General features: G+C 68.2%; 57 protein-coding genes (1 of these 57 cut by a window edge). 32 read left to right on the forward strand and 25 right to left on the reverse strand.

Going from position 1 to position 55162, the window contains the following annotated elements; all coding sequences use genetic code 11:
* The first annotated feature begins 9 nt into the window (after positions 1-9).
* From CKO43_RS05060 to CKO43_RS05075, 4 genes are all read left to right on the forward strand, one after another.
* Positions 10-852 (forward strand): CheR family methyltransferase, encoded by an 843-nt coding sequence (locus tag CKO43_RS05060; RefSeq protein WP_200378016.1) that lies wholly within the window; start codon positions 10-12, stop codon positions 850-852.
* A 59-nt stretch (positions 853-911) separates the two neighbouring features.
* Positions 912-1583, forward strand: coding sequence for a chemoreceptor glutamine deamidase CheD (cheD, locus tag CKO43_RS05065; protein ID WP_200229593.1), 672 nt, complete (start codon positions 912-914; stop codon positions 1581-1583).
* 34 nt (positions 1584-1617) lie between these two features.
* Positions 1618-2703, forward strand: coding sequence for a protein-glutamate methylesterase/protein-glutamine glutaminase (locus CKO43_RS05070; protein WP_200229591.1), 1086 nt, complete (start codon positions 1618-1620; stop codon positions 2701-2703).
* A 107-nt stretch (positions 2704-2810) separates the two neighbouring features.
* Positions 2811-3614 (forward strand): sulfite exporter TauE/SafE family protein, encoded by an 804-nt coding sequence (locus CKO43_RS05075; RefSeq protein WP_200229589.1) that lies wholly within the window; start codon positions 2811-2813, stop codon positions 3612-3614.
* Here the strand turns inward: CKO43_RS05075 and hemW are convergent.
* The 5 genes from hemW to CKO43_RS05100 form a co-directional block, all read right to left on the reverse strand.
* Entirely contained in the window at positions 3611-4849 is a 1239-nt protein-coding gene (hemW, locus tag CKO43_RS05080) for a radical SAM family heme chaperone HemW (RefSeq protein ID WP_200378017.1), read from the reverse strand. The two genes, CKO43_RS05075 and hemW, sit on opposite strands and share 4 nt — an antisense overlap.
* Positions 4842-5480 carry an RdgB/HAM1 family non-canonical purine NTP pyrophosphatase gene (rdgB, locus tag CKO43_RS05085; protein ID WP_200378063.1) on the reverse strand — a complete coding sequence of 213 codons (639 nt, stop codon included), beginning with the start codon at positions 5478-5480 and terminating at the stop codon, positions 4842-4844. The genes hemW and rdgB overlap by 8 nt, the downstream gene beginning before the upstream one ends.
* A 15-nt stretch (positions 5481-5495) precedes the next feature.
* On the reverse strand, positions 5496-6224 hold the full coding sequence (rph, locus tag CKO43_RS05090) for a ribonuclease PH (protein ID WP_200378018.1): 729 nt from the start codon (positions 6222-6224) through the stop codon (positions 5496-5498).
* 166 nt (positions 6225-6390) lie between these two features.
* Positions 6391-7299 carry a PP2C family protein-serine/threonine phosphatase gene (locus CKO43_RS05095; protein WP_200229583.1) on the reverse strand — a complete coding sequence of 303 codons (909 nt, stop codon included), beginning with the start codon at positions 7297-7299 and terminating at the stop codon, positions 6391-6393.
* Between the two features lie 6 nt (positions 7300-7305).
* Positions 7306-8274 carry a serine/threonine protein kinase gene (locus CKO43_RS05100; protein ID WP_200229581.1) on the reverse strand — a complete coding sequence of 323 codons (969 nt, stop codon included), beginning with the start codon at positions 8272-8274 and terminating at the stop codon, positions 7306-7308.
* A 30-nt stretch (positions 8275-8304) separates the two neighbouring features.
* Here CKO43_RS05100 and CKO43_RS05105 point away from each other — a divergent pair, with 30 nt between their 5' ends.
* From CKO43_RS05105 to CKO43_RS05115, 3 genes are all read left to right on the forward strand, one after another.
* Positions 8305-9204 carry a YicC/YloC family endoribonuclease gene (locus CKO43_RS05105; RefSeq protein WP_200229579.1) on the forward strand — a complete coding sequence of 300 codons (900 nt, stop codon included), beginning with the start codon at positions 8305-8307 and terminating at the stop codon, positions 9202-9204.
* 96 nt (positions 9205-9300) lie between these two features.
* Positions 9301-10719: a tyrosine-type recombinase/integrase gene (locus tag CKO43_RS26285; protein ID WP_346728207.1), complete on the forward strand. Its 1419-nt coding sequence runs from the start codon at positions 9301-9303 to the stop codon at positions 10717-10719.
* A 119-nt stretch (positions 10720-10838) separates the two neighbouring features.
* Positions 10839-11090, forward strand: a complete 252-nt coding sequence (locus tag CKO43_RS05115) for a helix-turn-helix transcriptional regulator (protein WP_346728208.1) — start codon at positions 10839-10841, stop codon at positions 11088-11090.
* Positions 11091-11497: 407 nt separating this feature from the next.
* On the opposite strand, the gene CKO43_RS05120 is transcribed toward CKO43_RS05115, so the two are convergent.
* Positions 11498-12079, reverse strand: coding sequence for an RES family NAD+ phosphorylase (locus CKO43_RS05120; protein WP_200378019.1), 582 nt, complete (start codon positions 12077-12079; stop codon positions 11498-11500).
* Positions 12080-12088: 9 nt separating this feature from the next.
* A complete protein-coding gene (locus CKO43_RS05125; protein ID WP_200378020.1) occupies positions 12089-12559 on the reverse strand; it encodes a MerR family transcriptional regulator in 471 nt (156 codons plus the stop codon).
* Between the two features lie 540 nt (positions 12560-13099).
* Here CKO43_RS05125 and CKO43_RS26290 point away from each other — a divergent pair.
* The 3 genes from CKO43_RS26290 (at position 13100) to CKO43_RS05140 (ending at position 15183) form a co-directional block, all read left to right on the forward strand.
* Positions 13100-13267, forward strand: a complete 168-nt coding sequence (locus CKO43_RS26290) for a helix-turn-helix domain-containing protein (protein ID WP_346728209.1) — start codon at positions 13100-13102, stop codon at positions 13265-13267.
* A 10-nt stretch (positions 13268-13277) separates the two neighbouring features.
* Complete coding sequence (locus CKO43_RS05135) at positions 13278-14534, forward strand: type II toxin-antitoxin system HipA family toxin (RefSeq protein ID WP_200378022.1); 1257 nt, start codon at positions 13278-13280, stop codon at positions 14532-14534.
* A 181-nt stretch (positions 14535-14715) separates the two neighbouring features.
* Positions 14716-15183 (forward strand): helix-turn-helix domain-containing protein, encoded by a 468-nt coding sequence (locus tag CKO43_RS05140; RefSeq protein ID WP_200378023.1) that lies wholly within the window; start codon positions 14716-14718, stop codon positions 15181-15183.
* A 110-nt stretch (positions 15184-15293) separates the two neighbouring features.
* On the opposite strand, the gene CKO43_RS05145 is transcribed toward CKO43_RS05140, so the two are convergent.
* From CKO43_RS05145 to CKO43_RS05170, 6 genes are all read right to left on the reverse strand, one after another.
* Complete coding sequence (locus CKO43_RS05145; protein WP_200378024.1) at positions 15294-15608, reverse strand: hypothetical protein; 315 nt, start codon at positions 15606-15608, stop codon at positions 15294-15296.
* Positions 15609-15753: 145 nt separating this feature from the next.
* Positions 15754-17214, reverse strand: a complete 1461-nt coding sequence (locus CKO43_RS05150) for a HAMP domain-containing sensor histidine kinase (RefSeq protein ID WP_200378025.1) — start codon at positions 17212-17214, stop codon at positions 15754-15756.
* Complete coding sequence (locus CKO43_RS05155) at positions 17211-18092, reverse strand: type 1 periplasmic-binding domain-containing protein (protein WP_200378026.1); 882 nt, start codon at positions 18090-18092, stop codon at positions 17211-17213. Before CKO43_RS05155 ends, CKO43_RS05150 begins: the two co-directional genes overlap by 4 nt.
* A 10-nt stretch (positions 18093-18102) precedes the next feature.
* Entirely contained in the window at positions 18103-20217 is a 2115-nt protein-coding gene (locus CKO43_RS05160; protein WP_200378027.1) for a TonB-dependent receptor plug domain-containing protein, read from the reverse strand.
* Positions 20218-20221: 4 nt separating this feature from the next.
* Positions 20222-21088: a CPBP family glutamic-type intramembrane protease gene (locus CKO43_RS26295; protein WP_200378028.1), complete on the reverse strand. Its 867-nt coding sequence runs from the start codon at positions 21086-21088 to the stop codon at positions 20222-20224.
* 30 nt (positions 21089-21118) lie between these two features.
* Complete coding sequence (locus CKO43_RS05170) at positions 21119-21757, reverse strand: response regulator (RefSeq protein ID WP_200378029.1); 639 nt, start codon at positions 21755-21757, stop codon at positions 21119-21121.
* A 252-nt stretch (positions 21758-22009) separates the two neighbouring features.
* Between CKO43_RS05170 and CKO43_RS05175 the strand changes: the two genes are divergently transcribed.
* From CKO43_RS05175 to CKO43_RS05265, 19 genes are all read left to right on the forward strand, one after another.
* Complete coding sequence (locus CKO43_RS05175; protein ID WP_200378030.1) at positions 22010-22402, forward strand: hypothetical protein; 393 nt, start codon at positions 22010-22012, stop codon at positions 22400-22402.
* A gap of 34 nt (positions 22403-22436) precedes the next feature.
* Positions 22437-23150, forward strand: coding sequence for an autoinducer binding domain-containing protein (locus tag CKO43_RS05180; RefSeq protein WP_200378031.1), 714 nt, complete (start codon positions 22437-22439; stop codon positions 23148-23150).
* 1218 nt (positions 23151-24368) lie between these two features.
* Positions 24369-24737 (forward strand): hypothetical protein, encoded by a 369-nt coding sequence (locus CKO43_RS25650; RefSeq protein ID WP_207184884.1) that lies wholly within the window; start codon positions 24369-24371, stop codon positions 24735-24737.
* Positions 24738-24746: 9 nt separating this feature from the next.
* On the forward strand, positions 24747-25244 hold the full coding sequence (locus tag CKO43_RS05190) for a lytic transglycosylase domain-containing protein (RefSeq protein WP_200378033.1): 498 nt from the start codon (positions 24747-24749) through the stop codon (positions 25242-25244).
* Positions 25241-25522 carry a TrbC/VirB2 family protein gene (locus CKO43_RS05195; protein WP_242481058.1) on the forward strand — a complete coding sequence of 94 codons (282 nt, stop codon included), beginning with the start codon at positions 25241-25243 and terminating at the stop codon, positions 25520-25522. The genes CKO43_RS05190 and CKO43_RS05195 overlap by 4 nt, the downstream gene beginning before the upstream one ends.
* A 7-nt stretch (positions 25523-25529) precedes the next feature.
* Entirely contained in the window at positions 25530-25862 is a 333-nt protein-coding gene (locus tag CKO43_RS05200) for a type IV secretion system protein VirB3 (protein WP_200378034.1), read from the forward strand.
* Positions 25846-28335 (forward strand): VirB4 family type IV secretion/conjugal transfer ATPase, encoded by a 2490-nt coding sequence (locus CKO43_RS05205; protein WP_200378035.1) that lies wholly within the window; start codon positions 25846-25848, stop codon positions 28333-28335. The genes CKO43_RS05200 and CKO43_RS05205 overlap by 17 nt, the downstream gene beginning before the upstream one ends.
* Complete coding sequence (locus CKO43_RS05210; RefSeq protein ID WP_200378036.1) at positions 28332-28736, forward strand: hypothetical protein; 405 nt, start codon at positions 28332-28334, stop codon at positions 28734-28736. The genes CKO43_RS05205 and CKO43_RS05210 overlap by 4 nt, the downstream gene beginning before the upstream one ends.
* Before the next feature lie 24 nt (positions 28737-28760).
* Complete coding sequence (locus CKO43_RS05215) at positions 28761-29819, forward strand: type IV secretion system protein (protein ID WP_200378037.1); 1059 nt, start codon at positions 28761-28763, stop codon at positions 29817-29819.
* 22 nt (positions 29820-29841) lie between these two features.
* Complete coding sequence (virB5, locus tag CKO43_RS05220; RefSeq protein ID WP_200378038.1) at positions 29842-30537, forward strand: P-type DNA transfer protein VirB5; 696 nt, start codon at positions 29842-29844, stop codon at positions 30535-30537.
* 20 nt (positions 30538-30557) lie between these two features.
* Positions 30558-31325 (forward strand): virB8 family protein, encoded by a 768-nt coding sequence (locus tag CKO43_RS05225; RefSeq protein WP_200378039.1) that lies wholly within the window; start codon positions 30558-30560, stop codon positions 31323-31325.
* Positions 31322-32221, forward strand: a complete 900-nt coding sequence (locus tag CKO43_RS05230; protein WP_200378040.1) for a TrbG/VirB9 family P-type conjugative transfer protein — start codon at positions 31322-31324, stop codon at positions 32219-32221. Before CKO43_RS05225 ends, CKO43_RS05230 begins: the two co-directional genes overlap by 4 nt.
* A complete protein-coding gene (gene virB10, locus CKO43_RS05235) occupies positions 32218-33579 on the forward strand; it encodes a type IV secretion system protein VirB10 (RefSeq protein ID WP_200378041.1) in 1362 nt (453 codons plus the stop codon). The genes CKO43_RS05230 and virB10 overlap by 4 nt, the downstream gene beginning before the upstream one ends.
* A complete protein-coding gene (virB11, locus tag CKO43_RS05240) occupies positions 33579-34661 on the forward strand; it encodes a P-type DNA transfer ATPase VirB11 (RefSeq protein WP_200378042.1) in 1083 nt (360 codons plus the stop codon). The genes virB10 and virB11 overlap by 1 nt, the downstream gene beginning before the upstream one ends.
* Positions 34662-34696: 35 nt before the next feature.
* The gene (locus CKO43_RS05245; RefSeq protein WP_346728210.1) at positions 34697-36601 is read left to right on the forward strand and encodes a type IV secretory system conjugative DNA transfer family protein; all 1905 of its coding nucleotides are present in this window, start codon (positions 34697-34699) and stop codon (positions 36599-36601) included.
* A gap of 17 nt (positions 36602-36618) precedes the next feature.
* Positions 36619-37251 carry an OmpA family protein gene (locus CKO43_RS05250; RefSeq protein WP_200378044.1) on the forward strand — a complete coding sequence of 211 codons (633 nt, stop codon included), beginning with the start codon at positions 36619-36621 and terminating at the stop codon, positions 37249-37251.
* Between the two features lie 36 nt (positions 37252-37287).
* Positions 37288-38442, forward strand: coding sequence for an LPD7 domain-containing protein (locus tag CKO43_RS05255; protein WP_200378045.1), 1155 nt, complete (start codon positions 37288-37290; stop codon positions 38440-38442).
* Positions 38443-38446: 4 nt separating this feature from the next.
* Positions 38447-39511, forward strand: a complete 1065-nt coding sequence (locus CKO43_RS05260; RefSeq protein ID WP_200378046.1) for a DUF1173 family protein — start codon at positions 38447-38449, stop codon at positions 39509-39511.
* Between the two features lie 32 nt (positions 39512-39543).
* Positions 39544-39993 (forward strand): H-NS family nucleoid-associated regulatory protein, encoded by a 450-nt coding sequence (locus CKO43_RS05265; protein WP_200378047.1) that lies wholly within the window; start codon positions 39544-39546, stop codon positions 39991-39993.
* Positions 39994-40030: 37 nt separating this feature from the next.
* Here the strand turns inward: CKO43_RS05265 and CKO43_RS05270 are convergent, their stop codons facing one another.
* From CKO43_RS05270 to CKO43_RS05290, 5 genes are all read right to left on the reverse strand, one after another.
* Positions 40031-41650, reverse strand: coding sequence for a hypothetical protein (locus CKO43_RS05270; protein ID WP_200378048.1), 1620 nt, complete (start codon positions 41648-41650; stop codon positions 40031-40033).
* 38 nt (positions 41651-41688) lie between these two features.
* Positions 41689-41967 carry a hypothetical protein gene (locus CKO43_RS05275; RefSeq protein ID WP_200378049.1) on the reverse strand — a complete coding sequence of 93 codons (279 nt, stop codon included), beginning with the start codon at positions 41965-41967 and terminating at the stop codon, positions 41689-41691.
* Positions 41968-42223: 256 nt separating this feature from the next.
* A complete protein-coding gene (locus CKO43_RS05280; protein WP_200378050.1) occupies positions 42224-42880 on the reverse strand; it encodes an SOS response-associated peptidase in 657 nt (218 codons plus the stop codon).
* A 113-nt stretch (positions 42881-42993) separates the two neighbouring features.
* Positions 42994-43926 carry a relaxase/mobilization nuclease domain-containing protein gene (locus tag CKO43_RS05285; protein ID WP_200378051.1) on the reverse strand — a complete coding sequence of 311 codons (933 nt, stop codon included), beginning with the start codon at positions 43924-43926 and terminating at the stop codon, positions 42994-42996.
* Positions 43904-44503: a hypothetical protein gene (locus CKO43_RS05290; protein ID WP_200378052.1), complete on the reverse strand. Its 600-nt coding sequence runs from the start codon at positions 44501-44503 to the stop codon at positions 43904-43906. The genes CKO43_RS05285 and CKO43_RS05290 overlap by 23 nt, the downstream gene beginning before the upstream one ends.
* 262 nt (positions 44504-44765) lie before the next feature.
* On the opposite strand from CKO43_RS05290, the gene CKO43_RS05295 reads away from it, so the two are divergent.
* Positions 44766-45209 (forward strand): GNAT family N-acetyltransferase, encoded by a 444-nt coding sequence (locus CKO43_RS05295; protein WP_200378053.1) that lies wholly within the window; start codon positions 44766-44768, stop codon positions 45207-45209.
* A gap of 233 nt (positions 45210-45442) precedes the next feature.
* Here CKO43_RS05295 and CKO43_RS05300 read toward each other — a convergent pair whose 3' ends face one another.
* From CKO43_RS05300 to CKO43_RS05325, 6 genes are all read right to left on the reverse strand, one after another.
* Positions 45443-46441, reverse strand: a complete 999-nt coding sequence (locus CKO43_RS05300) for a ParB/RepB/Spo0J family partition protein (protein ID WP_200378054.1) — start codon at positions 46439-46441, stop codon at positions 45443-45445.
* The gene (locus CKO43_RS05305) at positions 46431-47243 is read right to left on the reverse strand and encodes a ParA family protein (protein ID WP_200378055.1); all 813 of its coding nucleotides are present in this window, start codon (positions 47241-47243) and stop codon (positions 46431-46433) included. The genes CKO43_RS05300 and CKO43_RS05305 overlap by 11 nt, the downstream gene beginning before the upstream one ends.
* Positions 47240-47626, reverse strand: a complete 387-nt coding sequence (locus CKO43_RS05310) for a DUF7673 family protein (RefSeq protein ID WP_207184885.1) — start codon at positions 47624-47626, stop codon at positions 47240-47242. The genes CKO43_RS05305 and CKO43_RS05310 overlap by 4 nt, the downstream gene beginning before the upstream one ends.
* 112 nt (positions 47627-47738) lie before the next feature.
* On the reverse strand, positions 47739-48617 hold the full coding sequence (locus CKO43_RS05315) for a DUF932 domain-containing protein (protein ID WP_200378056.1): 879 nt from the start codon (positions 48615-48617) through the stop codon (positions 47739-47741).
* Positions 48618-48697: 80 nt separating this feature from the next.
* The gene (locus CKO43_RS05320; protein WP_200378057.1) at positions 48698-49156 is read right to left on the reverse strand and encodes a single-stranded DNA-binding protein; all 459 of its coding nucleotides are present in this window, start codon (positions 49154-49156) and stop codon (positions 48698-48700) included.
* Positions 49157-50024: 868 nt separating this feature from the next.
* Positions 50025-50810 carry an enhanced serine sensitivity protein SseB C-terminal domain-containing protein gene (locus CKO43_RS05325; RefSeq protein ID WP_200228276.1) on the reverse strand — a complete coding sequence of 262 codons (786 nt, stop codon included), beginning with the start codon at positions 50808-50810 and terminating at the stop codon, positions 50025-50027.
* Between the two features lie 399 nt (positions 50811-51209).
* On the opposite strand from CKO43_RS05325, the gene CKO43_RS05330 reads away from it, so the two are divergent.
* Positions 51210-51536, forward strand: coding sequence for an H-NS histone family protein (locus CKO43_RS05330; RefSeq protein WP_200228277.1), 327 nt, complete (start codon positions 51210-51212; stop codon positions 51534-51536).
* A gap of 63 nt (positions 51537-51599) precedes the next feature.
* Here the strand turns inward: CKO43_RS05330 and CKO43_RS05335 are convergent, their stop codons facing one another.
* Positions 51600-52739, reverse strand: a complete 1140-nt coding sequence (locus CKO43_RS05335; RefSeq protein WP_200228278.1) for a protein NO VEIN domain-containing protein — start codon at positions 52737-52739, stop codon at positions 51600-51602.
* A gap of 341 nt (positions 52740-53080) precedes the next feature.
* Between CKO43_RS05335 and CKO43_RS05340 the strand changes: the two genes are divergently transcribed.
* On the forward strand, positions 53081-55162 hold the 5' portion of the coding sequence (locus tag CKO43_RS05340) for a hypothetical protein (protein ID WP_200378058.1). It continues 1296 nt past the right edge of the window; the window shows 2082 of its 3378 coding nt (coding positions 1-2082); its start codon is at positions 53081-53083; its stop codon lies beyond the right edge, outside the window.

Here is a 55162-nt window from a genome sequence, read left to right on the forward strand (position 1 = left end):
CCCCGCCCCATGAACGCTCCCCTGCCCGTGCTGGCCAATGTCGCCGAACAGGAGTTCACGCTCTCGGCGGCCGACTTCGAGCGCATCCGGCAGCTCATCTACCAGCGCGCCGGCATCAGCCTGCACGCCGGCAAGCAGGCGATGGTCTACAGCCGCCTGTCGCGCCGGCTGCGCGAGACGGGCTTCCGCGACTTCTCGAGCTACCTGCAGGCGCTTGAACGCGGCGGCTCCGATCAGGAATGGCAGGAGTTCGTCAACTGCCTGACCACCAACCTGACCGCCTTCTTCCGCGAGGAGCACCACTTCCACGCCCTCGTCGAGGACCTGCGCGCCCGTGCCTCCAAGCCGATCCGCATCTGGTGCAACGCCGCCTCGACCGGCGAGGAGCCGTACTCGCTGGCGATGACCGTCGCCGAGACGCTGGGCAGCTCGGCGCAGGTGAAGATCATCTGCAGCGACATCGACACCAAGGTGCTGGCCACGGCCTCGCGCGGCGTCTACGGCGCCGACGCGCGCGGCCTGTCGCCCGAGCGCCTGAAGCGCCACTTCCTGCGCGGCACGGCGCAGAACGAAGGCTTCATCCGCATCAAGCCCGAGCTCGCGCGGCTGATCGAGTTCCGCAGCTTCAACCTGATGAGCGCGAGCTGGTCGGCACTCGGCGACCCCTTCGACATCGTGTTCTGCCGCAACGTGATGATCTATTTCGACAACCCGACGCAGCGCAAGGTGCTCGAGCACACGCATGCGGCGATGAAACCGGGCGGCCTGCTCTACGTCGGCCACTCGGAGAACTTCACCGACTCGCGCGACCTGTTCAGATTGCGCGGAAAGACGATCTACGAGCGCGTCTGAGCGCGCTTGCGAAGCAGTCCCGACTCAAGATCCGGTCCGAACAGGACGATATGACGACCATGTCACTCGCCCCTTCTTCCGCGGTACAGGCCGCTCGTGCGCCCGCCGCCGGGCCGTCGCGCCTGGAACGCCTCAAGAGCGCACCGCGCCGCCCGGGCGAGGCATCCTTCTTTTTCTACGACTCTCACTTCCGCAACGAAGCGGTGAAGGTGCTGCCCGGCGAGTTCTTCGTCTACGACGAGGACATCCTCGTGATGACGACGCTGGGCTCGTGCATCGCCGCCTGCCTGTGGGACCGCGAGAAGAAGCTCGGCGGCATGAACCACTTCATGCTGCCCGACGCCGGCGGCAGCGCCGACTGCGGCCGCTACGGCTCGTTCGCGATGGAACTGCTGATCAACGAGATGATCAAGCGCGGCGCGACGCGCTCGACGATGGAGGCCAAGGTCTTCGGCGGCGGCGCGGTCATCAGCGGCATGAACACGATCAACGTCGGCGAACGCAACACCGCCTTCGTGATGGATTACCTGCGCACCGAGCGCATCACGGTGGTCAGCAAGGACGTGCTGGACATCTATCCGCGCAAGGTGTGTTTCCTGCCGCACAGCGGCAAGGCAATGGTGAAGAAGCTCGCCTCGGCCAACACCGAGGCGCTGGTGGCGCAGGAACGTGCTGCAGCCACCCAACGCGTGCCCGCCGGCAGCAGCGGCGGCAGCGTCGACCTGTTCTGAGGACGGCGCCGCACAGGCAGGAGAGAACATCAAGATGAGCAAGACCCGTGTCGTCGTCGTCGACGACTCCGCCCTCGTGCGCGGCCTCTTGGCGGAGATCATCAACCAGCAGCCCGACATGATCTGCGTCGGCGCCGCGTCCGACCCGCTGGTCGCGCGCGAGATGATCCGCAACCTGAACCCGGACGTCATCACGCTGGACATCGAGATGCCGCGCATGGACGGCATCGACTTCCTGTCGCGGCTGATGCGGCTGCGGCCGATGCCGGTGGTGATGGTCTCGACGCTGACCGAACGCGGCGCCGAGGTGACGATGAAGGCGCTGGAACTCGGCGCCGTCGACTTCGTCTCCAAGCCCAAGATCGGTGTCGCCGACGGCCTGCGCCAGCTCGGCGACGACATCACCGAGAAGGTCCGCACCGCGGCCAAGGCACGTGTGCACCGGCTGGCGACGCCGGCACCGGCCGCCCCGGGCAGCAGCCCCGCCAAGCCGGCGATGGTCAGCCCGCTGGGCCGGCTGTCGACCGAGAAGATCATCTTCATCGGCGCCTCCACCGGCGGCACCGAAGCCACGCGCGAAGTCATCACCCAGCTGCCGCCGGACGCGCCGGCGGTGATGATCACCCAGCACATGCCGCCGGGCTTCACGAAGAGTTATGCCGCCCGCCTGAACGGGCTGGCGCGCATCCGCGTCGCCGAAGCCGTGGACGGCGAACGTGTGCTGCCGGGCCACGCCTACATCGCGCCGGGCGGCCTGCACCTGTCGGTCGAACGCTCCGGCGCCAACTACATCGCCCGCGTGCGCGACGGCGACCCGGTCAACCGCCACAAGCCTTCGGTCGAGGTGCTGTTCCAGTCGGCGGCCCGCGTCGTCGGCCAGAACGCGCTCGGCGTGATGCTCACCGGCATGGGCGCCGACGGCGCGCGGGCGATGCGCGAGATGCGCGACGCCGGCAGCTGGAACGTGGCCCAGGACGAGGCCACCTGCGTCGTCTTCGGCATGCCGCGCGAAGCGATCGCGCACGGCGCCGCGCACGAGGTGCTGCCGCTGACGCGCATCGCCCCGGCGCTGATCGAACGCCTGCGCAGCACCGCCGGCATGGCGACGACGCGCGTCTGACCCCGCAACCACGGGCCGCGGCGCGGCCCGGTCCTTGCTGCCCCCGTAGCCATGGGTCCCGGCCCGCACGCCTTCATGCGTGCGGCTAGCATCGGCGCCCGGTATTGATGCAAGGAACGGATTTGGACGCCTCGTGGGTGAACGCCATTGCCGGCTTCGGCGTCGGCACGGTCGTGGGCATCACTGGCGTCGGCGGCGGGGCGCTGATGACGCCCATCCTGGTGCTGCTGTTCGGCGTCGCCCCGGCTTCGGCCATCGGCACCGACCTCTGGTTCGCCGCGATCACCAAGACCGTCGGCGGCTTCGTGCACCACTCGCGCGGCACCGTCGACAAGGAGGTGCTGAAGCTGCTGTGCATGGGCAGCCTGCCGACCTCGATCGCGACGCTGGCCTGGCTGCACCTGAGCAACGCCGCGCAGCTGAAGAGCGGCATGCTGATGGCGGCACTCGGCGCGGTGCTGCTGCTGACCGCCGTCGCGATGCTGTTCAAGAAACGCGTGCAGGCCGTCGGCCTGAAGCTGCGCACGCTGTCGCCGCTGGACTTCAAGCGCGCCCAGCCGGCGATGACGGTTCTGGCCGGCGCCATCCTCGGCCTGCTGGTGACGCTGACCTCGATCGGGGCCGGCGCGCTGGGCGCGGTGATGCTGGTCTACCTCTACCCGTTCCGGATGACGCCGACGCGCCTGGTCGGCACGGACATCGTGCACGCGATCCCGCTGACCATCATCGCCGGCACCGGCCATCTGCTGATGGGCAACGTCGACCTGCTGCTGCTGGGCACGCTGCTGATCGGCTCGATCCCCGGGATCATCCTCGGCTCGCACCTGGGCTCGCGCCTGCCCGAAGGCGTGCTGCGCCCGGCGATCGCGACGCTGCTGGTCGTCGCCGGGGTCAAGCTGCTGCACGTCTAGAGGCTGCGGCCTCGGGACGGCGCCAGGAACAGCTGCTGCAGGTCGGAGAGGAAGTCGAAGCCGCGCACGCTCGGCGCCAGCCGGCCGTCTCGGTGTTCGAGCAGGCCCCGTTCGAGCGCCTGCGTCAGCCCCGGCTCCAGCGCCGTCGGCGCCAGGCCGGTGCGCTGGGCGAACAGCGCCGGCTCGAAGCCGTCCTTCAGCCGCAGCGCGTTGAGCATGAACTCGAACGGCAGCTCGGCGGCGCCGACCTCGTGTTCGTTGGACACCGCGTTGCCGGCGAGCGCGTGCTCGACGTAGGCCTGCGGCTCGCGCCAGCGCACCTGGCGCACGATGCGTTCGGCGAACGACAGCTTGCCGTGCGCACCGGCGCCCAGGCCGAGGTAGTCGCCGAAGTGCCAGTAGTTCTGGTTGTGCACGCAGCGGTGGCCCGGGCGCGCGAAGGCCGAGACCTCGTAGCGCGCCAGCCCGCTGGCCGCGGTGCGTTCGGCGATCAGGTCCAGCATGTCGCTGGCGAGGTCGTCGTCCGGCAGGCCGGAGGGCGGCGCCGACGCGAAGCGCGTGTTCGGCTCCAGGCTCAGGTGGTAGATCGACAGGTGCGGCGGCGCGTAGGCCAGCGCGGTGTCCAGTTCACGTGCCAGCGCCGCCAGGTCCTGGCCCGGCAGCGCGTACATCAGGTCGAGGTTGAAGGTGTCGAAGGCGCGTGCCGCCTCCTCGACCGCGGCGCGCGCCTGGGCGGCGTCGTGCACGCGGCCGATCGCCACCAGCGAGGCGTCGTCGAAGCTCTGCACGCCGATCGACAGCCGCGTGACGCCGGCGGCGCGGAAGGCGGCAAAACGTTCGCGCTCGAAGGTGCCGGGGTTGGCTTCGAGCGTGACCTCGCAGCCCGGCACCAGCGGCAGGCGCGCGCGCACCGCAGCCAGCAGCCGGTCGATCAGCTCGGGCTCGAGCAGGCTGGGCGTGCCGCCGCCGATGAACACGCTCTGCACCGGCCGGCCCCAGACCAGCGGCAGCGAAGCGTCGAGGTCGGCGATCAGGGCGGCGACGTACTGCGCCTGCAGCGCCGCGTCGGGGCGGCCACCGCCGCCGGCGATCTCGTGCGAGTTGAAGTCGCAGTACGGGCACTTGCGCAGGCACCAGGGCACGTGCAGGTACAGCGCCAGCGGCGGCAGCGCGTCCAGGCGCACGGCGCCGGGTTTGAGCCAGCGCACGGCGACTTCGGCGCGGGTATCAGCCAAGGTGCCAGGCTTCGCGCAGCATGGCGCTCATCTGCGCCGCAGCGCGGGCCCGGTGGCTGTGCGCGTTCTTCGTCGCCGCGTCGAGTTCGGCCACCGTCGCGCCGAGTTCGGGCACGTAGACCAGCGGGTCGTAGCCGAAACCGCCGCTGCCACGGCGTTCGGCCAGCAGTTCGGCGCTCCAGCGGCCCGACGCGACCAGCGGCTCGGGGTCGTCGGCGTGGCGCAGCGCGACGATGACGCTGACGAAGGCGGCACGGCGGTCGGCGACGCCGGCCATGCGCTCCAGCAGCAGCGCGTTGTTGGCGGCATCCTGCGCGGCGCGGCGGGCCTCACGGTCGGCCAGGGCTGCGGCTTCGGCCGGCAGCGGCGCGTAATGCGCCGAGATCACGCCCGGCGCGCCGCCGAGCGCGTCGACGCACAGCCCCGAGTCGTCGGCGACAGCGGCGCCGCCGGCGGCACGCGCGGCGTGGCGCGCCTTGGCGAGTGCGTTCTCGACGAAGGTGTGGTGCGGCTCCTCGGCTTCAGAGATGCCGAGTTCGCCCTGGGGCACGAGTTCGATCGCCAGCGTGCCGAAGAGCGCACGCAGTTCCTTCAGCTTCTTCGCGTTGTTCGACGCGAGCACGAGGCGCAGCACCGCCTTCGCTCCTCAGGCCGCCGCCAGCGCCGCGCGCTGGGCCGCGACGAGTTCGGCGATGCCCTTGCCGGCCAGCGCCAGCAGCGCGTCCATCTCGACGCGCGTGAACGGCACGCCTTCGGCCGTGCCCTGGACCTCGACGTAGTGGCCGGCGCCGGTCATGACGACGTTCATGTCGGTGTCGCAGGCCGAGTCCTCGATGTACTCCAGGTCCAGCAGCGGCGTGCCCTCGACGATGCCGACCGAGATCGCGGCGACGTGTTCGCGGATCGGCGAGGCGGCGATGCGGCCCTGGGCCAGCAGCCACGTAACCGCATCCTGCGCGGCGACGAAGGCGCCGGTGATCGCCGCGGTGCGCGTGCCGCCGTCGGCCTGCAGCACGTCGCAGTCGATCAGGATGCTGCGCTCGCCGAGGGCGCCGAGGTCGAAGACGCTGCGCAGCGAGCGCCCGATCAGGCGCTGGATCTCCTGCGTGCGCCCGCTCTGTTTGCCGCGGGCGGCTTCACGGTCGCCGCGGGTGTGGGTGGCGCGCGGCAGCATGCCGTATTCGGCCGTCACCCAGCCCTGCCCGCTGCCGCGCTTGTGCGGCGGCACCTTCTCCTCGACCGACGCGGTGCACAGCACCTGGGTGTCGCCGAAGGCGACCAGCACCGAGCCTTCGGCATGTTTGGTGTAGTGGCGGGTGATCGTGACCGGGCGCAGCGCATCGTGGGCGCGGCCGGCGGAGCGGACGAAGGTCATGGCAGGAGAGTCGCAAAACGAAGCCGCCATTGTCGCCGCCCGGCCCCATCGTCCGTCGAACCAGAACCCCTCCTGGAGGGGCAGGGGTGCGACCTTCAAACTGGAGCCCCCTCGCGGAGGGGGCTCGGGGAGCGCACAGAAAGGATCGCTGCAAGCGATCAGGAAGTCATCGCTTCTGCGATGACTTCCTGATCGCTTCGTTGATCTCGCGGATCGACCGCTCGATCTCGGCTTCGTCGAGTTCGTCCGCCGGCTCGCCGGCCATGCTGGCCTGGATCGTCGACGCGAAGACCTGGTCGCCGAGCGACATCGTCGAGATGCCACCGGAGCTGTCGCCGTCCTCGGCGCCTTCCCATTCGACGGCGATGCCGGTGACGTTGTCGCTGCGCGCGCCGCCCAGGCGCAGCGCCTGCTCGACGAGTTCGGGCACGGCGTCGGAGATCGGCCGCTGCGTCAGATGCTCGGTGATGACGGCGTCGCTGACCTGGCCCCACAGCCCGTCGGAACACAGCAGGATGCGGTCGCCGGCCTGCATCAGCAGCGGGCCGGCGGTGTCGACGACCGGCTTGCCGGGGCTGCCCAGGCAGGTGAAGAGCACGTTGCGGTTGTAGCGCTCGCCCATCGGCACGACCTGCGACAGCGTGTCCTGCAGCTCGGAATAGGAGTGGTCGCGGGTGCGCGCGATCAGCTTGTCGCCGCGCACCATGTACAGCCGCGAGTCGCCGCAGTGTGCCCAGTAGGCCGAGTGGCCCTGCAGCACACAGGCGACGACCGTGGTGCGCGGCGTGTCGACCAGCGCACGTTCGGTGGCGTAGCGCAGCAGCTGGTGGTGCGCGGCGATGATCGCGTCGTGCAGCGTGCGCATCGGGTCGCGCAGCGAGGGCCGCGCCTCGCGCTGGAAGACCGCCGCCAGCGTCTGCAGCGCCAGCTGCGCCGCGACCTCGCCCTCTGGATGCCCGCCCATGCCGTCGGCGAGCGCGAACAGGCCCGCGTCACGCGTGTAGCAGTAGCCCATGCGGTCTTCGTTCTTCTCGCGGCCGCCCTTGCGGCTGACCTGGTAGACGGCGAAGCGCATCGGGCGTCAGGCCTTTTGCCCGGTCTTGATGGTCTCGATCTGGAGCTTGAGCCGCTCGCTGAAGCTCAGCTTGGTGTAGCGGCGCTCGGTCTCGCGCGCCAGTTCCTTCTGCAGCGCGAACACGCTCTGCGGGCGCGACAGCGGGTCCAGCGACATGCACCACTCGGTGACCTCGATCAGGTTGTCCGAGTAGACGTTGCGCAACCGCGAGAGCGACAGCGCCAGGCGGTCCTTCTCCAGGCGCTGCGGGGCGTCGTTGGGCGGGTAGCCCTGCATGCAGGCGTAGATGCAGGCGCCGATGGCGTAGATGTCGGTCCAGGGGCCCAGCGAGCCGTCGCGGCGGTACATCTCGGGCGCGGCGAAACCCGGCGTGTACATGGGCCGGATGAAGTTGCCTTCCTTGGACAGCACTTCGCGTGCTGCGCCGAAGTCCAGCAGCACCGCCTTGTTGTCGTTGGTGACGAAGACGTTGGCCGGCTTGATGTCCAGGTGCAGCATCTTGTGCTGGTGCACGATGCGCAGGCCGCGCAGGATCTCGTCGAACAGGCTGCGGATCGTGCTCTCGCGGAACACCTTGTCGCGCTTCAGGTCGCGCGCGGTGACGATGAAGTCCTGCAGCGTGTCGCCCTGCAGGTAGTTCATCACCATGTAGACGGTCTCGTTCTCGCGGAAGAAGTTCAGCACCGAGACCACGCTCGGGTGGCTGATCTGCGCAAGCGAGCGGCCTTCTTCGAAGAAGCTCTTCAGGCCCAGGCGGTACAACGGCTGCTTGTCGGGCTTGACGCGCGGCGTCAGCTCGCCGGCCGAGCGTTCGGCCAGCGACGAGGGCAGGTATTCCTTGATCGCGACGAGCTGCTTGTCCTGCCCCTCGGCGAGGTAGACGACGCCGAAGCCGCCAGCGGCGAGCTTCTTGACGATCTGGTAGCCCCCGACCACGGTGCCCGAAGGCAGCGGAGCAGGTTTGGGCTTTGACATAATCGCCGGCTTTTCGAGGGGTGGAAATCGATGGCCGTTTATAGCATGACGGGGTATGCCAACGCCGCTTCGGCGCCCGCGTCCGACGGCCCGTCCAAGGCCTCCGTGACCGTGGAGGCGCGGTCGGTCAACGGGCGTTTCCTGGACCTTTCGTTTCGCATGCCCGACGACCTGCGCGGGCTGGAGCCGGCGCTGCGCGACCTGCTGGGCACGGCGTTCCGTCGCGGCAAGATCGAGCTGCGCATCTCGACCGCGCGCGACAACGACAGCGCCTGGCCCAACCCCAGCTCCGAGCAGCTGAACCGGCTGGTCCGGCTGGAGGCTTCGGTGCAGGGCTGGATGTCGCAGGCGCGCGGTCTGTCGGTCAACGAGGTGCTGCAGTGGTGCCGCAGCGGTGCCGGCAGCGAGCGCCTGGACGAACCCGCACTGGAAGCGGCCAGGCTGTGCATCGAAGGCCTGCGCGACGCCCGGGCACGCGAAGGCAAGCGCCTGGTGGCGATGCTCGTCGACCGCCTGAACAAGCTGCGCGACCTGGCCGACAAGGCCGAGCCGCTGCTGCCCCAGGTGGTGCAGCGCCAGCAGCAGCGTTTCCTGGAGCGCTGGAACGAAGCGCTGCACAACGCCAACGCCGGCGCCACCGTGCCGGCGAGCGCGCTGCAGGAGCGTGCACTCGCCGAAGCCGCCGCGTTCGCGATCCGCATCGACGTCGCCGAGGAGCTGACGCGCCTGCGTTCGCACCTGGACGAGATCGAACGCCTGCTGAAGAAGGGCGGCGAACTCGGCAAGCGCCTGGACTTCCTGATCCAGGAACTGCAGCGCGAAGCGAACACGCTGGGCTCGAAGTCGCCGGCGATCGAGCTGACCGCGATCTCGGTCGAGATGAAGGTGCTCGTGGAGCAGATGCGCGAGCAGGTGCAAAACATCGAGTAGGTTTTCGGGGGTGTTCGGGGCGTCCCAAAAACGCACCTAACCCCTTGATGTTCCTGGGATTTCGGTCACCAGGACGTCTCAGGCGGTTCCGCCGAAGTGCGTGAACCGTGTGAGGTTTACTGTGAGGTTCGAGCCCGAACCTCACACCTCGTCAGCCCATCCGGGCGGCGAACCTCACACCCAAAACGGAGAACTACCGTGACTGGGACTGAGAAGAGCATTACCGATCGGACACTGCGAGCCTGGCTCGCGGCCGGCCCCACCAACAAGAGCATCGGCGACGGGCTGACGTTCATCGCCAGCGACGCGTCGGCGGCCGTCGGCAAGGCGTCGTGGATCCTGCGCTATCGCATCGGCGGGCGGCAGCGCGAGAAGGTGCTGGGGCGCTACCCCGACCTCTCGCTCAAGGACGCACGCGAACTGGCGCGACGCGACCGGGCGCAGGTGCAGCAGGGCGTGGACATCGCGGCTGCCAAGCAGGACGTGAAGGCGCGGCTGGCGGACGCCCGGGACGTGCGCGAACTCGGCAAGCTCTGGCACGCGCGGCACATCGCGGAGCGCTACAAGCACCCGAAGGTGGTCGAGCGCATTCTGGAGCGGCATGTGTACCCGGTCATCGGCACGGTGCAGATCGTCGACGTCCGGGAGCACCACATCGACCAGGTGCTGACGCGCACCGTAAAGCGCGGCGCGCCGACGATCGCCAACGACGCGCTGCGCATCCTGTTCCGGATGTTCCACTTAGCGATGAAGCGGCAGTGGGTGGACCGCAACCCCGCGGCGAGCTTCGACCTCAGCGACGCCGGCGGCACCGAACGGCCGCGCGAGCGCTGGCTCAGCACCGCCGAACTGCAGGCGCTGGCCAAGGCGATGCGCAACACGCCGAGCTTCGGCCGCATCAACGAGCTGTCCGTATGGCTGCTGCTCGCGCTGTGCGTGCGCAAGATGGAACTGCTGGGCGCACGCTGGGACGACTTCGATCTCGAAGCGGGCGTCTGGCTGCTGCGGCCCGAGCGCACGAAGACCGGCGCCCGCATCGAGATCCCGCTGACCGAGCCCGTGCTGGCATGGCTGAACGAAGTGCGGCTGCTCTCCTGCTGCAGCGACTACCTCTTCCCGCCGAGACGCCGCGTCGGGATCCGCCCGGACACAGGGCAGCGCAACCGGTTCCCGCACGTCAGCCCCGACACGCTGAACCTGGCACTTCGGCGGCTGGAACTCGACGGCGTCGAACACTTCACGGTCCACGACATGCGGCGCACCGCACGCAGCCACATGGCCGCTCTCGGCGTCGACCGCTTCGTCGCCGAACGCTCGCTGAACCACAAGCTGCGCGACGTCGAGGGCACCTACAACCGCTACGACTACTTCGACGAGCGGCGGCGGGCGCTGGGGGTGTGGGCCGAGATGCTGAGGAGACTGGCGGCCGGGGAGGTCGAGGAGAGCCAGGAGACACCGCGGGGCCGGTTCAGGATGTCGAAACAGGCGGATGGAAATGCCGAAGCCAAGGGCTGAGCGCCATTGTGCGATCAGGCGCCCGGCGCGCTTGGCTGAGAGGGTCGCGACCTGACGGGACCAGGATTTCCGGCGGAATCCAGCGGCGCCGGCGAACACTGCGGGACTAGAGTGAACGCGTGGCAACGCCCCTGGAGAACGCCATGCCGTACAGCTTCAATGCCCGCAGCCTTCGGCCATCCGCGGAACCCGACGGCTTCATGCGTCTGCAATCGGTCATGCGACTGACTGGCCTAGGGCGGTCGACGATCTACCGGATGATCAACCGGCAGACGTTCCCGAAGCCGGTCCAACTGAGCGAGAGGTCGATCGGGTGGCGGCGGGTGGAGGTGGAGGAGTGGAGCAGGGGCAGGCCTGCGGCCACGCGGTGAAAGGTAGGCTGCGCCAGCGACTGCTCCACCCCGTCTGCTGTCGGTCGCGCTCAGGCGGCGAATGTCGGCGGCTGCCGGAAGCAGACTTTCGAATGCAGCGCCGTTGCCCGGCAACTCACGCACGAAGATGCGACCGACGCCGTGCTCCTGATGCCGTACGAAGACCTGCGGGCACTCCAGGTCAGCGTCGATAACACCGACAAGCTGGGGCTCGCCCGCGTCAACTGGGACGGGCCGCGCTACGGGCGCGTAGTGGACTCTAGCCAGGCCACGCTTCAGTCGGCATGTCGTTGTACGAAGCGCGAGCGTACTTGGCGCACGCCAACCTCCAGCGGCCGCTCGGCCGGACGTGGGACGAACTCGCGCGCATGCAGCGCGGCCGCATGGTCTCCTGACGCGGCCCAACCTCACGGAGTAAGCGGCACCTTCGCCCCGCGGATGGCATCCGCCGCCGCTCGGTGCATAGCACCCGACGGGTGGACCAGCGGCAGCTTGGTGAGGAGCCGGACGCAGCGCATCGCCAGCGAGCCGAACAGCACGACGCAGTCCGAGCCGTACTGCTGCGCCGAACGGTAGGAGATGCCGCTGTAGCCGGCGTTGCGCGCCTCGCCCGCCAGTTCCTGGGTCTCGCGGTAGCGCAGCGACTGCAACACCGGCCAGGCGCTGGCGTGGAATCGCAGGTCCAGCAGGCGCAGGGGCGCCGTCGTCTGGAGGGTGAGCAGCCCGCGGCCTGCAAGCGTCGACATGGACAGCGAGGTGGCCTCCCGCCGCGCAAGCGTCTCGTAGACCGCCGCCTCGCTCGTCTCGGCGAAGTACGCGACCTCGTCGTCGACCAGATCGAACCGGTTCAGGAGGAGGCCGCGGGGCGGAATGCGGAGCGGTCCGACCGCCACGGCGCCGCGGCGCGACCGCAAGCGCTGCACCCGATACAAGATCCTGGGCGCCGGAAGGATGAAGTCGGGTGCGTGTTCGAGTTCTGCGAGCTTCATGGGCGAGGGTCAGTTGCCCTCATGCTCAGCGATGTCGAGAACACGTTTGCCTTGCCCTTGCTCGATGGCCGCGCGTGGCGTGACGCCGCCAAGAGCGCCGTGGGGCGTTTCCAGGAAGGCGAGCAGCGCCCAGCCTTCGGTCGTGCCGAGCGCAGCAGCGAGTTTGGGCAGCAGCGGCCAGACCAGCGGCTCGAACTGCCACCGGGGCAGGCGGAAACCGCGCTTGGTCTGGGACAGGCCGATGCACCGGCCTTTGGCGATCCAGGCGTTGACGGTGACCCGACTGGTGCCGGCGAGTTCAGCGGCCTCGTCGGTCGAAACCATGTCGTCGGCCGCCAGGCGCGCACTGCGTGCGGCCAAGCTACTGTTGAGCAGGGCGCGAGTCGCTTCGAGACTGACGTAGTCGGCAAGGCCGGGTCTGGGGGTACGTGTGTTCCCGACTTGGGAGTCGGAGGGGAGATGCAAGGAATCTGTCTTCATGGGTCCGGGGGCAGCTCGCTGGAATCGGCCGCCCAGTAGGGAGTCAGGGGTTGTTTCCTGGCCGTGGCCGGCGACATGGAGCATCGTCTCCATGACTGGGACGACTACAGCTAAGGTGGAGGCGCCGGGTCTCTCGTTAATCTCGTTAAGTTGGATTTTATAGTAAACCCAGTCGGAGGCAAATCCAGCCCAGCCCTGCGCGAGACAAGCCTCCTCTTGCCAGCCCGCCTGCCGTCTGTATTGGGTCGGCGCTTCATGGGGCGCAGTACCCCGCAGTGGCTCCACGCGCTACGTCCAACTCCACCGACGCGGTCCTGAACGGACTCCCGCAGCGTCGCCCGGAACCTCACAAATTGCCGATCGGTCATTATCCGGTTGACATCAGGGCATGCGCGCCTCAGACTTACCGATCAGTAATTCCTTGGTGTCGCGATGCCTCCCTCGACACAAAACTTCCCGCTCGGTCATCGAGACTCGTCCGAGATCTCGATCCGCTCATCCGCCGAACTGGGCGCCACCATCCGCGGCCAACGCAAGCAGTTGGCCCTGACGCAACTGGACCTGGCCGGCCTGGGCAACACCGGCAACCGCTTCATCGTCGACCTGGAGAACGGCAAGCCCACGGTGCAGTTGCAGAAGGCGCTGGACATCCTGGACCTGCTCGGACTGGAAGTCGTGGTGCGCAGCAAGGCGTCGCGTTCGCTGTGAGGAGCCGATGATGGACCCGCGGCCCGATCGCCTGGACGTCTGGTACGGCAGCGAGCTGGTCGGCACGGTGCACGACAGCATGCCGCTGGCGTTCGAGTACGCGCCCGGCTGGCTGGCCGGTGGGCAGCGCATGTCGTTGGCCACGATCGCGCTGCAGCCGGGCCGGCAGGACTCGGCCGCCGTGCAAGCCTTCTTCGAGAACCTGCTGCCCGAAGGCGACCTGCGCGAGTACCTGGCGGCCCAGCGCAAAGCCTCGACGCTGTTCTCGCTGCTGCTCGAAGTGGCGGGCGACACGGCAGGCGCCTGCGTTCTCGTACCGCCCGGCCAAGTGCCCGAGCCACCGCGGTACGAGGCGACCACCTGGGAAGCCATCGCCGCCATCATCGGCAAGCGCTCGGCGTCGGCGATCGACCTTCAGGGCGAAGGCGCGCGCATCTCGCTGGCCGGCGCGCAGGACAAGACCAGCATCGCGCTCTTCGATGACGGCGTGCCGCGCCTGCCCAAGGGCACCTCGCCATCGACCCACATCCTCAAGCCCAACATCCGCCGCCTGGCCAAGGTGTGGCATTCCGCCGCCAACGAGGCGATCGTGATGCGTGCCGCAGCCCTCTGCGGGCTGCCGACGGCCGAGGTGTTCTACGAGCCGCTCACCGAGTCCTGCGTCGTGTGCCGTTTCGACCGCATGGCGCGTCCGGACGGCACGCTGGCGCGGCTGGTCCAGTACGACCTGTGCCAGCTGGCCGGCACGCTGTCGGACCGCAAGTACGAGAAGGAAGGCGGGCCGGGACTGGCCGCCTGCGCGGAGCTGGTCAGACGCTACAGCGCCCAGCCGGCACCGGACCTGCGCCACCTGGTGCGCTGGGTGTTCTTCAACCTCTACGTCGGCAACAACGACAGCCACGCCAAGAACCTGTCGCTCTACAGCTTGCCGGGCCAGGGCGTGAGGCTGACGCCGTTCTACGACCTGATGTGCACGCGGTTGTATCCGGGCCTGTCACCGGAGTTCGCGTTCGCGATCGGCGGCGAGGCACGCCCCGGTGAGCTGGGAGCGGACCACCTGACCCTGCTCGCACGGCAACTCGGCATGCAGCCGCGCTACCTGAAGCAGCAGGCCGCCGACGTCGCGGCAAGCCTGCCTGCAGCGATGAGCCAGGCCGTGCAACAAGTCGCCCCGGCGCTGTCGCCTTCGGCCCGCACGCTGGCCGGGCGGCTGGAGAAGTTCGTCGCCTCGTCGACGAAGAAGATTGCGGCGCGGCTCATAGCCTAGCTGCCGGGCTCACACGCAGCGATCCAGGCGCCCGTAGCCAACGACCGCTGCACCAGGCGCTGCATGCCGCTGCAAGGCGGCCCACCACGACTGCACAGTCCGACCTGGTCACCCGTTGAGCGTTTCGTTTATTTCGAATACGATCGCGAGCATAACCATTTGTGCAGCAGAGCCGTCCACCATGACCCAGCCCACCACCTTCGAGGCATCCCTTCCGGTTGCGCGGGAGGTCGCTGCGGCCACCCAAGGACAGCGGGAACTCGCCGCGTTCCTTTCAACCCAGTCGGACACCCAGCGGATCCAGATCTTCGACGAGAAGAACGAAGCGCACGCCGTGGAGCTGCCGACGTCGGCCCTGCGCCTGCTGGTCGACATCCTGTCCGAGCTTGCCGACGGCAACGCAGTGAAGGTGGTTCCCATCCATGCGGAACTGACCACGCAGGAAGCGGCCGACCTGCTCAACGTGTCGAGACCCCATCTGGTCAAGCTGCTGGAGACGGGCGCGCTGCCGTTTCACAAGGCAGGCAAGCACCGGCGGGTCTGCTTCGCCGACTTGATGGCATACAAGGCCGCGCAGGAGAAGCGCAGCGCAGAGGCGCGGCAAGAGCTTGCCGAGCAGGCGCAGGCGCTTCAGATGGGCTACGACTGAAAAGCATGCCCCTCGCTGCAGCACTCGGGTCACACAAGCAAGCGCGACGGAGAGTCCGGTGCATGCGCGCGCTAGACCATCTCGTCTCGCAACACGGCCGGCGCACGCACTCAACCTGCGACCAGGATCTGGCCAAGCTTCAGCAAAGCAGTAAAGACGATCAGCGGCGCAAGCAGTCTCCATAACCCGACGGTGGTGAGGCGATAGCGCTCGTTTGCGAAGACGGCCCGCGCGAGCCTCCGGATGGCCAGAAAACCGCAGCCGGCCAGCCCAACCATGCCGACGAGCCCCGCGTCGGCCGGAACGGCGCAGATGCAGGCGGCGATCCCGGCGGGCCAGGCCAGAGCATCGACCGCCGACACGATGCGACGCCCAGGCCAGACATGCAGATCGGGTCGGGGGCCGCGCACGAAGAAGAACCACATGGCATCGCTCCGTTCAGAACGGCGCGTCGGCGCCGCCGACGAACAGTCTGCGGCACCATCCGGTGAGGCGCCGCGCTGGATTCCGACGTAAATCCAGCGCCGCAGGCGAGAGGAAGCACCTCGCCCTCAACAACCTGGGGGACGGCTACGCGCGGTCGTCTGCGCTGGCGAGCGGCAGCATCGCCGCGACCCGCGTTCCTCCACCGGGCACCCTGTCGATCGTCAGTTCGCCAGCGTAAGCCGCGACCCGCTCGCGCATCCCGACGAGTCCCAGACCCGAAGTCGCAGCGACAGCCGCCGGCATCCCAACCCCGTTGTCCTCAACGACGACGCGCACCCCGGCGCCTCCCACTGTCCGCGCAAGCGTCACAGAGCACTGCGTCGCTTCGGCGTGCTTGACCACGTTGGTGAGCGCCTCCTGGATCAGCCGGTAGACGCCGATGGCCTGGTCGTACGACAGCGGGCCGATGTCGCGGTCGACCTTGAGCCGAAAGCGACAACGCGGGTGGATCTCGTCGTACTGTCGGACCATCTCCTCGACCGCGCCCGCCAGGCCGAGTGCGTCCAGCACCTCGGGCCGAAGCTGCTTCACCATCGCTCGCGCCCTGCCGTACAGGTCGTCGGTGAGGCGTGCGATCCGCTCTGCGGCGTCCGCGGCTGCGTGCATACCCTGCCCTCGCGCGTCTTCCGCCAGCGACGACGCGATGAGGCGGATCGACACCAGCGCGGCGTTCAGCTCGTCGTGGATCTCCACTGCGATGCGGCGACGCTCCTCCTCGACCAGCCGGTTGCCGCGGGCGATCAGGCGGCGCTTCTCGGCGTCAGCGGCCGTGAGCCGCTCGACGGCCTGCTGCAGTTCCCGGGTGCGTTCTCTCACCTGCTCTTCCAGGTACTGCCGGCTGAGCTTCACGGCGCGGGCCATCGTCGCGATCGAGGCCTGCAGCTCGCCCAGTTCACCGGAGACACGCGGAGTCAGCGTGACGGCGTAGTCGCCATCGCGGATCGAACGTAGCGCACCCATGGCGTTCTCCAGCGGCCTCCGCAGGCGGCGGGCCATCAGCAGCCCGGCCGCAGCCCCCAGGGCCGCCGCCGCCAGCACGAGGGCCACACCCAGGAGCAGGCGACGCCGGGAGCCGGCCAGCAACGGTTGCGGCGACAGGTCCACCTGCACCCATCCCAGCCAACGGGCCGTACCCCGCACGCCCGGTGCCGTGTCGTACAGGTCCACGTCGAGCGGCTTCAGCGAGATCGGTGCCTCGAAGCGCCACTCGGCCACCTGTCCCGGGCGCGAACGAACTTCGACGACCGGCCAGCGTTCCGCGTCGAGCACCCGGGCCGCCGCGACCACCGGATCCGCCTCGGCAACACCGCGCAGCGTCGCCTCGACCGCTGACGTGTTCCCCGACACGACGCCGTACTGCACCGCCTCGGCCAGCGTCACCGACAGGAAGCGGCCTCGCTCCTCAAGAGCCTCGTTGACCTCCGTACTCGTGACCACGTAGAGGACCACCGAAACCACCAGTGCCATCGCGCACGCTGGAACGAGCACCAGGGTCAGAAGTCGTGCGCCGAGGCTCCAGGACGAGGGCGGGAGCAGGTTCTTCATGGCCGATCTCCCAGGCGGCGCACGTCGTCGTCGACGACGATGTCCAGCGAGCGCGCGACGCTGTCGTTGACGGCTGCGCGCCAGAAGCGTGGGTACTGCGGCACCGGCGGTTGCCGGCCAGTGGCCGCGTCGACGAGGGCGGCGAGCTGGGACACCAGCCCGTCGGCATCGGCATAGGCGGACGCCAGCGTCCCGGCCCGGACCAAAGAGGGCGAGAAGCCGATGACCGGCAGCCGGCGCCGGTAGCTGGCCTCCAGCAGCTCGCGCAGGCTGGCGGGCGTGTAAAGCGTCGCGTCCGGGAACAGAAGCAGCGCCTGGGCATCCTCGACGCGAGACAGCAGGCGCGACATCGTCTGGGCCGGGGGCGCCTCGGCGACCAGCAGCCGAAGGCGCGCCTCGGTCGCCGCGCGCTGAAGCTCGGGCACCAGACCTGCCGAAGCAGGTGACACCAGCGTCGCCACCGTGATCTCGCGCCGGAAGATCGCGGCGATCAGGCGCATCTGCTGCGCGGGCGAGGCCTCGGCATAGACGGCCGTGCTGCGCAGGCCGCGCGCCGCGAGATCGGGCCGCAGGCGCTCGTAGCCCTGACGCGAGACCAGAAGAGAGACCAGCAGCGCATCGAACCTCTCACCGGCGGCACGCGCCAGTGCCTGAGGCCCCAATGCGACCAGAACGCCCGGCGCCCTGAGCCGCGCAACACCAGGCGCGTAATCGTTGGCCCCGGGGAAGCGCGCCTTGATCCGCTGCAGCAGCTCCCGCGCTTCTGCGTTCTCCCCGGCCATGAGACGAATCTCCGGGCCGGAAGCACCCAGCGCCCGCGTCAGGCAGGCGCCAGCCAAAGCGGCCAGCCGCGCAGCGAAGGCGCGCCGATCGAGCATCGACGCGCGCTCAGCGCATGCGGGCCGACAGCTGGAGGTAGCCCTGCAGACGGCTGTCGTATCTCCCGTACAAGCCGCTCGGATCGCCGTTCGAGTAGGTTGTCACCGGCCGGTCCAGTCGTCGCACGCCGGCCGCGAACGACCACCGCCAGCCGTCTGTCGCCCACTCGCGACCCAAGGTCAGGTCTTCGCGCCCGTATGCCGACTCGGCCAGGCCGTTGCCCGAGGCTCCGACGTAGGCGGCGGAAGCAAACCAGCCAGCGGCGAACTCCCGGCTCACTCCCACGGAGCCGCTGTGTCGGGAGTACTGCGAGCGCTCCAAGGGGTGGCTGGCGCCGCGGCTGTCCAGGTAGGCGTAGTTCACGAACGCGGAGCTGCGCTCGGACAGCTGCCAGGAGAGCTGCACTTCGGCCCCCTGCAACGTGACGCGGTTGTCGTTCGTCGGTGGCAGGCCGGCGAGGTTGGTCCGCTCGGAGATGAGGTCGTAGAGCCGCTCCCGGAACACCCGGGCGTCAAGCATCAGGCCGGCGTCGGGCACGTTCAGCAGGTAGCCGACCTCGCGCGAACGGACCTGCTCGCTGGTCAGCGAGCCGGGCCCCACCCGGCTCTGGTAGAAGCGCGCCGTCGTCGCACCGCCCAGCGGTGGATCGAGGTCCGTCAGCGTGTAGCTCCAGTTGGTGCGCTGTTCCTGGATGTCGGGGCTGCGTGTGCCGTGCGACACCGCAAAACGCACGGTCTGGCGAGGCGACAACCTGAAGTTCGCCGCAACACGCGGAGAGAAGGTCGAGGGCGATAGGTCGCTGTCCTCGTAGTAGCCGCCGATGTTGAGCGTCAGCCAGTTCCGCGGCCGCAGGTCCACGTTAGCAAACAGCCAGTGCAGGCGGCTGGTCACCGAGCCCCCGAGGAAGGTCTCACTCTCGCCGCCCTGCCACCGCATGCCGGCTCCGGCCACGACACGCAGAGTGTCGGAGGCGACGAAGGTGTCCTGGATCTCCAGGTCGGTGCGGCTCTGCACCGCATCCTGGTTCAGCGTGCCGCAGACAGGTTGAACCGCCGCAGGTCCCAGCGCGGCAATCGCCTGCAGCGCCGCCAGCGCGAGCAGATCGTCCTGTGGGCGGCCACCCGCCGGCTGCTGACCCGCGAGGATGGCGTTGGCGTAGGCCGGGTTGGCTCGCCACATGGCGTACATCTCGGGGAGCAACGCCACGGCGGGTGGGCAGCTGCGCCAGGATTGCCGGTTGCGCTGTCGGGCGTGAGTCAGTTGGACCTGCAGCTCGTGCCGCGGCGACAACTGCCAGCGGCCGAGGGCGCCGAGATAGAGGTCACGCAGCTGCCGGTCGGGATAGCTCTGCTGGAAGTCGTCGGCGAACTCGACTTCGGACTCGCCGGAGACCACCGCCCCTTGAATGTCCAGCGACGCGGCGTCGGAGATCCGCGTCGACGATCGCAGGTTCAAGCGGTCGAGCGTCAGCCCGTCGTGCCCGGCCGGGTCGCGTGCGAGTTCGTCGTATCCGCTGTCGCGGCTGCGTGCCGCCGTGAGGCTCAGCGAGGTGCGCCGAAGATCGAGCCCCGCGCGCGCCACCGCCTCGCTCTCCTGCGTGCCCAGCCTGAGGGCGCCGTAGGCCTTGCCGACATCGGCCGGATGGCGGGTGATGATGTTGACGACGGCCAGCATCGAGTTGGGCCCGTAGCTCGCGGAACTGGGCGCCCGCGTGACCTCGATCCGGTCGATGTCGTCGATGACGACCGGCAACTGCGACCAGATCACCTCGGAAAACGCGGGCCGGTAGACCGAAATGCCGTCGATCAGCACGTTCATGCGCCGGGGCGACAGCACGTTCGTGCCGTGATAGCCGATGCGGTAGGCGGGGTCGGTCCCGCGCGTCACCGCCATGCCCGGCACGAAGCGCAGCGCCTCGGCGATCGACGTGATGCCCCATCGCCGGAACATGTCCTGGGTGATTACCGTCACGCTGGCGGGCACGTCGGCCAATGACTGCCTCAGCCGCGTCGGCGTGATGACCACCGGCATGCCGTCGACCGCGGGATCCGGCTCAACCGGCTGTGACCAGGCGTGGCCCGCAACCAGCGAGGCGGCGACGATCCAGGAGTGACGGTTCCGCATGTGCTCACCTCGCTGCATAGGGGTAGGTGAAGCCGAAGAAGTGCACGGCGTTGAGCGTGAAGTGCGCGACGACGGCGGCCTCGATGCCGCCATGGCGATACGCGAGCCCGTAGCCGACCCCGGCGGCGCCCGCAGCCAGCACCAGCGCCGGCCCGCCGCCGGCGTGGGCCAGGCCAAAGAGGAGGCTGGCCAACGCGATCGGCAGCCAACGCGCCGACGGACGCGGGCCGAGCGCCACCGCGAGGCGCTCTTGCAGGAGCCCGCGGAACAGCGCCTCCTCCATGACACTGGTGAGGAACGCGTTCGCGAACATCCACGCCGGCGCGATGGCGGGCAGCTTGGGAGCGAACCCGATGAAGCCGGAAGCCCAGACGCCGCCTACGACCGGAACCGCGGTGGCCAGCCCGACGCCCAGCCCAAGCAGTAGCGCATGACGGACGTGACCGGCCGGACGATGGCACCAGAGTGCGAGCAACAGCAGCCCGGCAATACCCTTGTCGAAGTTGAGCCGCAGCGTCATCGGCGCCGAGTCCGCCGAGAGCCGGATCTGGTCCGCCACCACCCAGGGGTGGAGTCCGGGGATGGCGTGCACGGTAAACGCGAGCGCCAAGGCCAGCGCGCCCAAAGCCGCGGCGTAGCGAGCACCGCGCTGCCGCAAGTGCACCGCGCCAGCGCACAGGGCCCACAGGGCAGCAATGGCGAGAACGCCCGAGGCCTCAATTAGGCCCGAGAGCGTCGCCGCAACGACCGCCGCACCCGCGAGCACAGCCCACGGGGCCGGCACGCGGTGCCGATCCGGCGACCACGGCAGCCAGATCGCCAGGATCGCGGTGGCCAGCAGAAGGAATGCCACCGCCATGGCGTCAGCCACGAGACGCGCCGGCTTCGCGCCGGCGCCGGTTCAGGGTTCGATCAGCCCGTACCGCATCGCCAGCCGGGTAATCTCGGCGGGACGGTGCACCCCGAGCTTCTCCTTGACCGCCTGGGCGATCGTGCTGATCGTCTTGGTCGACAGGCCCATACGCTCGGCGATCTCGTTGTTGGTCGCGCCGGTAGCCAGTTGCACGAAGATGTCCAGCTCGCGCGCCTCCAGCCTCGCCCGAGGAGACTCCTCCCCGCGCAAGCCCAGCAGAGCCAAGCGCTCTGCGATGGCCGGCAGGAAGTAGGTCTTGCCATTTGCCGCCGCGTGGATCGCGGCCGCCAGCTCTGCTGGCAGGGTGTTCTTGGTGATGAACGCGGCGGCCCCGAGCCGGTAGGCCTCGCGGATCACCTCGTCCTGATCGAACTGGCTGTAGAAGACGATGCGCGCTGCCGGAGCGCGCTCCCGCAGGCTGCGGGCCACGTCGAGACCCGTCGGCCCGGGGCCGAAACGAACGTCCAGCACCAGAACGTCGGGTTTCGCTTCCAGATACGTGGAAACAACCTCCTGAGCGCACTCCACCTGCCCCACGACTTCCACGTCGTGGCGCACCAGGGCTGCCCGCAGGCCTTCGATGATGACCGGATGATCGTCCGCGAGCAGCACTCGCACAGGGGCCATGTGCCCTCCAGGATCGGCGTTGATCTTGTTCTACCAGCACTCCCGCCGAGCGGGCGCGGTCCTGGGTGCGGATCATGTACCGGCGACCACGCGATGTGAATGAGGTCACGACGATCCCTCTGTTGATTTCCGATACAGAGAAGTCTTAGCTTCTTGTTGACGGAAGCTACGCGCCTCCTATCATGGAACCCAGCATGACGTTCCGCAAACTCGGAACGTTTCCAACCGTGTGTGCCGACCGAGGAGCCGCCCATGTTGGATGCCCACACCTTCACGCGGACCGCGGCTGCACGCCGCACCCGGCGAGCGCCTGGCCGGGGGAACGAAACCGGCCAGCGGCCACTCGCTGCGGTCGCGCAGAGACTCCGGCGGCCCGGCGTGCATCCAATCGGTGAACAAACGGCGTTGCGGCTCGCCAGCAGCGACGGCGCCCTCCGGCTGGTCGCCCGCCGGTGGCCATCTCGGCTTTACGTGGAACGCAGCCAGCAGTTGCCCGGTGGCTCCACGGCGACCCTGTCCATGGTGTTCGACAGCGTGGGCGCTTTCGAGTCCTGGTGCGGCGTCGATCCCGCGCGGTTCGAAGAACCGCTGATGCTGGCTCAACTACGCCGGTTCGGTCATGAGGTCTTCGGCGAGCGCGGCTGATCCAGCCGCTGAGGCTGCGGCTCCCGATCCCACGGTGTGGGACACGGTGGCGAGGCTGAATGAAACGGCCGACCAGGCCGGTGTCGTGCAACTGCTGACCCAGGCCGCAAGTCAGCTCGGCGCCGACGCAGCCTGCTTCATCGGTTCGGTGCGCCTGTCCGCGTCGCGGCGAGCGCACCGGCTGATCGCCGCCTGCGATCCGGCGTGGGCATCCGACTACCTGCTCCGCCAGCGCTTCGAGCACGACCCATGGCTGCTCCACGCTCGTAGGGGAACGGACCCGGCACTTGGCAGCGCGATCCCTCCCGCTAGCGTCGATCAACAAGACACCGTCGCCGCTGCTCATACCGCTGGGCTGCGCTCGACCTGGGTCATCCCGGCCATCTCATCGGTCGGCGAGGACCGGATCGGCGTGCTGTACCTGGCCTCCGGCGTCGTGGGCCGTTTCGAACAGGATCCGCTACTGGCGTTCCGGGTGAAGGTAGTGGGCAGGTCTCTCGCGATGGAGCTTCACGAATGGCTGCACATCCAGATGCGCCGAGAGCTGCTCGCCGAAAGCCGCCTCACGGACGCTGAGATCGATCTGCTGCGACACGAAGAGCAGGGGCACGGCAGCAAGGCCATCGCGATTGCGCTCAACACAGAGCCAAAGACTGTCGACTGCAGGTTCCAGCGCATCATCGCGAAGATGGGCGTCGCAAGCCGGCGGGAGGCTTGGAGGGTAGCAAGGGTGCACGGGGTGATCTAGCCGGGCTCGACAGGGCGCAGGCAATGTCCGTTTGAACGCCATACCCGATTGCGTTGCGGCGTACCGGGAGCCAGCATCAGTGACGGATGGCTGCGGCTGTGAATGCCCCAGATTCTTGAGGAGGCTGTCACGACAGCCTCCTAAGGCTGCCAGCTCCCCCTGGACACACAACGTCCCTGCGTACAGCATGCGGCCATCCAGCGCAGCCTAGAGCATCTAGGAAAACGCTTGGGCGATTTTCATTTGCTTGACATTTCCCCTCCAGCGACGTCCCGGCTGATCAGAAATAGGATACCAAACACCGGACCAGAAGCCGGGGGACGCCCCAGACCGTTGACGAAGGAAGTTGGCGCTCTTCCTGAAGCACCCGTACATTTAGCGCCTGCGGAGAAATTAATGGGTATTCTTGGGACGCTTGATGAGCTACTGTTTGGCCCTCCAGGAGAAGTCAGTGGCCTGCTTGGGACTCCAATCAACTATGCTCTGGAGAATCCTGGCAAAGCAGTTTTGGCCGTCGGTGCAACCGTAGCGACTGGCGGGCTCGCTGCCGCCGCCGCTCCAACAATTGCGGCGGCGGCCGGCGGGGCCGGATTGCTAGGAGCGGCCAGCACGGGAACGGCAATTAGCACATTGTCTGGTGCTGCCCTCACGAACGCTTCTCTTGCCGCCGTAGGAGGCGGAGCTTTAGCGGCAGGTGGTGGTGGGATGGCAGCCGGCACAACTGTTATTGCCGGTGCCGGGGCACTCGCGGGCGCTGGCGCATCATATGGCGCCATTAAGGCGACCGGTTCAACCGGACCCAAGGGCGGATCGACCCGCAATCGGAGGAAGAAGTCGTCCCCGCCTGATTTGCCGTCAGCGCACAGCAAGCCAGTGGAGGAGACTGCCGGCGTTGGGGTAAAAGTCGCACTGCCGGCCGGCTGGAAAGTGCCAAAAATCCATCGTCCAATTTGACTGCGTCTGCTCCTAGAGTGTGTTCATCAGCCCAGCTGACGAACCCTCTGGAGGACGGCAGTGCACCAGCGACTCTCCGATGACGAACAGCGACCTTCCCCGCCCGCACACATCGGTGCGACGCGCAGTCTAACGGTCCGCACCGCGGCACTGGCCTGCGTAGCCGCATCCCTCGCGGCCGGGCCCCAGCAAGCCAACGCCCTCGACGGCTGCCTCGTCCTCCTCTGCCTCGCGGCCCCCAACTGGCACGCCATCCCCCAGTGCGTGCCGCCGATCCACCAGCTCTTCCACGATCTGCGCCGCGGGCGGCCCTTCCCGACCTGCGACATGGCTGGTCCTGGCAACTCGTCGAACCACCGCTGGGCGATCGCGCCAGCCTTCTGCCCGCCGCAGTACACCCACGAAGTCTCCAGCGGGAGCGGCACCGAGTACGTCTGCGACTACAGCGGCGCGGTCTCGGTCCAGGTCGACGGCCAGCTCTGGAGCCGTACCTGGTGGAGCCGCGGTGACAGCGTCACCGAGTTCACCGACGCCGCGAAGGCCGGGCTCCAGGAATGGAACACGCGCTTCGATGAAGACTTCGCGCGCTGGAAGGCGAGCCAGCCTCCCGAGGCGCCGTCATGCGAGTGCTGAGCGTTCGCCATGCAGACCGCCGAACTCGCCGCGCTCGTGCTGGCCTGTGCCCCGCAGGTGCATCCGGCCACGGCATTGGCGCTGATCGCCACGGAGAGCGGCGCCAACCCCAACGCGATCGGCGTGGTGGGCGGCCGGCTGGTCCGGCAGCCCCGGCACCGGCAGGAGGCTCTGGCCACCATCGGCAGTCTGGATCGCGGCGGCTGGAACTACAGCGTCGGGCTCGCGCAGATCAACCGGCGCAACTTCGCACGGCTGGGCCTCGATGCGGCGTCCGCGCTCGACCCCTGCGCCAACCTGGCCGCGATGCAGGTCGTGCTGTCCGAGTGCTACGGCCGCGCCTCTCGTCCGGCCGTCCCCGGACAGCGCGCACTGCGTCAGGCGCTGTCCTGCTACTACAGCGGCGACTTCAGCACCGGCCTGCGTCACGGCTACGTGCGCAAGGTCGTAGGCGCAGCAGCCGCATCCCCTTCTCTCCCCGTCAGCACCTCGAAGGAGTCGCCATGAAGTCTCGCCTCGTTCCGGTCCTGCGTCGCCAAGCCGTCCTGGCGGCAGCCCTGCCCGCTGGTGCCTTTGCGCAAGGGTTCGAGAAGATCAACACGACGGTCACCAACGTCAACACGATCCTAGTGACGATTTCGATCGCCGTCGTCACCATCGCGATCATCTGGGCCGGCTTCAAGATGATCTTCCAGGGCGCCCGGCTCGCCGACGTCGCCAACGTGCTGATCGGCGGCACGCTCGTCGGTGGCGCGGCGGCCTTCGCCAGCTACATCGTCGCCTGAGGCCGGCATGGTCGCCGAACCGATCTACAAGGGCGCGACGCGCCCGGCGATGAAGCTGGGCATCCCGCTCGTGCCGCTGGTGCTGCTGGCCGGCACTTCGATGCTGCTGGTGCTCTGGGGCGGCATCCTGGTCAGCTGGTGGCTGGCACTCGCCGTCGTTGCGGCTGTGGCCCCGGTGCTCGTCTGGATGCGCTATGTCACGCGGCGCGACGACCAGCGCTTCCGCCAGATCTTCGTCTCCATCCGCCTGCGGCTGCACGACCGCAACCGCCGTCACTGGGGCGGGCGAAGCTACTCGCCCACCATCTACCGGGGAGGCCGCGATGCGTGGCACGCCTGAGACCTGGCTGCGGCGGCCGCCTCCGCCGCCCCGCCCTGCTCCGCTGCAGCCGCGCCTGTGGAAGCAGGCGCTGGCCGAGCATCCGCTGGCGCGCGTCGTGCCGTTCTCGTCGCTGATAGGGCCGCACGACGTCATCACGCGCGGCGGCGACTACCTGCGCATCTGGCGCCTGGAAGGCGTGCCCTTCGAGTGCGCCGAGGAAAGCGTGGTGACCGAGCGCCACGAGGCGATGTGCAGCCTGCTGCGCAACCTGACCGGCGGGCAGTGGGCGGTGTGGATGCACCGCCTGCACCGGCGGGTGCATGACGCCCTGGCAGACCCGGCGCAGCCGGGCTTCGCCCGCCTGCTGTCGCAGGCCTACCAGGCGAAGCTGGCCGAGCGGCCGCTGATGAGCAACGAGGTCTACCTGACGCTGGCCTACCGGCCGCAGGCCTCGAAAGTCGGGCGCGCGCTGCAGTCGACCCGGCGCTCGCGCGAGCAGATCGCGGGCGCGCAGGCCGAGGCGCTGCGCGTCATCGAGGAGAAGGCCGCGCTGGTGGAACGCACGCTGCGGGGCTTCGGCCCGCGCTGCCTGGGCGAGCGCGTGCAGCACGGCCGGTGCTACAGCGAGGTCGCCGAGTTCCTCGGCCTGCTCGTCAATGGCCACTGGCGGCCCGTGCCACGGGCGGCCGGCCCGCTGTTCCGCACGCTGCCGGTCACGCGGCTCACCTTCGGTGGCGACAAGCTCGAACTGCGGCACGGCGGCGACGTGCGCTACGCGGCGCTCGTCGACATCAAGGAGTACGCCGACGACGTGCAGCCCGGCATCCTGGACACGCTGCTCTACGAGGACAGCGAGTTCATCGAGACGCAGAGCTTCTCGATCCTGCCGCGGCGCGAAGCGCTGCGTGCGCTCGACCTGCAGCGCAGCCAGCTCGTCGCCAGCGACGACGTCGTCGAGAGCCAGATCGCCGACATGGACGTCGCCATCAACGACCTCGGCGACGGCCAGTTCTGCATGGGCGAGTACCACTACAGCCTCGTCGTCTTCGGCTCCGACGTGGCCGACGCCGGCCGCCGCGCCGCGCGTGCCGTCGGCGCGGTGGGCGAGGCGTCCAGCCTGCAGATGGCGCCGATCGACCTCGTGGCCGACGCCGCCTGGTTCGCCCAGATGCCGGGCAACTGGCAGTGGCGCCCGCGCGAAGCCAAGCTGTCGTCGCGCGCCTTCGCGGCACTGGCCAGCGCGCACAACTTCCCGCGCGGCAAGCGCGACGGCAACCCCTGGGGTGAGGCGCTGGCGCTGATGCGCACGCCCTCGGGCCAGCCCTTCTACCTGAACCTGCACAGCAGCCCAGAAGGCGAGGACTCGCTGGACCGCAAGCTGCCCGGCAACACGCTGCTGATCGGCTCCACGGGCGTCGGCAAGACCACACTTGAGATGTTCCTGCTGGCGCTGACGCGCAAGTGGGAGCCGGCCCCCCGGCTGGTGCTGTTCGACCTGGACCGCGGCTGCGAGATCGCGATGCGTGCGCTCGGCGGGCGCTACTTCAAGCTCGAAGCCGGCACACCGACCGGCTGCAACCCGCTGCAGCAGGAGCCGACGCCGGCGCGACTGCAGTTCTGGCAGCAGCTCGTGCGCACCTGCCTGGAGACACCGGCCCTGCCGTTGCTACCGGCCGACGAACGCGCCATCGCCGACGCGGTGCAGGCCGTGGCGCTGATGCCGCGCCCGCTGCGCCGCTTCTCCACGCTGCGCCAGAACCTGCCGAAGGCCGGCGCCAACAGCCTGCACGATCGGCTGGCGCGCTGGTGCCAGGGCGGTGCGTTCGGCTGGGTGTTCGACGAGGCCGACGACCACCTCGGCGACCTGCAGGACACCGCGATCGTGGGCTTCGACACGACCGAGTTCCTGGACCTGCCCGAGGTGCGCACGCCGGTCATGCTGTACCTGCTCGACGTGATGGAAGGTCTGGTCGACGGGCGGCGCCTGATCTACGTGATCTCGGAGTTCTGGAAGGCGCTCGACCACCCGATCTTCAGCGACTTCGCCAAGCAGAAGCAGAAGACGATTCGCAAGCAGAACGGCCTGGGCATCTTCGACACGCAGAGCCCGTCCGACGTGCTGCGCCACCCGATCGGCCGGACGATGGTCGAGCAGAGCGTGACGAAGATCTTTCTCGCCAACCCCGAGGCGGTGCGCGAGGAATACGTCGACGGCTTCGGCCTCAGCGAGGCGGAGTTCGAAATCGTGCGCAGCCTGGGCGCGCGCGGCGGCCGGCGCTTCCTGGTCAAGCAGGGCCACAACAGCACGCTGTGCGAGCTGGACCTGTCCGGGCTGGACGACTTCGTCACCGTGCTCTCGGCCACCACCGACAACGTCGCGCTGCTCGACGAGCTGCGGGCGCAGCTTGGTGACGATCCGTTTCGCTGGCTCCCCGAACTTCAGCGCCGGGTCCACGATCGACGCCTTCAGGCATCGAGGAGCCGGTCATGAAGCGTCTCGCACTGTTCGTTCTTCTCGCCGGCTGCTCGGCAGCCGCTCCGGCCCTGGCCCAGTACGTCAAGGGCAACGAGGCGGTCCGCTCCGGCCGCGCCGAAACCCCACCGCTGCTGAAGTCGATGAGCCGCATGCCGGCCTGCGCGGCCGACGCAGGCTGCCATGCCGGGCCCTGGCACATGGTGGAGACCGCCGACGGTCTGCGCGAATGCACCGAGCCGACGGCGCGGCCGGGCACTTGCCGGCCGTCCAGCTACGGCAGCCGCAAGCTGGCGCGGCTGTGGGTCGTCAAGCGCGGCACCACCTGGCAGTGGTGCCAGTACCCCGACATGGGCAGCCGCTGCGTCGACATGCACGCCCGGCCCCCGGCCAACCTGCTGGTGGCCGTCGTCCAGTGACGGCGGCAGCGCGGAGGACGAACGATGTTCACCTGGCTCGGATCCCAGCTCGACACGCTGCTCGGCGGCTACGTGCTCGGCGTGGTCTCGGCGCTGGCCAGCGCGCTCGCGCCGCTGGCACTGACCGTGTTCACGCTCTGGGTGCTGCTGTTCGGCTGGGCGGTGCTGCGCAACGAGGTGCCCGAGACGCTGCCCACCTTCCTGTGGAAGGTCGTGCGCATCGGCTTCGTCTTCGCGTTCGCGCTGCAGGCGGGCTTCTACGTCGGCAACGTCGCCGACACGGCCAACGGCCTGGCGATGGGCGTCGCGTCGACCTTCGTGCCGGCCGGTGCGGACCCGGCCGTCGTCAGCTCGCCCTACGCGCTGCTGGACCAGTTCAACGACCGGGCCAGCGAGCAGGTGTCGGACATCATGAAGGAGGCCAGCATCTTCCGGCTGGACCTGCTGTTCGCGGCCGGCGTGTTCTCGCTCGGGTCGGTGGTCTTCCTCTGCATCACGCTGTTCGTGGTGTCGCTGTCCAAGGTCTTCCTCACCTTCGTCATAGCGGTGGGCCCGCTGTTCATCCTGTGCCTGGCGTGGCGGCCGACGCAGCGCTTCTTCGACAGCTGGCTGTCGATGCTGCTGAACGCCGTCGTGCTGACCTGGTTCGCGTTCTTCGCGCTAGGCATCAGCACCTTCGCGGGCAACCAGATCTACCAGGCCATCAACTCCGGCGGCGGCTTCCTGGGCGAGGCGTTCAACGTGCTGTCGGAAGCCACGCGCTACTGCATCGTGATGATCCTGATGGGCATCGTCTGCTTCCAGGCGCCGGGGCTCGCCGCGGCGCTCACCGGCGGTGCCGCGGTGCAGCAGGGCGTGCACATGCTGCAGAACGTGCTCATGGTCGCCGGCCTGCGCTCGGTGGCCGCCTCCCGCGGCGGTGCACCGGCCGCGCTCGCCAACACCGTGCGCGCCGGCGGCGGTCTGGCCTACACGGCCGGCCGCGCCGCAAGCTCGGCCGCGCGCGCACTGCGCGCACCCGCCGGACAGGCTGTGCCACGGCTGCCGGCCTATCGCCTCGCCGCCCAGCGCGGCGCTGCCTGACCCGTCCTTGAAGGAGTCCCGCATGAACCCGTTCAAGCGCCTCGTCCTCGTCCTGACGGTCGCCGCGGCACCGCTGGCCAGCCACGCACAGGGCATCCCGGTCTTCGACCGCGCCAACCTCGCGCAGTCGATCGAACAGGTCCTGCATGCCGTGACGCAGATCGAGAACCAGCTTCAGCAGATCACCGAACTGCAGCACCAGTTGGGCAGCATGAACGGCTACCGGGGCCTGGGCACGATCGCCAGCGACCCGACGCTGAACGACTACGTGCCGCCCGACGCCCCCGCCCTGCTGGGAGCGGTGCAGAGCCGCGGCTACGCCGGCCTGACCGGCACCGCGAAGGCGTTGCGTGACGCCGGCCTAGTCTACAACTGCCAGGACCTGGACGGCGACGCCCGCATCCGCTGCCAGGCCGACCTCGCGCGGCCGTACCAGCACAAGGGGCTGCTGCAGGACGCGATGGGCGCCGCCAACGGCCGCATCGCGCAGATCCGCACGCTGATGTCCCAGGTGGACGCGACCACCGACCAGAAGGGCGCGCTGGAGATCCAGTCGCGCATCGGCGCCGAAAACGCCCAGCTCGCGCACGAGCTGACGCGCATCCAGATGCTGCAGGCCATGGCCGACAGCGAGGAACGCATCCAGCGCTCGCGTGACCGCGAACGCCAGTACGAGACGCTCGGCCGCACGGGCCGGGTCTCCGCCTACCTGCCCTAGCAGCCCCCAGGAGACGCCCCATGAAAGCAGTGCCCGGCCTGGGCAAGGCCGCTGCATGGCCGGATGACGCCGGCACGGCCGTTCCCGAGGCGGCGGACGATGCCCCCTACCGCGTCAACCGCGACTGGGAAGTCGACCGCACGCTGATGCTCGAGCGTTCGGAGCGCCGAGCCTGGCGCGTGGCCTGGACGGCCGCGGCGTTCGGCGTCATCGGCATCGCGGCGGTGTTCGTGCAGGGCCCGCTGCGCCGAATCGTCGAGATCCCGATCGTGGTCGACCGTCTCACCGGCGAGACGACGATCCAGCAGCGCCTGGACGTGGAGACCATTCCCCGACTCGAAACGCTGGACAAGCACAACCTCGCAACCTTCGTGCGGGCGCGCGAGGGCTATAGCTGGATGTGGCTGCAGCGCGACTTCGACCAAGTCGCACGCATGGCCGTGCCGACCGTGTTCGCCGACTACACGCGGCTGTTCGAGGGTGACGGCGCGCTGCAGAAGAAGATCGGCGCCACCGAGGAGTGGCGCATCCAGATCGTCGGCGTGCGCCTGTCGCCCACTGGCCGCAGCGGCAACCGCGGCGAAGGCACGGTGACCTACGAGAAGGTCGTCCGGCTCACCGAACGCGCCCTGCCCGACGTGACGACGCGCCACGTCGCCAGCATCGTCTACGAGTACCAGCCGCAGGTGCTGGCCCGCGAACGTGACCGGCTGGAGAACCCGTTCGGCTTCGTCGTCACCGCCTACCGCTCCGATCCGGAGATCGCCACGGCCGGAGGCAAGCCGTGAGCCGCCGGTGCATCCCCTGGCTCGTGTGCTCCCTGCTGGCTACCGGCTTCGCGGCCCCGGCCACCGCGGCCGATGCGCGCCTGCGCACGGTGGTCTACGACACGAACGCCGTGGTCACGGTCTCAGTGCGCCGCGGCGTCGTCACGCACGTGCTCCTGGGCGAAGACGAGGTGATCCGGCAGCTCGCCGCTGGCCAGGGCGGCGACTGCACCAAGCCCGAGGCCCTCTGGTGCATCACGGCGCAGGCCGGCGACCGCAGCATCTTCGTGAAGCCTAAGGCGGGTGCCGCCGTGCCGAACAACGTCGCCGTCGTGAGCGACCGCCGCACGCACGCGTTCCGCTTCGTCGTCCTGGCCGATCAGGACCGGCGGGAACCCGTCTACCGGCTCCTGGTGACGCCGCCGGCGCCGATCGGCCCGTCGCGCGGGGCCAGCGCCAACCTGCAAGCGGCGCCGCTGCCGCTTCCCGATCCGCCCTCCGATGCCGAGCGTCTGCAGGAGCGCCTGTCGGCGGCACCCGAGGTGGTCAACGCCTCGTACTCGATCGCAGAAGGCAAGGGCTCGTCGGACATCGTGCCCACGCTGGTCTTCGACGACGGGCGGTTCACCTACTTCCGCTTCCCGGGCAACCGCGAAGTGCCGGCGGTCTTCCATGTGCTCGGCGACGGCAGTGAGACGCTGGTCAACAGCCGCATGGAGGGCGAACTGCTGGTCGTCGACCGCGTCAGCCGGCTGCTGAAGCTGAGGGCGGGCAGTGCCGTCGTCGGCGTCTGGAACGACGCCTTCGACCTGGATGGTCGTCCGCCCGTCGACGGCATCACGGTACCAGGCGTGGCGCGGGTCCTGAAGTCGCCCGGCGAACCGACTCGCGAGCCCGGGACAGGAGAGCGGCCATGACGAACGACGCGACGCACACGCCGCCGACATCCGACCCGGCCGAGCCGGAGGATGGCCGCGTGCAGCCGCTGCCGGGTGAGCCCGGCATCCCGAACGTCGCCACGGCACGAGGCCCGGCGATGTCCAGGAAGGGGCTGCTCGCGGTCGCCCTGCTGGTCGTCTCGCTGGTGACAGTGTTCGGCGTCTCGATCGCGCGCTTCGGCGCGGGCGGAGCGACGTCGGGTGAGCCGAAGCAGGCACCGGCCGCGAACCGGCCATCGGCCGCCACGGCGGAGCCGAAGCGTCTGGACCTGGCGGCACGACCAGCGTCGCCCAGCTCCCAGGCCGGCCATCTGGTGCCGGCGATCGACCCGGCAGCCGATCTGCCGGCGGAGCCCATCGGCGTACGCCGAACGGGGGACACCCGTCCGGTGGATGGTGCGCCTCGGGCGACAGCGCCCGAGGACGCCCCCGTCCTGCTGGTGACGAGCCGCCCCTCCGAAGGCCCCCGAACGGCGGCACCCACTTCGGAGGGACACCCCGAGGAGGGCCCGCTCGACGAGACGCGCCGCAACCTGGACGCCTACCAGCGCCAGCTCCGCGAGCTGATGCGCTCGCTCGACCCGTCGGCGCCCTCCTCGGCAGTCACCCCGATGGGGCGCCTGCTCGGGAGTGCCTCCGGTCGGGTGCCCCCGAACGCAGGCACCTCGAAGGGTTCCCTCTTCGGAGGCCAGCTCGAAGGCTCGACCACACCGCGGGTGGCCGCCGGAACCCTTGGAGACCGAAGCCTGACCCTGCCCAAGGGCACCGCCTTCACCTGCGCGCTCAAGACACGCGTCATCAGCGCGACCTCGGGCATGGTGGGCTGCCAGGTGCAACGCAACGTCTACGGCGACGACGGCCGCGTGCTGCTGATCGAGCGCGGCTCGCATCTGGACGGCGAGTACCGAATCAATGCCGTGCGGCCCGGCATGGTGCGCATCCCCGTGCTGTGGACCCGCATCCGCACGCCGCACGGCGTCACCGTGGATGTCGAGTCGCCCGGTACCGGGCAGCTCGGCGAGTCCGGCATCGAAGGTCATGTCGACAACCGCTGGGGCGAGCGCATCGGCGCCGCGATGCTGCTGTCGCTGATCGACGACTCGGTGCAGCTCGTCGTCCAGAACCAGACCAGCCAGCGCGACGCCGACACGATCGTGCTGCCGTCGACCACCGGCAACACCAGCAAGCTGGCCGAGAAGGTGCTGGACAGCACCATCAACATCCCGCCGCTGATCTACCAGAACCAGGGCGGCATCGTCGGCATCTACGTCGCACGCGACGTCGACTTCTCGTCGGTCTACGAGCTGCGGCCCGGCGGGCCGCTGGAGCCGCGGTGATGCACGCCGACATCGAAGCCGGCCGGCGCGACGGAGCCGCCTGGAACGGCGACGCCACCTCGGTCACCGAGTTCCTGCGGCCGCTGCAACAGCACCTGGACGCGCCCGGAGTGCTGGAGGTCTGCATCAACCGGCCGGGCGAACTGCTGGTCGAGACCGGCGACGGCTGGCGCACCCTGCCGGCGCCTGAGATGACGCTGGAGCGCTGCCTGTCGCTGGCCACCGCGGTGGCCACCTGGACCGACCAGCAGGTCAACCAGGAACGCCCGCTGCTGTCGGCCACGCTGCCTGGGGGCCAGCGCGCGCAGTTCGTCATCCCGCCGGCAGTGACGCGCGGGACGGTCTCCATCACGATCCGCCGCCCGGCCGACGTCATCCGGACGCTGGACGACTTCGACCGCGAAGGCCTGTTCGCCAGGGTAACGGCCGCCGCGCGTTCCCCCACCGTCCTGGATTTCGAGCAACAGCTGCTGGAACTGCAGACACAAGGCCACTGGGCGAAGTTCTTGCGGCTGGCGGTGAAGCAACACCAGACCATCGTGGTCAGCGGCCGAACCGGCTCCGGCAAGACGAGCCTGATGAAAGGCCTGTGCGATGAGGTGCCGCGCCACGAACGACTGGTGACCATCGAGGACACGGCCGAACTGGATCTGGCAGGCCACACGAACGCCGTCCACCTCTTCTACAGCAAGGACGCCCAGGGCACCGCCCGCGTGACCGCGAAGTCGCTGCTGGAGGCCTGCCTGCGCATGCGGCCCGACCGCATCTTCCTTGCCGAGCTGCGTGGCGAGGAGTGCTTCTCCTTCGTGCGGTTGGCGGCGTCGGGGCACCCGGGCAGCATCACCACCGCCCATGCCGGCAGCTGCGCACTCGCGTTGGAGCAGATGGCCCTGATGATCCGCGAGAGCGGCGCCGGCGGCGGGCTGCGCATCGACGAGATCAAGCAGTTGCTCGCGATGGTCGTCGACGTGATCGTGCAGATCGAGCACGACGAGCGCGGCCGGCATGTCTCCGAAGTGCGGTACCAGCCGCGGGCCTTGCGACTGGCCCGCGGCACGGCTGGCTTGGGAGGCGGTCAATGAACGGCGCGCCGGACCGTTGGTCCCGTGCGCGGGTTGTGGCCGCGGCCACCTTCGGCGCCGTGACGATCTCGCTGCTGGGTGCGCTGGCGCTGCATGCCTCGGCCGCGCTCTTCCTGCTGCTGAGCGGCGCGGACGTGCGCCAGGCGCGCCCGCTGGCCTATCTGGACTACTGGCGGCTCTACGGCGACGACGCTGTGCTGCGCCGCAGGCTGGTCGTGGCCGGCACGGGCGCAGCCGCCGTCGGCTTCGTCGTGCTGCCTGCGGCGGTGTTCGCCGCCATGCGTCGAAAGCGGCCGCTGCACGGTGCCGCCCGTTTCGCGAACGGTGCGGAGATCGCGGCGGCGGGCCTGCTCGCCATGCCGGCGTCCGGCCCGGCCATCCTGGTGGGCCGGCTCGGCCGCCGCTACCTCTCACTGCCCGGACAACTATCGGTGATGCTCTCGGCGCCCACGCGCAGCGGCAAGGGCGTCGGCATCGTCATCCCGAACCTGCTGAACTGGCCGGACTCGGTCATCGCGCTCGACATCAAGGGCGAGATCCACGCGATCACGGCCGGCTTCCGGGCCGCCTGCGGACAGGCCGTCTACGCCTTCTCGCCGTTTGACGAGCAGGGCCGCAGCCACCGCTGGAATCCTCTGTCGCACGTGCGCACCGGCCCGCTGCATCGCATTGGCGACCTGCTGGAGATCGGCCAGGTGCTCTATCCCAACGACGGCGGCCACACCTCGTCGGAAGCCTTCTTCAACGACCAGGCGCGCAATCTGTTTCTCGGGCTCGGGCTGCTGCTGCTGGAGAGCCCCGACCTGCCTCGCACGATCGGCGAGATGCTGCGCCAGTCCTCCGGCCAGGGACGCTCGCTGCGCGAGCACCTCAACGACACCCTCCGCGGGCGGAGGGAAGCAGATAACCCACTGAGCGACGAGTGCGCCGATGCGCTGCAGCGGCTGCTGGGCAACTCCGACAACACGCTTTCCAGCATCGTCGCGACGTTCAATGCGCCGCTGACGATCTTCGCCGATGCGGTGGTCGACGCCGCCACCAGCGCCGACGACTTCGACCTGCAGGACCCGCGCCGCCGCCGCATGTCGGTGTACGTGCGCGTGCCGCCGCACCGGCTGGCCAGCGCACGGCCGCTGCTCAACCTGTTCTTCTCGCAGGTCGTCAGCCTGAACACGCGCACGCGGCCCGAGGAGGACGCCTCGCTGCGCTACCAGTGCCTGCTGGTGAACGACGAGTTCACCGCGATGGGCCGTGTCGGCATCGTCACCAGCGCGGCGGCTTTCCTGGCTGGCTACAACGTGCGCCTGCTGACGGTGGTGCAGGCGATGTCGCAGCTCGACGCCGTCTACGGCGACAAGGAAGCGCGCACCTTCGCGACGAACCACGGGCTGCAGATCCTCTACGCCCCGCGCGAACAGCGCGACGCCGACGAGTACAGCGCCATGCTCGGCACCTTCACCGAGCGGGCGACCTCGCGCGGCCGGAGCCGGGCCCTGGGCATGCGCAGCCACACGACGGTGAGCCGCAACGAGAGTGACCAGCGCCGCCCGCTGCTGCTGCCGCAGGAGTTCAAGGAGCTCGGCAGCGAGCGCCTGGTGCTGATCCTGGAGAACTGCAAGCCGGTGCTGGCCGACAAGATCCGCTACCACCGAGAGCCGGTCTTCCGCGACCGGCTGCGGCCCGCGCCGGCGGTGCCGGCGATGGATGTCGAGCTGCATCTCGCCCGCGTGCAGCGCCGCGTCAGCGAAGCGCCCGAGGAGATCGGGCCGGACGACGGCTTCTCGCTGGAGCAGCTCGCGCATGACTTTTCGTCAGTGCCCCCGCTCGCGGAAGACGCCGGGCCGGAAGAGATCGGCGGAGTGGTGGACGCCTTCTTCGCCCAGACGCGGGTGGCGAAGGCCGCCGCCGGGGGCGAGATCGAGCAAGTGATCTGCGAATGACGCCAAGGAGAAACACCATGCGCCCTGCCCTCAACGCACTCGCGCTCGCGCTCGCGGCCAGCGTAATGGCCGGCTGCAGCTCGGCGCCGCCACGGCCGCCCGAAGCGGACGAAGCCAGCCGGCGCCCGGCCAACACAGCCGCCGCCGTCGAGCTGCAGGCTTGCCGCAGCGGCCTGCAGAACAGCCGGATCGCCGCCACCGAAGCCCGGCGCGAAGCAGACGTCGCCCGCACCCAGGCCCTGCTGATGCAGGCGCGCGCCGCCGCGGCGACGCCGCCGGCAGCCAACACGATCTTCGTGATGCGGTTCCGCCCCGGCAGCAGCGACCTGGATCTGTCGGCCGACGAAGCACGCCAGATCGCGGAGGCCGCGCGCGACGCGCCGCTGGTGGTGCTGCGGGGCCGCACTGACGGTGCCCGCGAGAGCGCGGCCGAGAGCCGTGTCGCGCGCGAACGTGCGGCGACCGTTCAGGCGTGGCTGGTGCGGGCCGGGGCGGACCCGGCCCGCGTCCGGGCCACCTGGCAGCCCGTTGGCGACCACGCGGGCGACAACGGCATGGAGACCGGGCGGGCGCTCAACCGCCGGGTCGAGATCGAGATCTATCGGACCGCGCCGCGGTTCGTCGCCGCCGGCCAACCGGCAAACCCGTGAGCTTCAACGCGTGCTGCGCACGCCAGCGAGGTGACCATGGATCAGGACAGCACCACCGGACCCGACCGAGGCGGCAGCGTCGAACCCGCGGACCGCGCCGCCATCGCGAAGGCACGCGCACAGACGCCGCCCCAGCGCGGCGAATCCTTCGAGCTGCGTGACCCGTTCAACGAGACGACCTATCGCGCGCCGACGATGAAGGAGATCGTCGCGCACGCCGACCGGCTGCAGGCCACACGCATCGTCGCCGTGGGCGAAGACGGCTCGCGCACGCCGATCCACAAGATCGGCGGCCATTGGGAGCGGCAGCCGACGCTGCGTCCTCACCCGCCGGCACCGGAGCAGGCCGTCAGCGACGAGGCAGGCACCACGAACAAGCGGGCAGCCCCACGCGAGACCACCGGCCGCGACACCCCGCCGCAGCCTGAAGCCTTGAAGCCTGCCACCGCGCCGACGGCCCGCGATGAACTGGAGGCACTTCGCGCGGCCCGTGCCGCCGAGATCGAAGCCGGCCTCAACGAGCGCTACATCGTCAAGCACGCAAAGTTCACCGGCGACCTGATGCCGCTGCGCCGGACCGATTACCGCTTCCGCGGCGACGTGCAGCGCGTGGCCTTCACCGAGATGGCGTTCAAGCTAACCACCGACCAGGACCACCCGTCCGTCGCACGGTCGATGGTCGACGTGGCCGAGGCACGCAACTGGAAGGCGCTGCGCGTCACGGGCAGCGACACGTTCAGGCGCCAGGTCTGGCTGGAAGCCACCGTGCGCGGCGTTCGAGCGCTGGGCTACGAGCCCGACGCCGCCGACCTCCAACTCGTGCAGCGCGAGCGGGAGGCCCGCCAGCACCACCGCATCGAACCCGCGCGGGAACAGGCGACCTCGCCTGCCGACGCCTCTACCGATGGCGCCAAGGCCAAGGGCAGCACGGGCCGCGGCGGTGGTGGCCGCAAGGCAGTGCTCGCGGCGCTGGAGGCGGTGCTCGTGGACCGCAAGGTTCCACCGAAACAGCGCGCCGCCGTGATGGCCGCCGCCGAACAGAACCTTGCCAGGCGGATGCGCGACGGCGAGGCGCACCGCGTGAAGGTCTACGACGCGCAGGCGCCCTCACGACGCACGGAGCCCACGCAGACGCGAGATCCTTCCCGCGTGCCGGCCGCGGAGCGTGCCTTCACTCAGCCGACGAGGTGAGGCGATGCACGCCGCAACTACGGCCGTGGCGACCAAGCAGCCGGTCTATGCGGGGATCGAAGAAGCGATGGCGGCCGGACACCACCGCGACGACCGGCCGCTTTGTCTGTGCGTGCCGGGCGGCGTACCGATGTACCTCGCCCGGCACGGTGATCGTCTACTGGTCAAGCGCATGCCGCTGACGGGCTGGCAGCACGCGCCGGAGTGTCGGCACCACGAGCCGGGGCCGCAGCGCGACCACCGCGGCAGGGACGCCGGTTCCACTGATACGGGGGTGACGCCCGGCGTATCGAAGCCCGCTTCGGCATCTCCTGGTCTGCCGGGTGGGGCTGCCGACCAGCGCGAGGAAGTCGCCCCTGGCAACCGCATCTCGCTGCTCGCGCTGCTGCACGAACTTTGGACGCGCGCCGAGCTGACCCGCTGGCATCCGGGTTTCGCCGGCAAGCGCCATTGGGGCGTCGTTCGCCGCCACCTGTTGTTGGCCGCCCGGCAGACGCGCACGCACACCGGCATGCTCGCCGAGCGCCTGTACGTGCCGGAGGTCTTCAACGTTGCGCGCGCAGACCAGATCTGGGAGCGGCGTGAGGCCCGATGGCGGTCGATGAGCGGCGCTTCCAGCGAAGTTCCATTGATGGTGGTCGTCGGCGAGATCAAGGCGCTGCGCCACGCCTGCGGCTTCGTCGAGGTCCGGCTGAAGCACCTGCCCGACTGTCCGTGCGCCCTGCGCGAAGCGGCGTTTCGAGCCGTGGAAGCCAGGTTCGGTGACGAGATTGCCCTGTGGAGGGCTCACGGGGACGTGCACCTGGTCGCCGCAGCGACTGCGGTCGCTGCCAGCGCAGGGCCGCCGGCACTGCTGGAGCTTGCGCTGATGGCGTGCAACGCAGGGTGGATCCCAGTGGCGAACGAAGACGAACGGACCTTCTTCGACAAGCTCGTCGTCGAGGACAAGCGCTTCGAGAAGATCCTGGGCCCGGTGCGCGCCGCCCGCGATGCCACCGATGCGCATTCAGCCCCGCGGAGGACGGCGGAGATGACCGTCGAGCACCAGGCCGAAGCCAAGACCCCGTAGCATCTCGCGCAATGGCACTGGGAAATCGGACGTTGGAACTTCTGCCGGAATGGGAAGAGATGGGCGCGGCCGCGCGCGAGCGCGCCGCCCGAGAGGTCCGTGAGCTTGTGAGCCGCTACGGGATCAGCGAAACGGACCTTCGACGCGTGCTGGACGATGTCGAGCGGGAGCGCGAGAAACAGGCGCTGATCGAAAGCCGCAGGGCCGAGCAAGCGCATCGACTAGCCCGAGAACGCGCCCTGCATGTCGCCCGGCAACTGGTCGAATTCTGGCGCATCGAGCCGCGAGAACTTACCGGGCGCCTGCCAAGTGCAGCACGACCCGATGCGATGCTAGCCGTCAAGTACCGTCACCCTGTGACGGGCGAGTCTTGGAACGGGGCGGGTGCGCAGCCCGAATGGATCCGCCGGGCGCTGGGGAAGGAAGGCTATCGAGTCGCGGAGCTTCGCGCGGACGCTTCAACAGCGGCAGAAGACTCCTGACCCCGGGCTTGGATACTCAAACTGATGTGGTCATCGGTCAAAATCCATCTGGAATGGAATGTATCAACGAGATGCTTGCTCGGTCAGAAGGTATATGAAACATCAGTTTCTCGCCTTCAGCCAGCGCCAGTGATTCTGCGAACTGACTTTCCTGAGCCCACGCATCGAAGTCACGCAAGCTTAGCGATTTAAGTGCACGCAACTTCTCAACCAGAGCAACAAAATTGAAGTATCTGGCGAGCAAGTATTGTTCCATCGCTTCATCATTGATTTCAATGTGCTGCTCGCTGCGGTGCACCGCCATCACTATGTGCTTGAGTAGATTCTTCGTAACCGTCGGCATCTCCCCGCCGCCTAAGCTCTCACTCAAGATCGCGTGCCTGGCGTGAGCGCGTCCATGCACGCGGGGTCGCACCTGCGTGCTGTGAAGGTGAAACCACATGAAGCAGAACGCGCTAGTGTTCAAGATAGTATTGAAGATACCCTCGGCAGCGTGTTCACCGTCGCTGTGTGCGATACGACGCAGGTAACCAGGGATGCGCTCATCCTCACGGATGATCCCGAGCGCGATATCTAGGATCTGCTCACATTGTTCATTGGAAATTCCACGCGACAATGGCTTACCTTCATCGGCGCGCATTTTCAGCACATCCTTGACAAGCTCCATTAGGAGGTCAAGATTTTCGTACTGCTTCTGGCCCTCGGACTTTTCGCATAAGTCCATATACGCGTTCTCAATGTGGATACCGCGATTGTAATAGTAGACAATGGACTCAATGAGTTTCGGCGCATACTCATGCAGATCAAGGTAGTGCGCGCTGTACTCAAGGAAGGCACGATTCAACCCCAGATGGTGCAAAAGCAGCGCGAACAAGGGCACACGTACACCTTTGGCGGCTTTCGCCTTGGGCTTAAATTCATCCGGGATTGTATTGAGAACTTCGGCATTAGCCTTCCATGATCGAACGCTGGCTGCACTATTCTCAATGGAAGTTCTTCGAATGAAAGTCGCCACCCTGTTGCTGACCGGATCCTTGGCGAGGACAGCCTCAGCATCGAGCAGAAGATAGGCATATAGCCCCAGATCCTGGTGGATAAGCCCCCACTCATGACTTCGATAAATCCGCGGCGATATTCCCCCCCCAGATTTAAGAAACAGGTTGTCGGCGATTGCTTTGCCTGCAAGCCCACGGTCACTCAGAACACGAGCAAGACTTTGATAAAGCAGTTTTACGAATTCGGCACGAATCTCACTGTGCTCTGCAGTCTTGGCATCGGACTCGGTTCTTTGGGACGACTCAAAATCCAAGTCAGCGAGAAATTCCAGCAAATTCTTGTGCGAGCAGTACTGACTCAAATGACCCATAGCCTTCTCGTGTTCCGGCGACGTGTTGGGCTGGGTCATCCAGTCGGATTTAAGCAAGTTCAGGCACTCATAAGGCACGCAAACGAGGCATGCCTTGGCCCAGTTGTAATAGCGTTGTTTCATGGTACTCAAAACAAGGCTCAGGAAGTCCAGCTCTTCGTTGAGTTCACGATTTTCATCGTGGTTAAGCTCGGACACGTAGCCGGCCCATTGCGCATCGGTCCAACTCAAGATGGACTTGACTGTCTTGAGAGTGGTACGCAGGTCCACGGATTCAAATTCTTCGGTCATGACTAAAGATCGAAACGGTCGCAGCTCGTGGCAGAATCTCAGTTGCTATTGCGCTCGCCAATGTGTGTGAACCGGAAGTTGTTGCTGGCGCTGGGAGCCTTGGTGCGTTTGCGCGCCTCATGACAGGGCATGATCCCTTGAGCCAGCATCGTGTGATACTGAAGCAGATGGGTCGCCATGCCGATGGCGTCGAACGTACTCAGGTTCGGGTTGTGGCTAGCAAGCGTTTTGGAAATCAGGTTGACAGCCTGCATGGGCCCATGCTCGGCAACCAAGCGATTTCCGGCGTAGGCATCCTTGCCGGCGGTCCAGGCCAAGTAGACAGGTTTCGACATAAAAACTCCAGGGCGGGCGGTTACAGATGCGCCAATCGTCGTCGTTTCAACCCCAACCCGAAAGCAAAGCTGGCTCAAGTGGGACCTTCCAACGACCGCTCCCGGGAAGGGAAACGTGAGTTCACGGTACGGCCGTGGCCGACTGCAACCACTGCACACCGGTCGCCCTCCGCCTTCGCGGTCGCAGGGATGACCACTTGCGGCCCGCCAGCCTTGGACGCACGGCTGCCCTCGCCTCTCAGGACATCGGCCCCGCGTCGTACCCCCTGACGTCGGCAAGCCGCACGAGAGCAACGGCGTCTCGTTGGGTGCCGAAGATCCACTGATCAACGTCGCACAGTTCGATCGGCACCACCGATCGCTTGTCCTGGCGGTCTGCAGGCAGCGTCGGATCAGGCTTGTGCATCCTGCTCATCAGCGGGCAGGCGTCCGCGTTGATGGTGAGCATCGTGTAGCACTCGACGATCTCGCCTGTCGCCTTGTCGGTCCAGGTGCTCCAAAGGCCCGCCAGCCCCCAGGGCTGGCCATCGGCCCGCCTGAAGCGCCACCAGCCGTTGCGCCCTGTCTCCCAGTTCGGCTCGTCGAACGACAGTGCCGGGATGATGCAGCGCCGCCCCTTGGCCCAGGCATCCCTGTACGAGGCCTTCTGGGCGAGTTCCTCGAAGCGAGCGTTGTTCGTCGAATACGTCAGCTTCGCACTCTTGGCGAACCAGGGAATCAGACCCCATTGGCCGACGACCACCTCGCGCTTGGCCTCGCTGTCGTCGCGCGCAGCACGGATGAACGGTCCCTGGGCTCGCGGGAAGATCTCGGCTACGCTCCAGGGCTGGCGGGCACCGACATGCCAGTAGCGTTCGACGGCCGCAGCGTCGGGAGCGACGTACCGGTTGCACATGGGCGGATGGTAGATGCACAGCCCTTCGCCACGAACCGCTCGATGAGAGGGCCCGAGGCATCGGACGCTGGCTCCTGGCGCTGAGTCAGGACGACCCGGCTTTCCGCTGCGGCTCAGCCGCGGTGTGGCCCACACATCTCGCGTTCCTTGTCCTGCGTCCGATCAAGCTCGCGCAGATGCGCCCGCACACCCGCAGCCAGTCGTTGATCCCCGGGCGATGCTGAACGCTGCAGCGCGTCAGCGATCTGCGACCAGGCGTGCCGGCCCTCGTCGAGGGTCCGACTCGACGCCGGGGCCAGCTGCCCAGCGGGCCGGTCGCGCAGCAGCCGGCCTTCCGCCCTCGCCCTCTGCTGCCATAGCGCGTCGTATCGCCGGGCGATCCCGCGAGTGCCCTGCCGGGTGGCCTCGGCATCGATGCCCCAGCCACGCAGCTTCTCCGCGAAGGTCTCGCGCCAGCGGTGCAGGTCGGCCTTGCGCGGGTTGAGCCGGTGGCCATCGGCGCCTTCGGCACGCACGCTGAGGTGCACGTGCGGGTTGGCCTGATGGTCGTGCAACACCATCACGACCTTGTGCCCTGCCAGTTCCTCCCGGGCGAACTCGCGGGCGGCCCGCAGCACGATCTCGGGCTGCGTCGACCCGCGCGGCATCGACAGCATGATGTTGAACGCCTCGCGCCGCGGGCTCTCATCGCCGATGAGCGAGCCACCGTAGCGCCACTCGTCGGCCAGCTCACGCAGCGCGTCCTTGCCTCTGAACGTCTCTCCACGCTCGTTCTCGATCTCCAGCCGCCCGTTCTTGCTGATGTAGCGGAAGTGCGCGGCGATTGCCTTCATGCCCCGGCCGCCGCCGGTGACCTTGACCATGACCTGCGGCGCTCTCCGGATCACGGCGGCCTCGATGCGGCGGCGGATGGCGCCGGCCCGCTGGTGAAGCGGCGGAAGCCGTAGCCGCGGTTCGGGCCTTTCGGCCACACGACGGTTGCCGAGGTAGAAAAGCCGGTCGCCCCATTCAACCAGGACGCCGTCAATCGACTTCGGGTCGGGCATGTCGCCTCCTCGGGTGGGTGGAGTGGCGGGAGGGCTTCGGCCAGCGTTCGGACAGCAGTTCGGCGCTGAGCGCGAGGTGCGCGCGCACGTCGGCGTTCAGCGTGTCGAGGCTCTCGCGGTACTGGCGGGCGGCGTCGACGGCGCCCATGCGCAGCAGCGATGTCAGGTGACCCAGATGGCGGCTGACGCCGGCGAGTTCGGCGTTGGAGCTGGTCAGGGCGGCGAGTTGAGCCTCGCGCTGTTCGGCCAAGAGGACGCCGCCGTCTGCACGAACCGCCGCGAGAACGAAGACCCCGACAGGAAGGCCTGCCGTTGCAGCGCGCGCGGCGAGTTCACGCGCTTCGTCGGCGGCCAAGCGCAGACCGATGCGCACACGGGGCCGGCCGCAACCCACAGTCTCCGGCGAAGCTGGCTCTTCCGTCCCGCCGACACCGGCGGCCGCAAGCGCCTCGCGCACTAGCGCCGAGACGGACACGCCGCGTGCCGCGGCGCGCGCCAGCAGCGCGGGCTTCATGCCCCGCAAGTCCACCGTGACGAGGTCACGGTGAGCAGCGGCCGAAGAGGTGGCGGAGTCCATCGCGGATGGCCTGTCTTACATCGGCGCCACGGCGCCTATCCTGCACTCATCTGGACTTCAGTATTGGTCTGGATCGTTGCTTGGCCGGCGCTGGATTCGGGCCGAGTTCCAGCACGATGAGCGGAGCCCAACAAGAGCGTCGGACGCAGCCCAGCTCGGCGACTTGAAGGAAGGCGGGCCTCGGGCAACGGTTGCCGCTGTTAAGCCGCTGAACACTCGAGGGGGCCCCCGAAACGAGCAGTGCGGCCGGCACAATGGTCGAATGACTGCCACGTGGACTGTGCGCACAGTCGGCCCCGACGATGCAGCGAGCATCGCCCGGCATCGTTACTTCCGGGGCGAACCGCAGGAAGACCTCGACGCCTATGCCGCGTGGGTCGTCTCGTGCATCGAGCGCGGGACATACATCGGCTTCGTCGTTGAAGCCGCAGGCCAGGTGGTGGGCGGCGCGGGTGCCGTCCTGCTCGACTGGGGGCCGACGCGGGGCGAGGCATCCGGCACTCGCGCACGCATCGTCAACGTCTACACCGAGGTGCCTTGGCGTAAGCAAGGCATCGCCAAGGCGCTCGTCGACAAGGTGATGGACGCCTGCGCCGAAGCGGGTGTCCGTGTCTTCAGCCTTGCGGCGTCGGCAGAGGCGTCGGCGATGTACCGCGCCCTGGGCTTCGTGCCCTACGCCAACGAGATGATCCTGCGGCGGGGTTGAGGCTCGCCCGCGTCCACGGGCGGCAGACGTTGCCGTACTGCCTGTGTGCGCAACCACCGCGCCTCCGGCGTGCTGCACGCGCAGTGGCGACGCTGGAGGACCTTCTGGACTACAAGGCGCCTCGTCGCGTGGCCAAGTAGGGACCAGGCCAACCCAGCACGAGGAACGCCGGCCGACAGTTTCACGGGCCGCCCTCCGCGTAGGCCGCGCCGGGCCGCAGACTCCGATAACCGTTATACGAGGGCGCGGACGAGGCGCAGCTGTGCGAGGCGCCCCATCTCGACCTCTGCGCGCTGGATGCCGTCCGGCAGCGAGACGAATACGTGTCCGGCGCGCCGCGGCAAGGCGTCGAGGATGACGACGACTTCTTCATCATCCAGCGTGGCCAGCAACTGCAGCAGCTCGCGTGGGTCTCGCGCTGACGGCGGCCCGGAGGGAACCGGCTCAGCCTTAGGCTCGGGAACGGGCGGCTCGGGTGGTGGTGGCGTGACAGCCGCAGGCGCGGGCGGTTCGGTTGGCGAGCGCCTTGCGGCCGCAAGGGCCGGCGTTCTTGGCGGGTCGGCAGGCAAGCGATCCTGTGGCGGCTCCCCGGCACGAAGATCGTCCTTGAGCCGTTGCACCGCGGCTCGGGTGACCTCCGCGCCGCTGGCCAGCCAGGCGGCCACGGCGTCGGGCTGTGCCTCGTGCAGACGCCTCAGTTCATAGAGTTCAGCCAGCCCCCTGCAGCGGCGGCTGCGGTAGAGCTCCATCACCAGGTCAGGCGGGTCGATCAGGGCTGCAATGAAGGTGAGATAGCCCCGTGACTTGCCGAGCCGCCCTGCCACCTCCGCCTGCGTCTCGCCTGCCAGCATCCTCCGCTGGACGAACAGCGCCAGCTCCAGCGGCTGCAGGTTCTGACGCTGCTCGTTCTCGATGACCTGGTCGTAGCTGTCGGCGGCCAGGTCGACGAAGGCGGGCACGGTCTGGCGCCCGGCCATGCGCGACGCACGCAGCCGCCGCGCGCCGAAGTTCAGCATCCAGCGGCCAGGCTCGTCGGGATGCGGGCGCACCGACACCGGCTGGCGCACACCGCGCTGGCGAATGGTCTCGGCGAGTTCGGCCAGCGGCTCGTCGTCGAACTCGAAGCGCGGCTGCTCGGGGTCTTCGTCGATCGTGTCGATCGGAAGTTCCAGCGGTGCGCCGCCGGCCGGTGCGGGCGCGGCGTCGTCCAACACGGTCAGGTCAAGCGGCATGGTGCGGCTCCTGCGGGTCGACGATCTCGGCCAGGCGCCGCATCGTCGGCTCGATCTCGGCCCAGGCGTCGCGCGCGGCGGTCTTCTTCATCTCCCAGAGCAGGTCGCCGCTCGCCTGCGCCTCGGCGACCGCCGAGCGCTTGGGGATGAACGCGAACTCGCCGGGCTTGTCGGTCAGCGGGATCAGCAGCGACTGGTGGTGGCGCACGATCTCGGCGAAGTTGGCGCGCTGGAACGGCGTGGCCTCGACCATCACCGGTAGCAGGCCCACCAGTTGCAGCGCCGGGTTCAGCAGCGCGCGGATTTTGTGTACGCCGACGCGCGGGTGGTTCAGCAGGCCCCGCACGCCGTCGATCGCCTCCTGGTTGAGCTGGATCGGCGACAGCACGAAGTCGGCCGACGCCAGCGCGGCGATGAGGCGGATGTCGGGGTTGGGGTTGGTGTCGACGATGCAGACGTCGAAGCGGCCGGCCTGCGCCCGCAGGAAGGCGCGCAGGTTGCGTGCGAACGGCGTGTGCTGCGCCGGCTGGCGTTCGAGCCAGAGCAGCGGGTCGGCGGCCGGCACGAGCACGAAGGGCTCGGCCGGCACGTCGACCTGCGCCTGGGTCAGCAGCAGGTCGGCCGTGACGGATGCCACCAGCGGACGCCTGGAGCGCTGCAGCACGCTGCTGAGGTTGCCCTGGTGGTCCAGGTCCACCGCGAGCACGCGCCGGCCGGCGCGGCGCAGGTGGTGGGCCAGCAGCGTGGCGACGGCCGACTTGCCGACACCGCCCTTCTGGTTGGCGAGCACGAGGGTCTTCATCGCGAGCCTCCGGCGTCGGGCGTGGCGGCAGCCGGGATGAGGCCCCAGGCGCGCAGCACCTGCAGCACGCGGCGCTCGCCGTCGGGCACCAGGCGATGCAGGTCCTGCTGGCCCCAGCGCAGCGCGTCCAGGCAGGCCAGCATGTCGTCGCTGATCTCGACGTCCAGCATGCGAAGCTCGAACGGATCCCAGCGGAAGGTCGCGCCGTCGTGCACGCTGGCGATGAACCCGGCGATGCGGGCGACCTGGCCCGAGTCGTGGTGCTCGGCCAGGCGCAGCAGGCGATCGAAGGCCTGAGCGCCCTTCTCGGTCGCCGGCGTGGCGCGCTGCGTGTAAAGGAAGAACGCGTCGATCACGCGTCTGACGTCGTCGGTGTCGTCCATGGCAGGCTCCCGCGGCCGCGGCGGCCGCACTGACCTCTGATGGTCGGCGGACCTGGCGTCCGCCGACGCGCTGGATTCGGCCCCGGATCCAGCGCCCGGGGCCGGGTGCGGCTCAGGCCTTCAGCTTGCGCATCTCCTCGGCCAGCATCCACAGCGCGCGATTCAGGCTCACGGCGCGGTCGATGCCGTTGACGGCCCGGGTGAGCGTGCGCCGGCCGCTGGCGGCACGGCCGGGCTGGCCACCGTGGATGACGTTCTCCTGCACGCGCTGGAAGGTCGTCCACAGGTTGTGGCCCAGGTCCTCAGGCCGCCGGGCTTCGACCAGCTGCTCGGCCGTCACCGGCGCCGGCACGTGGCCGCCATCCTCCAGCGCGCGCTCGCCGAAGCGCAGCGCCAGCGCCGCGGTCGCGAACGCGATCTCCTCGCCGTGCTCCAGCGGCAGCGCCTTCATGGCCTCGGCGTGCTCGTCGACTTCGTCGAACTCGTCCAGCACCCGGAACGCGCCTTCGATGACCTCGCCGCGCACGTCGCCCTTGTGCGGGATGCGGATGTCGTCGACCACGTCGCCGACGATCAGGCCGTTGCAGCAGACGAAGCGGAACAGCCCCGCGAGCATCTGGTACGAACTGCCGCCGTCGTGGCTGTTGATGAGGATGATCTCGTTGACGGTGTCGCGCGCCCGGGTCTCGGTCGCCTGCACCTGGCCGGCATGGCGCAGCCGCAGCATGTGCTTGGTGAACGCACGCCGGTCCTCAAGCCGGCTGTGGCCCTGCGCGGCCATGTAGGGCTCGAAGCCTTCGCGCTTCAGGCCGCGCAGCACCTCGATGGTCGGGATGTAGGTGTAGCGCTCGGAACGGCTGACGTGCTTGCCCTCGGCGAACACCGAAGGCGCCACGGCGCGGATCTGGTCCTCGGCCAGCGGCTCGTGGCTGCGCAGGACGTGGGTGCGGCGGCCGAAACGCGTGGCCAGCGTGGGATGGATGGTTTGCATGGTGGTCCTCGTGCAATGGATGTGGACCCCGCGGGGTCCGCGGTGCAGGGGTCCGGCGGGACGGCGCCCGCCGGAAGCGTTCAGGCTTGGGACTGCGGCCGCGCCGGGCGGCGGCCGTTGACGGGCTTGGCGACGGGCGCAGGTGCCGGCGCAGGCGGTTCGGCCCGGCCCTCGCTGCGCGCCCGGCGCGCCTCGGACTCGGCGCGGCTGTCGAGGTAGTCGATCTCCTCGGCCGTGAACGCCAGGCCGTAGACCTCGGCGCCCTCCGCGTTGCGGTAGTTGTTGTTGCGCACGCGGCCCGTGACGTTGACGTGGCTGCCCTTGCCCAAGTACTCGGCGGCGTTCTCCGCCTGCCGGCCCCACAGGGTCCACATCAGCGAGGTCGCCTCCTCCTCGCGGTCTTCGCCGCTGCCGCGGCGGTTGTTGGAGATCACGGTAATCGTCGCCTTCGCGACCCTGCCTTCGCGGCCGTTGACGTACTCCAGGCGGACAGGGCCGGCCAGATGAGCGTTGCGCTGCTCGACTCGAACGTTTGCCATGGCGATGCACTCCGAAAACGAGACGACCAGCGCTGTCCGGGATTCGGGCTGCTGAAAACTGATCCTCTCGCTCGGACTCCCTCGCTCCCGCCCCTTTGGGGCGGGCGGGGGGTGGGGTGCCTTCGGGAGCAGCGCGAAGCGATGAGCCGGTTCACCCGGCCCACCGCATTGAAGATCCCCCCACAAGTCCCCCTCGCCCGTCATGGGGGGCTTGTGGGGGGAACGCGGTGGGTCGCAACCGGCGAGCGCGCGGGTATGGAGAGAGGGCCCGGCGAGCAGCGGCAGGCGTGACAGGCGCAGCCTGGCGCGCCGGACGCCGCCAAGGGCCCGCCCACGGACACGATCCCCGGCAGCTACGCGGCCGGCGTGACACCAAGCGAAGCGACTGGCGCGACGGCCGAGCCGGGGCGAGCACTAATCTGCACCCCGGCTGCCCTGCATTCGGCTGTTGGCTGTCTGGCTGTTCGGCTGCTGGTGTTCGGTCTTCAGCAGCGGCCCGGCGACGGGTTTGGCGGGTGTCCGGGGCGACGATCTGGCCGGTGTCGCGAAGAGCGCAGCGTCCCGCAGGGCGAAGCGGCGCCGGTCAGTTCGTCGAGCGGGCCGCGCTCACGCGCAGCGGGAGGGCAACCAGGCCCGCGATCCCCGGACACGGGACAGGGCCGCTGCCCCTCATTTCCGCCGGCGGCAACGCCGGCCTGTTCGTGTTCGCGTCAGGGATGGCTGCCCGGCAGGGGCGAGACACCGGTAAGCCGGTGGCTCGACGCGAAGCGCAACAGCCCGACCCTGCGCAGCGGGGAGACGCCCAGCCCCAGCGCCACCACCCGCCCCTGCACCGATCCCACCCCAGCCATGACAGCAGGCACAGGACTCACCGTCTCCCGAAGCCCAGCATCGAACGCAGCAGCCCCCCAGACCGCCGCTCATAGAACGGCTCCACCTTGTTCCTGAAGTACGCGCTGAGCCCCGACACCTCGTCCGCGACCACCGTGAAGTCCACACCCATCCCCGCCGGTACCGTCTTCTCCACCACGGCACCCGCCGCCTTGAACGTCGAACGCACATCGCCATCACCGGCAATGCCCACCACGAACCGCGGATCCTCACCGTCAGCCGGGTTCCGCATCAAGGCCAGATACGCCGCCCTCACCTGGGCATTGCCGGAAAAGTGACGTCGAAGCGCTTCCAGCATCTCGGTCGGCAACTGAGCCGGCTGACCGATCGTCACCCGCACCTCCCGGTCCAGCACACGCTCATCCATCGGCGCATCAGCACCCATCCGCAGCAGTGCCGCGACCTCATCGGGTGCGAACTCCTTGCCGTACACCGACATCGGGTCCAGCGTCAGCGTCGCACCCCGCGTCAGCTCGAACAGCCCACGAGCCGCCATCGCCAGGTACGGAACATCCCGCGGCGTCGCCCGCTGCAAACCCTTGAGCGTCGTGAAGAACGGGATCACGGACGTCCCGTCACCCTTGCGCCACTCCTGCAGCGCCACACCCTCACCCGGCGCCAGCAGCGCTTCGCCGGCCGGACCTTCTGATCGCCCGACCACGAACACCGTCGACTGCAGCAGCAGTTCGAAGAATGCCGGACGCCGCGCCGGGTCCGTCGCAGCCTCACGCAGCGCGCGCTCGAGCGTGTCATCCGTCTGCATTCAGAGCCCTCCCAAAGCAGCAACGGCCGCACGAAGAAGTTCACCTTCAGGCCACAACGACAGCGCCTTCCCCTGCTGGCATTCCGTTTCCTTCACGACAGAGCGGCAATCACACCGAAGGGGGACACGCCACCGCAACAGATCAGCCCCATCAGCACGAGGACACGACGTGAAAACAACATCAGTGGCCAGCACCAAATCAACCACAAAGATCGTGGCCAATCGCTATCGCCATGCGTCCGGCGTTCCCTCGCCCCAGAGAGGCGAACACCCGCAACGAATCAAACACGCGACGATGCATTAACCGCTGCGTACACGGCATCGAGATGCAACATGATTGCCGCGAAAGCGAGCTGCTCCGTTATGCTCACGACTTCAACGAAGAAGGAGTGCCGAAAAATGGCAACCAAGAAGACTGCGGCGCCGACCGCAACGTACGCAGAAATTCAGGCCGAAATCGCCCGCCTCCAGGCCGAAGCCGAAGCCCTGCGCGAGCAGGAAGTCGGTGAGGTCATTGCGGGCATCAAAGAGTCCATCGCCGCATACGGCCTGACCGCGGCCGATCTGGGACTGGCCCCGAAGGCCACGCGTGCGCGCAAGACCCCGACCAAGGCCGCCTTCGCCGACGGCAACGGCAACACCTGGGTCGGCCGCGGCAAGCGTCCCGACTGGGTCCGCGCAGCGCTGGCCGCCGGCCAGACCATGGACCAACTGCGCGTCAGCTGAGAGCGTGCGGCCAGACGGGCCCCACTCGGCCCGCGCCCGAGCGATCGATCACCATCGATCGCCTCAGGCGGCCTGCACGCGCCGGAACGCCGCCCGGTAGTCCAAAGGCTCGAGCGCGACGTGTTGCGACACGTCCCCCCGAAGCATGTACAGCCGCGGTGATCGTCGGAACTCGAAGAGCCGGTAGAGCACGAACTGCTCTCCGGCCTCCTTGCTGAACTCCAGTTCGTTGCGGCTCACGATGAATGCGCTGGCATGGCCCGCGTTCGTCGTCTTCACCTCGATGTACCGAGGAGCATTCGTCTCTTCGTACGACTGGATATCGAAGCCCGCACCGTCACCCAGGCGATCTGACACCCAGTCGACACGTGCGAACAGATCGGGCCTGCCGACCTGGTTCAGCCGCGCCTGCTCGTACTCCAGCACCCACTGCTCGCCAGCCCGTCCGAGCTTTCGGTTCGCCTGATCCCGGCCGGCGAAGTCGATCTTCCGCGGCAACCGAACCCGGCCCAGATCGGGAACGACCACGTTCTCCACTTGCGGCTGCTCGACCAAGACCGCCTGGAAGGGCCTGGCGTTCACAGGACGAGCGTCCTCCATCGCATCCGCAATCGTCGCCACCCAGGCGGCGTTCTCAAGCAGAAAACGCTGAACCGCCTTGCGCAGCAGCAACTGCGTGTTGCCCCGAGGCTTGTAGCCCGGAACGAACGGCAGGTTCAGCGCGTGCAAGACCGCCGAGACGTTCTGGAACTTCAACTCCACCGACGCCTTGCTGCGTCCGCGCAAGCGCTGCCGCAACTCGGCATTGAAGTCGGTCTTTCGGTACGCCGAAGCCTGGGCCTCCAGCGCCAGCATCCTGAAATAGGCCTCGACCGTCGCGTCGACCTCCTCCTCGGACCAGTCCTCCCCGATGCGAACCACCGTGAAGCCCAGCGCCCTCAGCTTTGGCACCACCGTCGCCTCGCCGCCCGAGAAGTCGGATGCCCGCAACGGCCCTGCATCCGGAACCGCATAGCCGTACGCCACACCCACGATCGCCTTGGAGTCCGCCATCCCGCCGGACTTTGGGTCGACCACCAGGAAGTCCCGCGAACGGCCGAAGCCGTACTTCTCCAGGAAAACCGCTCGACCCAGCGAGCGGAACTCGTCCAGAGCCGCCTGGACCGCCCCAGGGCTCTGCAGCTTCGATAAGGATGCCTGCACTTCGAGTTCTTGTAAGACGACTGCGCCAGGCCTCCAGCGCAAGTGAACTGCAGCTTACCGTCATGGCTCCCGGGCACCGCGGCAACCGACTTGACAGCCCTGCCCAGCATCAACTCGGCAGACGACTCGCCACCTCCGCGATCGGTCACAGCGACAGAACCGCCCTAGGAACAAGCAACCAAAGCCGAAACCTCTCGCAGGGTCGGCGACGACGCCTCAAGACTGAAAGTGGCCATTGACCTCGAATTTCTTGAGCGAAAGTCACCGAGCCCAAAGCGGTCAGACTACTAGCCAATGGGTCGTCCGTCTTCGAGACGTTGGCTGACCCGTCTGCTGGCGATGTGAGCGACAATCTCGAAAAGTCAACATGGGGAGTGTGGGGCGTGCATCCATTACGTAGGCTCACACGATCGGCATTGGTTCGAATCGACCACGCGCTTGGCAAGCAGCCCGAGGCAGGAACGTCTGATTCGGCACGCTCTGTCGCAGCGCTGGCGGCAGCGCGTATCTCGAAGCTGCGGCGACTCCACGCCGTACACAACGAATACCCCGGCTGGTTCGCAAGCACCATGCTTTGGGGCGGGTCACACCCGATCATCTTCGCGGCGATCATCGGCGTCGCATGCACGATCTTGGCCTTTGTCTGTTTGCCTGCGCCATACCCAGAATGGATAGTCATCACGTTTCCCGACCTCCCCGTCGACTACACACACGCGGCCTTCTTCGGGACCATCTGGACAGTACAGGCAACGCTCATCGCTCTCGTCTACCCCATCGTCCTGACCTTCGTACCAATCCTGCTGCAGCGGCGGGCATCTTCAAAATTTGCGCTTGGCTTCTACATGCGCGAATCAGCCGTTCTTCCGGCGGGCACCAGTTCCCTGGTGCTTCTGGTGGTGCTGTCGTTGCAGTACCTTGTCGCGTACTACGTGCCGCGAGAGCTCTTCCTCTTCAGCACCGTGTTCGATGGGCTTTGGCTGCTGGCTAACATCGGTATGACTGGTTACTTTCTGTTGAAGACCGTGCGCTATGTCGAGGAGGATGTGGGCGAAGCGACCTATAGACGCCTATCGCTCGGTTATATCCTTTGGTCAGACCTCCAGGAAGCTGAGACGGCTGCCCTTTATGAGGCAGGCGGCCCCAACATGGGGGACTACCGAGGCGGCAAGTTGGAACCCCTTGTCCGCACGATGCCGATTACTTCCGGAGAGCCGACTGTTTCGAGGCTCCTCTCCGGCAGAAAGAAGTTAGTCGATGTAGACCTGTTCCTTGTGAATCAGGTGGCCCGAGCGTGGGCAAAGCGTGCCGACGTTCATGTCGTGGAACACGGAGCGAAGCGGCGTCCCCCAACCCTGGAACTTCTGCCGTCGTTCTGGGGCGAATACTCCGGCCAAGTCCACATTGCCCGCGTTTCGGACGGGCCAGACCTAACGCCGCAAGAGCGTGGTGACCTCCTGCAGGCATACGTTTTCGCCTCACCGCCGAGCCGACTCTTCATTGGCAACACTAAGGGTTTATTGGAAGAACTCGCCAGCGAGGTGCAGTCGCAGTTGGAGCAAGGTAGGTTCGACGAATCGGCGTTAGCCTTCAAGAAATTGCGCCTGCTGCACGAGGCTTTCCTCCGCAACTCGAACACGGAACGGCACTCGAGTCTCGCAAGCGCCTCGGCGCCATGGGCTGCTGGACATCGCAGCATCAGTGACTACTGGCTTGACCCTTATAGGCCGCTGTTTGAGGCTGCGGCGAACAAGATTTCCGCCAATCAGGCCCTCTGGCGCAACCTGTGCAACCTTCCTGCTGATTTGCTCCGACGTGCGAATCCGCAGGACATGCGGATGACATACGACATCCTGGAGCAGTACGAGCTCATCGACCATTTCCTCGGTACGTGGTGGACCCGTGAAGCTCATCGGTCCCAAGCCGTCTTTGCTGCGACTGGGGCGCAGCTCCCTGAACCTATGGCCTCCGACTACAGGGAAGCCATCACATCCGTTGTCAATGGGTTGAACCTTGCGACAGTGCCGTTCGACGGGAAGGGCGTCGAGGAAGAGCAACGCTGGGCATCGCGTCTGAGGGCCACAGTGACCTGGATGGCGCACGTCGACATGTGCGCCACGCTGCTAGTACGCGCGGTCCGCCGCGGAGACAAAGTGGCGTCTGAGTGGTACAGCGATTGCCTGAGTCACTGGCTCTCTGACCGCGGTTACGAATATGGCGCTCGCCGCTTCGCCTACGCGGACGCCCGGCATTCGGTTAACGTAGGAGAGTTGGACCTTTCATGGCCAAAAGCGCGCCAGCAAATCTCCGCGGCCATTCAACGCGAAGCCACCCTAGATGACGCGGTCCACGTTCTATGGGAAAGCCTCCAGCGCCATTGGGAGGTCGTACGCTTTTCAAGCTCGCTACTTCTATTACGCTACGAA

The organism is Rubrivivax gelatinosus, assembly GCF_016583785.1.
In the GTDB taxonomy this organism is placed as follows: Bacteria; Pseudomonadota; Gammaproteobacteria; order Burkholderiales; family Burkholderiaceae_C; genus Rubrivivax; species Rubrivivax gelatinosus_B.

What these genes read in the sequence shown, in the direction of transcription:
- CKO43_RS05060 (WP_200378016.1), top strand. Translation starts at nt 10, where the DNA reads ATGAACGCTCCCCTGCCCGTGCTGGCCAATGTCGCCGAACAGGAGTTC.
- cheD (WP_200229593.1), top strand. Translation starts at nt 912, where the DNA reads ATGTCACTCGCCCCTTCTTCCGCGGTACAGGCCGCTCGTGCGCCCGCC.
- CKO43_RS05070 (WP_200229591.1), top strand. Translation starts at nt 1,618, where the DNA reads ATGAGCAAGACCCGTGTCGTCGTCGTCGACGACTCCGCCCTCGTGCGC.
- CKO43_RS05075 (WP_200229589.1), top strand. Translation starts at nt 2,811, where the DNA reads ATGCAAGGAACGGATTTGGACGCCTCGTGGGTGAACGCCATTGCCGGC.
- rph (WP_200378018.1), bottom strand. Translation starts at nt 6,224, where the DNA reads ATGACCTTCGTCCGCTCCGCCGGCCGCGCCCACGATGCGCTGCGCCCG.
- CKO43_RS05095 (WP_200229583.1), bottom strand. Translation starts at nt 7,299, where the DNA reads ATGCGCTTCGCCGTCTACCAGGTCAGCCGCAAGGGCGGCCGCGAGAAG.
- CKO43_RS05100 (WP_200229581.1), bottom strand. Translation starts at nt 8,274, where the DNA reads ATGTCAAAGCCCAAACCTGCTCCGCTGCCTTCGGGCACCGTGGTCGGG.
- CKO43_RS05105 (WP_200229579.1), top strand. Translation starts at nt 8,305, where the DNA reads ATGGCCGTTTATAGCATGACGGGGTATGCCAACGCCGCTTCGGCGCCC.
- CKO43_RS05120 (WP_200378019.1), bottom strand. Translation starts at nt 12,079, where the DNA reads ATGAAGCTCGCAGAACTCGAACACGCACCCGACTTCATCCTTCCGGCG.
- CKO43_RS05125 (WP_200378020.1), bottom strand. Translation starts at nt 12,559, where the DNA reads ATGAAGACAGATTCCTTGCATCTCCCCTCCGACTCCCAAGTCGGGAAC.
- CKO43_RS05135 (WP_200378022.1), top strand. Translation starts at nt 13,278, where the DNA reads ATGGACCCGCGGCCCGATCGCCTGGACGTCTGGTACGGCAGCGAGCTG.
- CKO43_RS05140 (WP_200378023.1), top strand. Translation starts at nt 14,716, where the DNA reads ATGACCCAGCCCACCACCTTCGAGGCATCCCTTCCGGTTGCGCGGGAG.
- CKO43_RS05145 (WP_200378024.1), bottom strand. Translation starts at nt 15,608, where the DNA reads ATGTGGTTCTTCTTCGTGCGCGGCCCCCGACCCGATCTGCATGTCTGG.
- CKO43_RS05150 (WP_200378025.1), bottom strand. Translation starts at nt 17,214, where the DNA reads ATGAAGAACCTGCTCCCGCCCTCGTCCTGGAGCCTCGGCGCACGACTT.
- CKO43_RS05155 (WP_200378026.1), bottom strand. Translation starts at nt 18,092, where the DNA reads ATGCTCGATCGGCGCGCCTTCGCTGCGCGGCTGGCCGCTTTGGCTGGC.
- CKO43_RS05160 (WP_200378027.1), bottom strand. Translation starts at nt 20,217, where the DNA reads ATGCGGAACCGTCACTCCTGGATCGTCGCCGCCTCGCTGGTTGCGGGC.
- CKO43_RS05170 (WP_200378029.1), bottom strand. Translation starts at nt 21,757, where the DNA reads ATGGCCCCTGTGCGAGTGCTGCTCGCGGACGATCATCCGGTCATCATC.
- CKO43_RS05175 (WP_200378030.1), top strand. Translation starts at nt 22,010, where the DNA reads ATGTTGGATGCCCACACCTTCACGCGGACCGCGGCTGCACGCCGCACC.
- CKO43_RS05190 (WP_200378033.1), top strand. Translation starts at nt 24,747, where the DNA reads ATGCAGACCGCCGAACTCGCCGCGCTCGTGCTGGCCTGTGCCCCGCAG.
- CKO43_RS05195 (WP_242481058.1), top strand. Translation starts at nt 25,241, where the DNA reads ATGAAGTCTCGCCTCGTTCCGGTCCTGCGTCGCCAAGCCGTCCTGGCG.
- CKO43_RS05200 (WP_200378034.1), top strand. Translation starts at nt 25,530, where the DNA reads ATGGTCGCCGAACCGATCTACAAGGGCGCGACGCGCCCGGCGATGAAG.
- CKO43_RS05205 (WP_200378035.1), top strand. Translation starts at nt 25,846, where the DNA reads ATGCGTGGCACGCCTGAGACCTGGCTGCGGCGGCCGCCTCCGCCGCCC.
- CKO43_RS05210 (WP_200378036.1), top strand. Translation starts at nt 28,332, where the DNA reads ATGAAGCGTCTCGCACTGTTCGTTCTTCTCGCCGGCTGCTCGGCAGCC.
- CKO43_RS05215 (WP_200378037.1), top strand. Translation starts at nt 28,761, where the DNA reads ATGTTCACCTGGCTCGGATCCCAGCTCGACACGCTGCTCGGCGGCTAC.
- virB5 (WP_200378038.1), top strand. Translation starts at nt 29,842, where the DNA reads ATGAACCCGTTCAAGCGCCTCGTCCTCGTCCTGACGGTCGCCGCGGCA.
- CKO43_RS05225 (WP_200378039.1), top strand. Translation starts at nt 30,558, where the DNA reads ATGAAAGCAGTGCCCGGCCTGGGCAAGGCCGCTGCATGGCCGGATGAC.
- virB10 (WP_200378041.1), top strand. Translation starts at nt 32,218, where the DNA reads ATGACGAACGACGCGACGCACACGCCGCCGACATCCGACCCGGCCGAG.
- virB11 (WP_200378042.1), top strand. Translation starts at nt 33,579, where the DNA reads ATGCACGCCGACATCGAAGCCGGCCGGCGCGACGGAGCCGCCTGGAAC.
- CKO43_RS05250 (WP_200378044.1), top strand. Translation starts at nt 36,619, where the DNA reads ATGCGCCCTGCCCTCAACGCACTCGCGCTCGCGCTCGCGGCCAGCGTA.
- CKO43_RS05255 (WP_200378045.1), top strand. Translation starts at nt 37,288, where the DNA reads ATGGATCAGGACAGCACCACCGGACCCGACCGAGGCGGCAGCGTCGAA.
- CKO43_RS05260 (WP_200378046.1), top strand. Translation starts at nt 38,447, where the DNA reads ATGCACGCCGCAACTACGGCCGTGGCGACCAAGCAGCCGGTCTATGCG.
- CKO43_RS05270 (WP_200378048.1), bottom strand. Translation starts at nt 41,650, where the DNA reads ATGACCGAAGAATTTGAATCCGTGGACCTGCGTACCACTCTCAAGACA.
- CKO43_RS05280 (WP_200378050.1), bottom strand. Translation starts at nt 42,880, where the DNA reads ATGTGCAACCGGTACGTCGCTCCCGACGCTGCGGCCGTCGAACGCTAC.
- CKO43_RS05285 (WP_200378051.1), bottom strand. Translation starts at nt 43,926, where the DNA reads ATGCCCGACCCGAAGTCGATTGACGGCGTCCTGGTTGAATGGGGCGAC.
- CKO43_RS05290 (WP_200378052.1), bottom strand. Translation starts at nt 44,503, where the DNA reads ATGGACTCCGCCACCTCTTCGGCCGCTGCTCACCGTGACCTCGTCACG.
- CKO43_RS05295 (WP_200378053.1), top strand. Translation starts at nt 44,766, where the DNA reads ATGACTGCCACGTGGACTGTGCGCACAGTCGGCCCCGACGATGCAGCG.
- CKO43_RS05300 (WP_200378054.1), bottom strand. Translation starts at nt 46,441, where the DNA reads ATGCCGCTTGACCTGACCGTGTTGGACGACGCCGCGCCCGCACCGGCC.
- CKO43_RS05305 (WP_200378055.1), bottom strand. Translation starts at nt 47,243, where the DNA reads ATGAAGACCCTCGTGCTCGCCAACCAGAAGGGCGGTGTCGGCAAGTCG.
- CKO43_RS05310 (WP_207184885.1), bottom strand. Translation starts at nt 47,626, where the DNA reads ATGGACGACACCGACGACGTCAGACGCGTGATCGACGCGTTCTTCCTT.
- CKO43_RS05315 (WP_200378056.1), bottom strand. Translation starts at nt 48,617, where the DNA reads ATGCAAACCATCCATCCCACGCTGGCCACGCGTTTCGGCCGCCGCACC.
- CKO43_RS05320 (WP_200378057.1), bottom strand. Translation starts at nt 49,156, where the DNA reads ATGGCAAACGTTCGAGTCGAGCAGCGCAACGCTCATCTGGCCGGCCCT.
- CKO43_RS05325 (WP_200228276.1), bottom strand. Translation starts at nt 50,810, where the DNA reads ATGCAGACGGATGACACGCTCGAGCGCGCGCTGCGTGAGGCTGCGACG.
- CKO43_RS05330 (WP_200228277.1), top strand. Translation starts at nt 51,210, where the DNA reads ATGGCAACCAAGAAGACTGCGGCGCCGACCGCAACGTACGCAGAAATT.